At 69.5% G+C, this 56,965-nt stretch carries 48 protein-coding genes, 5 pseudogenes and 2 riboswitches (2 of these 55 only partly in view); of the genes and pseudogenes, 29 read left to right on the top strand and 24 right to left on the bottom strand.

The genetic code is table 11. The annotated features are described in order from the left end of the window. From pcaB to ABT245_RS20020, 3 genes and pseudogenes are all read left to right on the top strand, one after another. Positions 1–1,011: the 3' portion of a 3-carboxy-cis,cis-muconate cycloisomerase gene (pcaB, locus tag ABT245_RS20030; protein WP_351735361.1), read on the top strand. Its footprint begins 294 nt before the window's first position; the window shows 1,011 of its 1,305 coding nt (coding positions 295–1,305); its start codon lies beyond the left edge, outside the window; the stop codon is at positions 1,009–1,011. Continuing rightward, a complete protein-coding gene (gene pcaDC / locus ABT245_RS20025; RefSeq protein WP_351735328.1) occupies positions 1,008–2,147 on the top strand; it encodes a bifunctional 3-oxoadipate enol-lactonase/4-carboxymuconolactone decarboxylase PcaDC in 1,140 nt (379 codons plus the stop codon). The genes pcaB and pcaDC overlap by 4 nt, the downstream gene beginning before the upstream one ends. A gap of 30 nt (positions 2,148–2,177) precedes the next feature. Then, positions 2,178–2,363, top strand: a pseudogene (locus tag ABT245_RS20020) (transposase); the annotation flags it as partial. Between the two features lie 198 nt (positions 2,364–2,561). Here the strand turns inward: ABT245_RS20020 and ABT245_RS20015 are convergent. The 5 genes from ABT245_RS20015 to ABT245_RS19995 are packed head-to-tail and all read right to left on the bottom strand — an operon-like array spanning position 2,562 to position 9,754. Then, positions 2,562–3,377 (bottom strand): ECF transporter S component, encoded by an 816-nt coding sequence (locus ABT245_RS20015; protein WP_351735326.1) that lies wholly within the window; start codon positions 3,375–3,377, stop codon positions 2,562–2,564. Continuing rightward, entirely contained in the window at positions 3,374–4,993 is a 1,620-nt protein-coding gene (locus tag ABT245_RS20010; RefSeq protein WP_351735324.1) for an ABC transporter ATP-binding protein, read from the bottom strand. Before ABT245_RS20010 ends, ABT245_RS20015 begins: the two co-directional genes overlap by 4 nt. Next, entirely contained in the window at positions 4,990–6,144 is a 1,155-nt protein-coding gene (locus ABT245_RS20005; RefSeq protein ID WP_351735322.1) for an energy-coupling factor transporter transmembrane component T, read from the bottom strand. Before ABT245_RS20005 ends, ABT245_RS20010 begins: the two co-directional genes overlap by 4 nt. Before the next feature lie 5 nt (positions 6,145–6,149). Then, positions 6,150–7,064, bottom strand: coding sequence for a hypothetical protein (locus ABT245_RS20000; RefSeq protein ID WP_351735319.1), 915 nt, complete (start codon positions 7,062–7,064; stop codon positions 6,150–6,152). Next, positions 7,061–9,754: a prenyltransferase/squalene oxidase repeat-containing protein gene (locus ABT245_RS19995; protein WP_351735317.1), complete on the bottom strand. Its 2,694-nt coding sequence runs from the start codon at positions 9,752–9,754 to the stop codon at positions 7,061–7,063. Before ABT245_RS19995 ends, ABT245_RS20000 begins: the two co-directional genes overlap by 4 nt. 182 nt (positions 9,755–9,936) lie before the next feature. Continuing rightward, a riboswitch (cobalamin riboswitch) is annotated at positions 9,937–10,071 on the bottom strand. Positions 10,072–10,343: 272 nt separating this feature from the next. Between ABT245_RS19995 and ABT245_RS19990 the strand changes: the two genes are divergently transcribed. Next, entirely contained in the window at positions 10,344–11,741 is a 1,398-nt protein-coding gene (locus ABT245_RS19990) for a prenyltransferase/squalene oxidase repeat-containing protein (protein WP_351735315.1), read from the top strand. A gap of 274 nt (positions 11,742–12,015) precedes the next feature. Here ABT245_RS19990 and ABT245_RS19980 read toward each other — a convergent pair. Beyond that, positions 12,016–12,312 (bottom strand): annotated as a pseudogene (locus ABT245_RS19980) (DUF4430 domain-containing protein); the annotation flags it as partial. A gap of 33 nt (positions 12,313–12,345) precedes the next feature. Continuing rightward, a riboswitch (cobalamin riboswitch) is annotated at positions 12,346–12,478 on the bottom strand. 220 nt (positions 12,479–12,698) lie between these two features. Here ABT245_RS19980 and ABT245_RS19975 point away from each other — a divergent pair. Next, positions 12,699–12,979 (top strand): annotated as a pseudogene (locus ABT245_RS19975) (cobalt-precorrin-5B (C(1))-methyltransferase); the annotation flags it as partial. A gap of 6 nt (positions 12,980–12,985) precedes the next feature. On the opposite strand, the gene ABT245_RS19970 reads toward ABT245_RS19975, so the two are convergent. From ABT245_RS19970 to ABT245_RS19955, 4 genes and pseudogenes are all read right to left on the bottom strand, one after another. After that, positions 12,986–13,984 (bottom strand): ABC transporter substrate-binding protein, encoded by a 999-nt coding sequence (locus tag ABT245_RS19970; protein ID WP_351735313.1) that lies wholly within the window; start codon positions 13,982–13,984, stop codon positions 12,986–12,988. Between the two features lie 8 nt (positions 13,985–13,992). Beyond that, positions 13,993–14,760: an ABC transporter ATP-binding protein gene (locus ABT245_RS19965; protein ID WP_351735311.1), complete on the bottom strand. Its 768-nt coding sequence runs from the start codon at positions 14,758–14,760 to the stop codon at positions 13,993–13,995. Between the two features lie 3 nt (positions 14,761–14,763). Next, positions 14,764–15,819, bottom strand: a complete 1,056-nt coding sequence (locus ABT245_RS19960; protein WP_502982154.1) for a FecCD family ABC transporter permease — start codon at positions 15,817–15,819, stop codon at positions 14,764–14,766. Between the two features lie 243 nt (positions 15,820–16,062). Continuing rightward, a pseudogene (locus tag ABT245_RS19955) lies at positions 16,063–16,251 on the bottom strand (precorrin-4 C(11)-methyltransferase); the annotation flags it as partial. A 105-nt stretch (positions 16,252–16,356) separates the two neighbouring features. Between ABT245_RS19955 and ABT245_RS19950 the strand changes: the two are divergent. The 6 genes from ABT245_RS19950 to ABT245_RS19925 all read left to right on the top strand — a co-directional run bounded on the left by ABT245_RS19950 (position 16,357) and on the right by ABT245_RS19925 (position 22,033). Then, positions 16,357–17,943, top strand: coding sequence for an ABC transporter substrate-binding protein (locus tag ABT245_RS19950; RefSeq protein WP_351735307.1), 1,587 nt, complete (start codon positions 16,357–16,359; stop codon positions 17,941–17,943). A gap of 20 nt (positions 17,944–17,963) precedes the next feature. Next, positions 17,964–18,932, top strand: a complete 969-nt coding sequence (locus ABT245_RS19945) for an ABC transporter permease (RefSeq protein ID WP_351735305.1) — start codon at positions 17,964–17,966, stop codon at positions 18,930–18,932. Beyond that, entirely contained in the window at positions 18,922–19,803 is an 882-nt protein-coding gene (locus ABT245_RS19940) for an ABC transporter permease (RefSeq protein ID WP_351735303.1), read from the top strand. Before ABT245_RS19945 ends, ABT245_RS19940 begins: the two co-directional genes overlap by 11 nt. 56 nt (positions 19,804–19,859) lie before the next feature. Then, a complete protein-coding gene (locus tag ABT245_RS19935) occupies positions 19,860–20,771 on the top strand; it encodes an ABC transporter ATP-binding protein (RefSeq protein WP_351735359.1) in 912 nt (303 codons plus the stop codon). Continuing rightward, positions 20,764–21,453, top strand: a complete 690-nt coding sequence (locus ABT245_RS19930) for an ABC transporter ATP-binding protein (protein ID WP_351735301.1) — start codon at positions 20,764–20,766, stop codon at positions 21,451–21,453. Before ABT245_RS19935 ends, ABT245_RS19930 begins: the two co-directional genes overlap by 8 nt. Positions 21,454–21,898: 445 nt before the next feature. After that, positions 21,899–22,033, top strand: coding sequence for a hypothetical protein (locus ABT245_RS19925; RefSeq protein WP_351735299.1), 135 nt, complete (start codon positions 21,899–21,901; stop codon positions 22,031–22,033). A 66-nt stretch (positions 22,034–22,099) separates the two neighbouring features. On the opposite strand, the gene ABT245_RS19920 is transcribed toward ABT245_RS19925, so the two are convergent. From ABT245_RS19920 to ABT245_RS19895, 6 genes are read right to left on the bottom strand one after another with little or no spacing between them, the layout of a single operon-like run. Beyond that, the gene (locus ABT245_RS19920; RefSeq protein ID WP_351735297.1) at positions 22,100–23,740 is read right to left on the bottom strand and encodes a VWA domain-containing protein; all 1,641 of its coding nucleotides are present in this window, start codon (positions 23,738–23,740) and stop codon (positions 22,100–22,102) included. Then, the gene (locus tag ABT245_RS19915) at positions 23,737–24,675 is read right to left on the bottom strand and encodes a magnesium chelatase ATPase subunit I (protein WP_351735295.1); all 939 of its coding nucleotides are present in this window, start codon (positions 24,673–24,675) and stop codon (positions 23,737–23,739) included. Before ABT245_RS19915 ends, ABT245_RS19920 begins: the two co-directional genes overlap by 4 nt. Positions 24,676–24,712: 37 nt before the next feature. Continuing rightward, entirely contained in the window at positions 24,713–28,486 is a 3,774-nt protein-coding gene (bchH, locus tag ABT245_RS19910; protein WP_351735293.1) for a magnesium chelatase subunit H, read from the bottom strand. Continuing rightward, complete coding sequence (locus ABT245_RS19905; RefSeq protein ID WP_351735291.1) at positions 28,483–29,439, bottom strand: ABC transporter substrate-binding protein; 957 nt, start codon at positions 29,437–29,439, stop codon at positions 28,483–28,485. The genes bchH and ABT245_RS19905 overlap by 4 nt, the downstream gene beginning before the upstream one ends. Before the next feature lie 6 nt (positions 29,440–29,445). Continuing rightward, positions 29,446–30,261: an ABC transporter ATP-binding protein gene (locus ABT245_RS19900; RefSeq protein WP_351735289.1), complete on the bottom strand. Its 816-nt coding sequence runs from the start codon at positions 30,259–30,261 to the stop codon at positions 29,446–29,448. Next, on the bottom strand, positions 30,258–31,232 hold the full coding sequence (locus tag ABT245_RS19895; RefSeq protein ID WP_351735287.1) for a FecCD family ABC transporter permease: 975 nt from the start codon (positions 31,230–31,232) through the stop codon (positions 30,258–30,260). The genes ABT245_RS19900 and ABT245_RS19895 overlap by 4 nt, the downstream gene beginning before the upstream one ends. An 886-nt stretch (positions 31,233–32,118) precedes the next feature. Here ABT245_RS19895 and ABT245_RS19890 point away from each other — a divergent pair. After that, on the top strand, positions 32,119–32,439 hold the full coding sequence (locus ABT245_RS19890; protein ID WP_351735285.1) for a hypothetical protein: 321 nt from the start codon (positions 32,119–32,121) through the stop codon (positions 32,437–32,439). Between the two features lie 123 nt (positions 32,440–32,562). Here the strand turns inward: ABT245_RS19890 and ABT245_RS19885 are convergent, their stop codons facing one another. Further along, positions 32,563–33,240, bottom strand: coding sequence for a hypothetical protein (locus ABT245_RS19885; RefSeq protein WP_351735283.1), 678 nt, complete (start codon positions 33,238–33,240; stop codon positions 32,563–32,565). Positions 33,241–33,802: 562 nt separating this feature from the next. Between ABT245_RS19885 and ABT245_RS19880 the strand changes: the two genes are divergently transcribed. Next, positions 33,803–34,231 (top strand): DUF2398 family protein, encoded by a 429-nt coding sequence (locus ABT245_RS19880; RefSeq protein ID WP_351735281.1) that lies wholly within the window; start codon positions 33,803–33,805, stop codon positions 34,229–34,231. 47 nt (positions 34,232–34,278) lie between these two features. On the opposite strand, the gene ABT245_RS19875 is transcribed toward ABT245_RS19880, so the two are convergent. The 5 genes from ABT245_RS19875 to ABT245_RS19855 are packed head-to-tail and all read right to left on the bottom strand — an operon-like array spanning position 34,279 to position 40,134. Further along, on the bottom strand, positions 34,279–35,406 hold the full coding sequence (locus tag ABT245_RS19875) for a mandelate racemase/muconate lactonizing enzyme family protein (RefSeq protein ID WP_351735279.1): 1,128 nt from the start codon (positions 35,404–35,406) through the stop codon (positions 34,279–34,281). Continuing rightward, positions 35,406–36,461, bottom strand: a complete 1,056-nt coding sequence (locus ABT245_RS19870) for a Gfo/Idh/MocA family protein (protein ID WP_351735277.1) — start codon at positions 36,459–36,461, stop codon at positions 35,406–35,408. The genes ABT245_RS19875 and ABT245_RS19870 overlap by 1 nt, the downstream gene beginning before the upstream one ends. A gap of 40 nt (positions 36,462–36,501) precedes the next feature. Beyond that, positions 36,502–37,521, bottom strand: a complete 1,020-nt coding sequence (locus tag ABT245_RS19865; protein WP_351735275.1) for an ABC transporter permease — start codon at positions 37,519–37,521, stop codon at positions 36,502–36,504. Positions 37,522–37,550: 29 nt separating this feature from the next. After that, positions 37,551–39,077 carry a sugar ABC transporter ATP-binding protein gene (locus ABT245_RS19860; RefSeq protein WP_351735273.1) on the bottom strand — a complete coding sequence of 509 codons (1,527 nt, stop codon included), beginning with the start codon at positions 39,075–39,077 and terminating at the stop codon, positions 37,551–37,553. A gap of 16 nt (positions 39,078–39,093) precedes the next feature. After that, entirely contained in the window at positions 39,094–40,134 is a 1,041-nt protein-coding gene (locus tag ABT245_RS19855) for a sugar ABC transporter substrate-binding protein (RefSeq protein ID WP_351735271.1), read from the bottom strand. Between the two features lie 380 nt (positions 40,135–40,514). Here ABT245_RS19855 and ABT245_RS19850 point away from each other — a divergent pair, with 380 nt between their 5' ends. From ABT245_RS19850 to ABT245_RS19840, 3 genes are read left to right on the top strand one after another with little or no spacing between them, the layout of a single operon-like run. Next, entirely contained in the window at positions 40,515–41,600 is a 1,086-nt protein-coding gene (locus ABT245_RS19850; protein WP_351735269.1) for a mandelate racemase/muconate lactonizing enzyme family protein, read from the top strand. Further along, the gene (locus tag ABT245_RS19845) at positions 41,597–42,340 is read left to right on the top strand and encodes an SDR family NAD(P)-dependent oxidoreductase (protein WP_351735267.1); all 744 of its coding nucleotides are present in this window, start codon (positions 41,597–41,599) and stop codon (positions 42,338–42,340) included. The genes ABT245_RS19850 and ABT245_RS19845 overlap by 4 nt, the downstream gene beginning before the upstream one ends. A 1-nt stretch (position 42,341) precedes the next feature. Then, a complete protein-coding gene (locus ABT245_RS19840; RefSeq protein WP_351735265.1) occupies positions 42,342–42,704 on the top strand; it encodes a muconolactone Delta-isomerase in 363 nt (120 codons plus the stop codon). Here ABT245_RS19840 and ABT245_RS19835 read toward each other — a convergent pair. Further along, on the bottom strand, positions 42,628–42,942 hold the full coding sequence (locus ABT245_RS19835; RefSeq protein ID WP_351735263.1) for an L-rhamnose mutarotase: 315 nt from the start codon (positions 42,940–42,942) through the stop codon (positions 42,628–42,630). The two genes, ABT245_RS19840 and ABT245_RS19835, sit on opposite strands and share 77 nt — an antisense overlap. 131 nt (positions 42,943–43,073) lie before the next feature. On the opposite strand from ABT245_RS19835, the gene ABT245_RS19830 reads away from it, so the two are divergent. From ABT245_RS19830 to ABT245_RS19770, 13 genes and pseudogenes are all read left to right on the top strand, one after another. Further along, positions 43,074–43,940, top strand: coding sequence for a sugar phosphate isomerase/epimerase family protein (locus ABT245_RS19830; RefSeq protein ID WP_351735261.1), 867 nt, complete (start codon positions 43,074–43,076; stop codon positions 43,938–43,940). Continuing rightward, a complete protein-coding gene (locus ABT245_RS19825) occupies positions 43,937–45,025 on the top strand; it encodes a LacI family DNA-binding transcriptional regulator (protein WP_351735259.1) in 1,089 nt (362 codons plus the stop codon). Before ABT245_RS19830 ends, ABT245_RS19825 begins: the two co-directional genes overlap by 4 nt. Before the next feature lie 27 nt (positions 45,026–45,052). After that, positions 45,053–46,033 carry a thiamine pyrophosphate-dependent dehydrogenase E1 component subunit alpha gene (locus ABT245_RS19820; RefSeq protein ID WP_351735257.1) on the top strand — a complete coding sequence of 327 codons (981 nt, stop codon included), beginning with the start codon at positions 45,053–45,055 and terminating at the stop codon, positions 46,031–46,033. Continuing rightward, on the top strand, positions 46,030–47,040 hold the full coding sequence (locus tag ABT245_RS19815) for an alpha-ketoacid dehydrogenase subunit beta (protein WP_351735255.1): 1,011 nt from the start codon (positions 46,030–46,032) through the stop codon (positions 47,038–47,040). The genes ABT245_RS19820 and ABT245_RS19815 overlap by 4 nt, the downstream gene beginning before the upstream one ends. 715 nt (positions 47,041–47,755) lie before the next feature. Next, positions 47,756–47,950 (top strand): annotated as a pseudogene (locus ABT245_RS19810) (hypothetical protein); the annotation flags it as partial. 58 nt (positions 47,951–48,008) lie between these two features. Beyond that, entirely contained in the window at positions 48,009–48,476 is a 468-nt protein-coding gene (locus ABT245_RS19805; protein WP_351735357.1) for a substrate-binding domain-containing protein, read from the top strand. 476 nt (positions 48,477–48,952) lie between these two features. Then, positions 48,953–49,888: a metal ABC transporter solute-binding protein, Zn/Mn family gene (locus tag ABT245_RS19800; RefSeq protein WP_351735253.1), complete on the top strand. Its 936-nt coding sequence runs from the start codon at positions 48,953–48,955 to the stop codon at positions 49,886–49,888. Positions 49,889–49,899: 11 nt separating this feature from the next. Further along, on the top strand, positions 49,900–50,790 hold the full coding sequence (locus ABT245_RS19795) for a metal ABC transporter ATP-binding protein (RefSeq protein WP_351735251.1): 891 nt from the start codon (positions 49,900–49,902) through the stop codon (positions 50,788–50,790). Beyond that, entirely contained in the window at positions 50,787–51,668 is an 882-nt protein-coding gene (locus ABT245_RS19790) for a metal ABC transporter permease (RefSeq protein WP_351735249.1), read from the top strand. Before ABT245_RS19795 ends, ABT245_RS19790 begins: the two co-directional genes overlap by 4 nt. A gap of 181 nt (positions 51,669–51,849) precedes the next feature. Then, a complete protein-coding gene (locus tag ABT245_RS19785) occupies positions 51,850–53,358 on the top strand; it encodes a Y4yA family PLP-dependent enzyme (RefSeq protein WP_351735247.1) in 1,509 nt (502 codons plus the stop codon). Further along, positions 53,355–54,698, top strand: a complete 1,344-nt coding sequence (locus ABT245_RS19780; protein ID WP_351735245.1) for a pyridoxal-phosphate dependent enzyme — start codon at positions 53,355–53,357, stop codon at positions 54,696–54,698. Before ABT245_RS19785 ends, ABT245_RS19780 begins: the two co-directional genes overlap by 4 nt. Before the next feature lie 5 nt (positions 54,699–54,703). Further along, a complete protein-coding gene (locus ABT245_RS19775; RefSeq protein WP_351735243.1) occupies positions 54,704–55,909 on the top strand; it encodes an aminotransferase class V-fold PLP-dependent enzyme in 1,206 nt (401 codons plus the stop codon). Between the two features lie 80 nt (positions 55,910–55,989). After that, positions 55,990–56,760 (top strand): class I SAM-dependent methyltransferase, encoded by a 771-nt coding sequence (locus ABT245_RS19770; RefSeq protein ID WP_351735241.1) that lies wholly within the window; start codon positions 55,990–55,992, stop codon positions 56,758–56,760. Between the two features lie 43 nt (positions 56,761–56,803). Here the strand turns inward: ABT245_RS19770 and ABT245_RS19765 are convergent, their stop codons facing one another. Continuing rightward, positions 56,804–56,965, bottom strand: partial view of a cytochrome P450 family protein gene (locus ABT245_RS19765; protein ID WP_351735239.1) — the 3' portion only. The gene runs 141 nt beyond the window's last position; 162 of the gene's 303 nt are visible here — the last part of the coding sequence; its start codon lies beyond the right edge, outside the window; its stop codon occupies positions 56,804–56,806.

The following is a 56,965-nucleotide window of genomic DNA, read 5'->3' as shown; positions in this document are numbered from 1 at the left end:
AGCCAGGACATCATGGACACGGCGATGATGCTGGTCGCCGCGCGAACCCTGGCCCCACTCCTCACCGATCTCGGCCGCACGGAGCGAGCGCTGGCCGGCCTCGCCGCCGAGCACCGCGACACCCCCATGCCGGGCCGCACGCTCACCCAGCACGCCGTGCCCACCACGTTCGGTCTCAAGGCCGCCGGATGGCGGTCGCTGGTGCTGGACGCCCGGGACCGGGTGACCTCGGCACGCGACTCACTGACCGCCCAACTTGGCGGCGCGGCCGGGACGCTGGCGGCGTTCACCGCGTACGGGGCCGACGACGCGACCGCGCTCCCCGCCGCCTACGCCCGGGAGCTCGGGCTGCGGGCACCCGTGCTGCCCTGGCACACGCTGCGCACACCGATCGCCGACCTCGCCGGCTGCCTCGCCTTCACCACCGGCGCGCTGGGCAAGCTCGCAGCGGACGTCCTCATCCTCTCCCGCACCGAGATCGCGGAGGTCGCCGAGGGCAGCGGCGGCAGCTCCTCCGCCATGCCGCACAAGGCGAACCCGGTGCGCTCGACGCTGATCGCGGCCGCCGCCCGGCGCGCACCACAGCTCGCGGCCACACTGTACGGTGCGCTGGTGGCCGGGGACGAACGGCCGGCCGGGGCCTGGCACGCCGAGTGGGAACCGCTCAGGGACCTGCTCCGGCTGGCCGGTGGTGCGGCCCGGGAGGCCGCCGAACTCGCCAAGGGCCTGCGGGTGTACCCGGACGCCATGCGCGAACACCTCGGACTCACCCACGGACTGATCGTCTCCGAGCGGCTCTCCGCCGAGCTGACGCCCGTACTCGGCCGCACCCGCGCGAAGGAACTCCTCACCGAGGCCGCCAAGCGTACGTATACCGAGGACCGGTCCCTGGCCGAACTCCTCGCCGAGGAGCCGAAGCTGACGGACGTCGACCTCGGCCGGCTGACCGACCCGACCCGTTATACCGGTTCCGCCGGAGCCCTCACCGACCGCGCCCTGGAGCGACGTTGACCTCCTCCGCCTCCCACAGGATCCTCAACCACCGCGCCGAAGGATCCAAGACCGCTCCCCCGCTGCTCCTCGGGCCCTCGCTCGGCACGTCCTACGCCCTGTGGGACAAGGTGGCACCCGAGTTGTCCATCACGCACCGGGTCCTGCGCTGGGACCTGCCCGGGCACGGCGGCTCGGCCGCCGGGCTGATCGGCCCCGGCGCGACCCTGGCCGACCTGGCCGACCTGGTGCTGCGGCTCGCCGACGCGCTCGACATCGAACGGTTCGCCTACGCGGGAGTCTCACTCGGCGGTGCGGTGGGCCTGCACTTGGCACTGCACCATCCCGAGCGCGTGTCGTCCCTGGCCATCATCTGCTCATCGGCCCATTTCAACGGGGCAAAGGCGTGGGAGGAGCGCGCCGCGCGGGTTCGCCGCGAGGGACTTGCCGGGCTCTCCGAGTCGGCGGACGCCCGCTGGTTCACCCCTGGCTTCACTGTGCCCCGGCTGGTGGACGACCACCGAAGGGCGGACCCGGAGGCGTACGCCGCCTGCTGCGACGCACTGGCCGCGTTCGACCTGCGCGACCGCCTCCCGGAGATCGCCGTCCCCACACTGGCCATCGCCGGGCGGGAGGACCCGGCCACGCCGCCGGCACATCTGCGGGAGATCGCGGACGCGGTGCCGGGCGCGGCCCTCGTGGAGATCCCCGGCGCCTCGCACCTGGCGCCCGCCGAATGCCCGGAGGCCGTCCTGACGGCGCTGCGCACCCATTTCTCCGGCGGCTCCCGGCGTGGCATGGAGGTGCGCCGGGAGGTGCTCGGCGACGTGCACGTGGACCGCGCGCAGTCCTGGCAGACCGAATTCACGGCCCGGTTCCAGGACTTCATCTCCCGCTACGCATGGGGCGAGATCTGGACGGATCCGACGCTGACGCGTCGTGAGCGCAGCATGATCACCATGACGGCGCTGGTCGCGCACGGCCACTACGACGAGCTGGCCATGCACGTCCGCGCGGCGCGCCGCAACGGTCTCACCCCGGAGGAGATCAGCGCAGTGCTGCTGCAGACCGCCGTCTACTGCGGAGTCCCGGCAGCCAACTCGGCGTTTGCGGCGGCACAACGGGTACTCGCGGAGGACAACAGAGACCGGGCCTGACGAACAGCGGGGGCGGAACGCGGATCTGCGCTCCTGCACGGCGAACTCGCCGATGCCGAGCCCAAGAAGCTCCGCTACCGGCTGTTGCACGCAGCCGCCCGACTCACCCGCGGAGGCCGCCGCCTCCACCTGCGAATCGCCGCCACCTGGCCATGGCGGCACGAGCTGGCGAACGCTTTTGCCTGCCTCGCGGCACTGCCGAGACCGGCTACCTGACCAGTGACTTCGTCCTTGACCGCCCCCTACATGAGGACCCGGAGCACCCGACCACGCGCCGGGCCCCAGCCATGCCCACCGGACGAGAAACAGCCGACAGCCGCGGCCATTGCGACCAGACCGACCCAACCCGAGCCGACTGAAACGGGGAGGTTAGTAAATCGAGCCCGCACCGCGATCTGATGCTGTCGTGCCTGGTCAGCTGGGTTCTGTCTCGCCTGTTCGGGGTGTCGCGAAGGTGACGGGGGCGTGGAAGCGGGCGCGACGGGCGGCGCGGCGGAAGGTGGTGAGCACCGCGGGGCCGGCCAGCAGGACGCACACGAAGTTGGTGACGGCCCGGCCGGTGTCCCAGCCCAGGGAGGTGGCGAGGTCGAAGGCGAGGTAGCGGTGCCACTGCTCGGTGAAGGGCAGGCCGGGCAGGTAGGCGATGGAGCTGTTCGGGTCGAGGGAGAAGGGCCAGAAGGAGAGGTTGAGGAGGAAGCCGAAGAGGTAGCCGGAGAGGGAGCCGTAGACGGCGAGCATGAGGACCTCGCGGCGGCCGGTGGCCCGGGGCAGGAAGCCGGCGAGCATGCCGACGAACGCGCAGCCGAACATCTGGTACGGCATCCACGGCCCGACCCCGCCGGTGATCAGCGCGGAGGCGAACAGGGAGGTGCAGCCGAGGGTGAAGCCGAAGCCGGGGCCGTAGACGCGTCCGGCGAGGACGAGGACGAAGAAGACGGTCTCGATGCCTGCGGTGCCGGCGCCGAGCGGGCGCAGGGCGGCGTTGACGGCGGACAGGACGCCCAGCATGGCGAGTGCTTTGGAGTCGATGCCGCCCTCGGCGATTTCCGAGAGGATCACGCACAGGACGAGGACCAGCAGGACGCCGAAGATGAGCGGGGGCGCGTAGTTGGAGCCGAACTTCCCCGGGGCGACCACGAACGGCCAGAAGAACGCGACCAGGCCGAGGAATGCGGCCAGGGTCATGACGACGCCGACGCGCGGACTCAGCCGGACAGCGACCGCCGTCATTTCCGCCCCTCCGCCTTGACCTGGTGGACCGTCAGGTACGGAAGCGGAGCGAGGATCTTCGCGGTCTGTGGCGCGAACACGGGTGAGGCGACGATGACTTCGGTGGTCGGGCCGTCAGCGACGATGTCTTGCTCGGCCATGACGACGACACGGTCGGCGGCGCGGGCGGCGAACTCGACGTCGTGGGTGGAGATGACGACCGCGCGGCCTTCGGCGGCGAGGGTGTCGACGACACCGATCAGCTCGGTCTTGGCGCGATAGTCCAGTCCGCGGGTCGGCTCGTCCAGGAGGATGATCTGCGGCGCGGCCGAGAGCTGGATCGCGAGGACGAGGGCGAGCTTTTGTCCCTCCGACAGATCGCGGGGGTGGCTGGCGTCGTCGATGCCCGCAGCGAGCCGGTCCAGGACGGCGCGGGCTCGCACCTCGGTGCCGGACTCGGTGTCGGCCTGGTCGAGTTCCGCCTTGACGCTCTCCAGGTAGAGCAGGTCCGCCGGGGTCTGCGGGACCAGGCCGACGAGCCGGCGGGCCTGCGTGGCGGGGACGGCGTGGGGATCGGTGTCCTTTCCCACTCCGGTCACCTTCACGCTGCCCGCGCGGCGGGGTCCTGAGCCCTGCAGGGCCCAGAGCAGGGAGGACTTGCCGGAGCCGTTGCGGCCCATGAGCGCTGTCACCTCGCCGGCGTGCAGGTCGAGGTCCACTTCCCGGACGGCGGGAACGCCCCGGTAGGTGACCGTGACGCCGCGCGCGGCCAGCAGCCGGGACCGGGGTGCCGTCGGTTGCGGGCGGACCGGGGGCGGGACGCGGTCGGCGAGGGTTGCGCGCAGGGGTGCAGCGGCGCGGCGGGCGTCGCGGACGGACAGGGGCAGCGGGGACCAGCCGGCCGCCCGGCCCAGTTCCACGATCGGCGGTGCGATGTCGGAGGTGCGCAGGATGTCGGCGGGCGCGCCGATGCGGGCGTGGCCGTCGCCGGGGAGGTGGATGACGCGGTCGGCGTACTGAACGACCCGTTCGAGGCGGTGTTCGGCCATGAGGACGGTGACGCCGAGGTCGTGGACGAGGCGGGTGACGGCGGCGAGGACTTCTTCGGCGGCGGTCGGGTCGAGGGCGGAGGTGGGTTCGTCGAGGACCAGGATGCGGGGGTGGGCGGTGAGGACGGAGCCGATGGCGACGCGCTGCTGCTGTCCGCCGGAGAGTTCGTGCAGGGCGCGGTGGCGCAGGTCGGCGAGCCCGAGGAGGTCCAGGGTCTCCTCGACGCGTTTGCGCATGGTGGCGGGCGGGATGGCCAGCTGCTCCATGGCGTAGGCGAGTTCTTCCTCCACGGTGTCGGTGACGAAGCCGTCGATCGGGTCCTGTCCCACCACGCCGACGACGTCGGCGAGTTCGCGGGGCGGGTGGTGGGCGGTGTCGCGGCCGTCGACGGTGACGCGGCCGTACAGGGTGCCGCCGGTGAAGTGCGGCACGAGCCCGTTGACGGCGCCGAGGAGGGTGGATTTGCCGACGCCGGTGTGTCCGACGACGAGGCAGAGTTCGCCCTCCTCCACCGTGAGGTCTACGTCGCGAAGGGCGGGCTCGGGGGCGTCGTCGTAGTGGACGGTGACCTGGTCGAATGTGATCACGGGGTGTGGGCTCTCTGGGGTGGGGGTGCGAGCAAGCCTGCGGTGCCGGCGAGCAGGATCGCGGCGGTGGGCACCAGGGGCAGTGCGGGCCAGGTCAACGGGTAGAAGGTGGGGTTGAGCTGGGCGGGGTCGTAGCCGAGACCGGTGAAGAGCAGGACGGCGGACAGCACGCCGCTGCCCGCGACGGCCCACTCCGGCAGCCGCCACGGGTCGGGGCGGTAGGTGGTGCGGGTGATCCGGCGTCCGCCCAGCCGCAGCCCGGCCACGCACAACAGCGCGCCCGCCGCCATCGCCGGGAAGCCCAGGAAGGCGGGGGCGGTGGCGTCCAGCAGGCCGTAGGCGCCGGCGCACAGCCCGGACATGCCGAGCAGCATCAGCGCTCCGGTGATCCTTCGGGAGCGGCGGGTGGCGGTGCCCGCACGGCCGTATCCGCGGGAGTCCATGGCGGCGGCCAGCCGCAGGGAGCGCTCCAGGGCGTCCTCCAGGACGGGGACCACGATGCCGCGCAGCGCCTTCATGCCCTGGGTCCGTCCGGCGCGCAGTTTCCGTGCGCGGGCGACGCGTTGCACGCTCTGCACGAGCTGCGGCGCCACACTGATCGCGACGGTGACGGCGACCCCCAGTTCGTACAGCGCGCCCGGCAGCACGCGTAGGGCGCGTTTGGGGTTGGCGAGCGTGTTGGCGGCGCCGATGCAGCACAGCATGCAGGCCAGCCGCAGCCCGTCGGTCGCGGCGGACAGCAGCGCCTCCAGGGAGACCGGTCCGCCGATGCGGATCCCCGCGTACCAGTGGGGGGTGGGGAGGTGCGGGAGCGAGAAGAGGAAGTGGTCGCGCGGGGTGATCCCGGTGGCGAACACCGCGCGGAACACGACCCGGATCGCCACGACGCTCAGGGCCAGGTAGAGGTAGTACCGGAAACCGCGCGCCCAGGGGGCCTCGGTACGGCGGGCGGTGACGACGTAGCCGAGGACTGCGAGGACCAGGAACAGCAGCAGCGGGTTGTTGGTACGGCTGACTGCGGTGGCCAGGGCCAGCGCCCACACCCACCAGGCGACCGGATGCAGCGTGCGCGGCAGACGGCGACCGCCACCCTCCGGCTGCCGGGAGCGGCCGGAGGGATCGGCCGTCGATTCAACGGTCGTACGAGCCATCGCCGTCACTCGGTACGACGGCGGCGACGGCGCGCCTCGTACGCCGCGGCGCCGCCGATCAGCAGCACGAGCGAAGCGCCGGCGACCATGGGCACGATCGAGCCGGAGTCGTGCCGGGCGTCGGCGGCCGGAGCGGCATCGACCACCCTGCTGTCCGAAGTCGGCACGGCCACCGCCGACGGGGTTGCCGTCGGGCTCGTCGACGGGCTGGGCGTCAGTGTCCGTGTCGGGCTGGGGCTGGGGCTGGGGCTTGGTTTCTTCGGCTTCGGCGAGGGGGACGTGGCGGGCCGCTCCGGCGCAGGGCCCATGTCGACGTCGGGCGGCAGCTCGGGGGCCTTGGAGGTGGAAGTCGGCCGGCCGGTGTCGCCCTGTGGCCGGGTGTTGTGGGCGCGCAGCTGGTCGGGGGTGACCGTGGGGCGCCCTTCCGTGCCCTCGACGTTCGTGGCACCGAAGATCCACAGGTCGACACTGCCGGGCTTCGGCTTGTAGAGCATGGCGCCCAGCTGGCTGTACCGCCAGTCGCCGGCGCCTGGGTCGGCGTGCCAGTACGACCAGTAGGCGGAGGCGGGCGGGGTGAGGACGCAGTCGTCCTCCGCGGCGGTCGGGTACTGCTTCCCGCTCTGGTAGCCGCTGTAGCCGATCCGGCAGATGAACGCCGGGCCGTCGTGTCCAGTGCCGGTGGTCTGCCAGCCGCCCTGGTTGAGGAGTTCGTAGCCGGTGGTCGGCGTGGTGCCACAGGAGCGCAGGATCGGGCCGCCCCAGTGACTGAAGTCGACCGCGAGAACCACTCCGGAGGTCGTGGTGCAGCGGCCCATCGCCTGCGGGTCGGCCGTCGCGGAACCTGTCGTCGCGCCGAAGGCGGCGGCTGTCACAGCGAGAGCCGCTACGGCACGGGCCGCTGTCTTGAGGAAACCGGTCACCGCTCGCCCCCCGCATCCACTCGGCGGCGGGCCACGGCCGCCGTGCGCCACCCGGCGAGCACCAGCAGCGCGGCGATCACGGCGAGAGCCCCGATCTGTACGCCGGTGGAGGCCAGCGCTCCGCCGCCGCTGACGCCGTCGGCGGTGGGCCCGCCTGCGCCGCCTGCCGTGTCGCCGGGAGTGACGATGTCGGGGGCACTGCCGCTCGGGCTGGGCGTCGGCTGCGGCGAGGTGCCGGTGAGACTGCGCTCCAGCGTGCCGAAGGAAACTCCGGTCGCGCCGCTCACGGCCTGGGTGGAGGCCCTCAGGTCGGAGCCGCGCTGGCCCTCCTTCGCCACGTTGAAGCCGCCGTCGGCGTTCTGCTGGGAAGCGAGGAACTTCCGCGCCCCGGCGATCTCGTCGACGTACTTCCCGCCGTCGAGGGACAGCCCCTGCACGGCCAGGGCCGCCGAGTTGACGGAGTTGCCGGCCGCCCCGGGAAAGCCGCCGTCGGACAGCTGCTTCGACGCGATCCACGCCAGGGCCCTGTCGACAGCGGCCTCCGCCTTCTGCCCGCCGGCCAGGTCCAGGGCCATGGCGGCGATCGCGGTGGAGTCGACGTCGGAGTCGTCGGTGGCGGGGATCAGGCTCGGCCAGGCACCGGTGTCCTGCTGGAGGCTCTCCAGGTAGGCGATCGCCTCCTCGGGCTTCTCCCCCGCCCTCAACTGCGCCATGACGGCGAGGGACTGGGCGAACACCGACGGCGCGTAGCGGTAGGCACCCTTGGCCGCGCAGGAGCGGTCCGGAGCGGTGCTCGGCTTGGCGCATACGGACTCATCGAGCGCGGCGATCAGGTCGCGCCCGGCGAAGTCGCGCGGGTTTCGGCCGACGGCTTCGGCGAGCAGGGCGGTCTTGCCGAGGGAACCGCCGGCGGCGTAGGCGGTGCCGACGCCCGTCCAGTCGTTGACGGTGCGGCCCTCGCCGTCCTTCCCCTTCTGGTCGAGGAAGTCGACGATGCCGCGCAGCTTGGCGTTGTTCAGGCCGGTGGCGGCCAGGGCGTAGGCGCCGTCGATGGTGAGGCCGAAGTCCGCCCGCGAGGTGGCGGGTCCGGAGGTGTAGTACAGGCCCTGCTTGAGGTTGGTCGCGCTGGTGAGGTAGGCAACCCCCTTCTTCAGGTCGGGGCCAATGCCCGGCGCGGGCGTGGCCGGCGGGGAGGTGGGGGTCGTCGGCGGATCGGTGGGTTCGGTCTTCTTCGTCGTGAGGGTGGCCAGGCTCGTGCCGGTGCCTGCGAGGACGGCGGGCGGGGTCGGGTAGAGGGCCGGGTCGGTGGCGCCCTCTTCGAACCCGAAGCCTCCGCCGGTCAGTTGCTGCCGGGACAGCCAGCCGACGGCCGCCTCCGCGCGGGCGGTGTTGCCGAGCGCGTGCAGTGCCTGGGCGGCGTAGGCGGTCGCGTACACGCTGCCGGTGGTGGCGCCCGTGTAGCCGGGGAAGGAGCCGTCCGTGCGCTGCACTGTGGTGAGGTAGGTGCGGGCCTTGGCGACGGTGTCGTCGTGGCCGCCCGCCCGGTGCAGGACGAGGGCGACCAGGCCGGTGGTGGCGGGGTCGCCGTCGCAATACTCGCCGGGGCGGATGAGGATGCTGGTGATGCCGCCGTCGGTGCACTGGAGCTGGGTGAGCCGGTCGACCGTCTCGGCGGGCGGGGTCACCGCGGCACGCAGCAGGGCCAGGACGGACAGGGCCTGTCCCTCGGCGTAGCCGGCGTTGCGGAAGTCGCCCTTGGCAGTGCAGCCAGGGATGGGCTCGCCGGACTCGGGGCCCGCCGCGCACACGTTCTTGGTCAGGTCGCCGACGAGGTCGTGGCCGCCGAAGGCGCGCGGGTCGCCTTCGGTGCTCTCGGCGAGGAGGGCGAGCCGGGCGGCTGCGGTGGCGTCGGGGGCCTGGCCGGTGCCGGACGGGTAGGCGTAGTCGACGGTGTGGGCGGCGAGGAAGGCGGTGACCTTGTCGAGTCCGGTGCTGTCGCCGTCGACGGCGGCAAGGGCGTAGGCCGTCTCCGTCGTCAGCAGGTGGTCGGGGGTGTCGGCGCCGTCGTCGACGACGCGCTCGCCGTCGGTGAGGCGGCCCTTGAGCCAGGCCACGGCGGCCTTCGTGTCGATCTGGCCAGGTCCCCCGGTGGGCGTGCCGCCGGGATCGGGTGTGCTGTCCCCGCCCGCGCGGACGTCATCGGGGGTGAAGGTGGGCTTGCCCGTGCTGCCGCCGATGTCCGTGCCGCCGTAGGCCCAGGCGTCGACGTCGCCGTCCCCCAGTTTGCGGTCCATGGCGCCGTACTGGCTGTAGGTCCAGTCGTCCTGGCCGGGCGAGGCGGTCCAGTAGGACCAGTACGCGGTGGCGGGCGGGGTCAGGACGCAGGACTCCTTGTCCGCGGTCGGGTACTGCGTCCCGGAGTTGAAGGAGCCGTATCCGATGCGGCAGATGAAGCCGGGGCCGTCGTGCTCGGTTCCGGTGGTGGTGAACCCGGCGTCGTGGAGCAGGTCGTAGCCGGTGGTCGGGGTGGTGTCGCAGCCGCGCTGAACGGTGCCGCCGAAGGGGCCGAAGTCGACGGCGACGATCGCGCCCTTGGTGGCGGTGCAGTCGCCGACAGGGTCGGCGCTCGCGGGCGTCGTCGTGAGGAAGGTCACGCAGGCGGCCAGCACCGCCAGCCACGACGCCACCATCGCTGTCAGGGCTCTGGGGCTGCTCGCCGCCCGCCCGTCTCTTCGCTTCTGGTTCCCCACCCACGGTCCCTCGTTGTGTGGCAGACGCGCACAGACGTGGCTGAGGGGCCTCCGCCGCACGAGGCAGGCCCGTGCCGGGGAAGGCTGGTCGCACCACGCCGTAGTCCGCGACGGCGTCTGTTGCTGAAGAACACGCTCCAGGCATTCCGGCTCGCCCGGCACTCGCCGGGCCTACGGTTGCGGGTCAGCGCCGGGATTCGACCGGCTTCCCCTGGAACTTCTTGCGTATCAGCCGGATTCGAACATGGTTCACAGACACCGTCAAGGTGGGGTACAGGCCACACCTGGAGTCGGCCGGACGCCTGCTGGCGACGGGCAGGCGCCTGGGGTACCGTCCCGCACTGCCGAGTGGGGGAACCCGGTGGGAGTCCGGGGCTGACGCGCAGCGGTGTGGGACGGCAGGGGGCCGTCCCGAGCCCGAATGCCCAAGCGGCGCAGCACCTTTGGAAGCCGATCCACGCGTCCCGGACGGCGGCCCCACCCACCGCAGGAGGGTTCGGCCGGCGTCCTTTTCACCAAGGAGCAGGCCATGTCCCGTCGTTGCGCCCTCACCGTCGCCGCCGCCCTCGGCGCCTTCGCGCTGACCACGCTGCCCGCGGCGGCGACCTCCACCCCGGCCCAGATCGCCACCTCGAAGACGAACGGCGTCACCTACCTCAAGTCCCTTCAGGCCGCAGACGGTTCGTACGCCGGATCGGGGCTGTCCAACGAGTGGGCGTTCAGCGCCTTCGCCGCGGCCGGGACCGCCGCCGTGGACGTCGCACCGGGCGGCGACACCAGCAAGAACGCCCGAGCCGTCTACCGCAACCTGCTCTCCACCAGCGGCTGGCCCTCCTCCTCCCCCGTCGTGACCGACTACGAGCGCGCCACGCTCAACGCCTACGCCGCCGGCATCGACCCGGCCCGCGTCTCCGCCTCCCGCAACCTGATCGCCGACACCTACGCCTACTGGCAGACCGCCGAGGCCGGCTACTTCGGCCCCTCCGCCAACTTCAACGGCACCGTCTTCGCCGCCCTCGCCCTGAACGGAGCGAAGACCCAGTCCGGCCAGACCCGCATCCCCCAGGCGCTGCGCGACGCGATCATCACCCGCCTGCGCGCCAACCAGCACAACGACGGCGGCTGGAACTACAGCAAGGCCGAGGGCAACGCCACCCAGCTCGCCGCCGCCAGCGACATCGACATGACCGGCGCCGCGATGGCCGCCCTGTGCGTCTCCGGAGTCCCGAACACCGACACCGACAACGTGCAGGCCAAGGCGTTTCTCAAGAGCAAGCTGATCGCGAGCAGCGGCGCCTTCAACTCCCTGTTCGGCGTGAACACCGACTCCAACGGCTGGGCCGTCTCCGGCCTCAACGCCTGCGGCATCAACCCACAGACCGGCGACTTCCTCACCGCCCAGGGCAAGACCCCGGTCGACTTCCTCATCGCCCAGCAGTTCAACCCCGGCGGCGGCTTCAAGTACCTGCCCACCGACACCAGCCCCTCGGCCTACGCGTCCATCGACGGCCTGCGCGCGGTCGCCGGCGGCGGCTTCACCTCCACCCCGCCCCTACCGGCCACGGCGGGCGCCCCGCAATGGGTGAGCCAGGGATCCTTCACCTCCGGTACGGCGACGAAGCTGGCGCTGACCGTGGACGACGGCGCCGGAAACCTGAAAGTGTGCTCCGTCACGCTGACGCCGACCGGCTCGACCACCACCCTCGGCGCCGTCCTCGACGCCGCCGTGAGCGCGGCCACCCCGTCCGGCTGCGTCACCGCCGTGACGCCGTCCTCCGGCACCGGCACGATCACCTCCCTCAACGGCAAGGCCAACAGCGGCTCCAGCACCTGGAAGGCCAGCATCGACGGCGGGGCCTTCACCTCCGCCGCCAGGGGTACGACCGTGAACGTCGGCGACACGATCGCGGTGCGCTGGGGCGCCTGACAGTGACAGCGGGGCCGTAGGGTCGCGGCATGCGCATCGTCTCCCTGCTGCCCGCCGCGACCGACATCGTCGCCGAGCTGGGACTGTCCGCGCGGCTGGTCGGCCGTACCCACGAATGCGACTGGCCGCCGCACGAGATCGCGGCCGTCCCGGTGGTGACCGGGGCCGACCTCGACCAGGACAGACTCACCAGCCGGGAGATCTCCGACGCGGTGGGCGGCTCGGCACACTCCGGGTCCTCGCTCTACACCCTCGACACCCAGGCCCTCGCCGCCCTGCGCCCCGACGTGGTGGCGGCCGTGGGCGTGGGAACGGCCGAGGGGTTCGCGCCGCCGTTGGTGCCGTCGCAGTGGTGCGTGCCGCCGGTCGCGGTCGTCACGTCGTGCCCTTGGGTTCTGATCTTCCCCTTGAAGAGAAGCCCGTCCGGCCCCTGCACGGTGAGGGTCACCCGGACGGGAGCGTTCGTGTCCGCCGCGCTCTGGGCCTGGGCGACTGCCGGCACGGACGCGGCGAGTGCGAAACCGAGGGCGGTCGCGGTGATCAGGGTGCGGTGTGCGGATGTGCGGCGCAAGGCTGAGCCCTCCTGTAGACCATGACAGCGAGAAGCAGTTCACTGCGCACGCCGGGTATCCCGACTCACGGCCCCTGCGGGCCGCACACGGTTGCAGGTCAGCGCCGGACTCCCACCGGCTTTCCTCGGTCGCACGCATATGCACGAAGTGCCCCGCATACTATGGGCCGTTGGCGATGGCGCACCAGACCCTCATAGCCAGGGGTGAGGAGCACGGGCACGGAAGCGGCCGACGGTCGGCCCTTTTATGTACTGAGCCTCACAGTCGCACCAAGCCGGCCAACCGCCTTCAAGTCACGGAAGAGCCACTCATAGACAAGCGCAGTCGCCGGGCGAGATGCTCCCGTGAACAGCTCGCGATCTTCGTAGTAAGGCTGATGGAAGTTCTGGACCTGCACTCCGCACGCTCCCAGGTCGGCAAGGGCTTCCTCGCCGAACTCGCCCACCGTGGCGGTGCGGACGAAACCCTCGTCGCCGAGGTCGCCAACGCCAACACGGGCCTGGCCGCACACCAGCTGTACACGGCTGCCGGGGTCCCGCTCGGCAACCTGGGCGCGATAACCGCACGCGACGAGGCCCTCACCGTCCTGCGCGGGCCCCCGTCGCAGTCGACGTGATCTGCATCGACCGGGCGGGCACGATCGTGGGCCGCGGCGCGGTCCGCTGACGGACCTTACTTCCGTTGAGCCACCGTCCGCAGATACGCCCCGAGCCGGACTATGGCGGACGGGTTGCGGGGGCTTTCCACCAGGTCGACGTAGTCGAGGACGAAGATCCGCTTGTGCTTGACCGCGGAGACACCACGGAGGGGAGCGTACGACAGCAGGAACTTCCGCTTCTGCTCGGCGCTCACGTCGCCGTAGTCGCAGATGACGATGACGTCCGGGTTCCGCTCGACGACGCTCTCCCAGCCGACGGTGGTCCAGGAGTCGTCGGCATCGTGCATGACGTTGTTGCCGCCGGCCTTGCTGATGATCTCGTCGGGGGCGCCGTAACGGCCCGACGACAAAGGCTGGTCCTGGCCGCTGTCGTAGAGGAAGACCTTGGGCCGGTGGGTGGGCGCCTTCGCCTCGGTGGTGGCGACCTGCCTCTTGAAGTCGGCGATCAGCGTGGCCGCCTTCTTCTCGACGCCGAAGAGCTTGCCAAGGTTGGTGAGGTCGGCGTACAGGGCGTCCAAGGGCGGCATGATGCCGCGCGAGGTCTTGGTGCGGCCGTTGCGGCACGACTCGGTGAGGATGTACGTCGGGATGCCGAGCTTCTTCAGAGCCTTCGGGGTGAAGCCGCTGTCTTCGCGGAAGCCGTAGCTCCAGCCGGCGAAGACGAAGTCGGCACGGGCGTCGAGGACGTTCTCCTTGGTGAGCCGGTCCTTGGAGAGCCACTTGACCTTGTCGTACGCCTCCTTCCAGGGCACGTCAGTCAGGTCGCCCTCGTCGTCGGGCATGGCGAACCCGGCCATGCGGTTCTCCAGGCCGAGGGCGAACATCAGCTCGGTGATGCCGACGTCGTTGGTGACGACCCGCTGGGGGACCTTGTCGTACGTCACCTTCTTGCCGCAGTTGGTGAGCGTGACGGCGTGGGACTTCGCCTCCTTGGACGACTCGACACTGGCACCGCAGCCGGTTGCGGTGACGGTGGCTGCGAGGCAGAGGGCGGCGGCGGGCAACTTACGCATGGGAGTCCTTACTTGGCGGGCTGAAGCAGGTCGAACAGGAGCTGGACCGCGCCGGTCTCCGGGTGCCGCACCGGATGCGCGCGCACTCCGAACACCTCGGCGAGCAGGGCGGGTTGGAGTACGTCGTGCGGTGGTCCTGAGGCGGCGATCCGGCTACCGGCGATGACGTAGAGGACATCGCAGTGCGCGGCGGCCAGGTTGAGGTCGTGCAGGGCGGCGAGCACCGTCAGCCCGCTGTCGCGGACCAGGCAGAGCACGTCCAACTGGTGAGCGATGTCGAGGTGGTTGGTGGGTTCGTCGAGGACGAGGACGCGGGGTTGCTGGGCGAGGGCGCGGGCGATGAGGACGCGCTGTTTCTCGCCGCCGGACAGGGCGAGGAATCCGCGGTCGGCGAGGTGCGCCACGCCGGTGCGTTCCATGGCCGCAGCGCACACGGCACGGTCCTCGGCGGCCGTGCGGCCCTGGTGCGGCAGGCGTCCCATCGCCACCACTTCGGCGACGGTGAAGTCGAACTCGGCGGACGACTCCTGCGGCAGCGCGGCCAACTTCCGGGCGGCGGCCCGCGGTTCCATGGTGTGCAGGTCGTCCCCGTCGAGGCGTACGACTCCCCCGGCCGGGCGCAGTGCCCGGTACACACAGCGCAGCAGCGTCGACTTGCCGCTGCCGTTCGGACCGACGAGCCCGACGAACGCCCCGCTGTCCACAGCGAGCCGCACGTCCTCCACCAGCCGAATCCCGGACGCCTCGACCGTCACGTCCTCAATGTCGAGCCTCATCTGTCACCGGCCTCCGAACGCGTAGCCGCCGCGCCGCATCAGCAGCAGGAAAGCGGGGACTCCGACCACCGCGGTGATCACGCCGACCGGCAACTCCGCGGGCGCGAGCAGGAGCCGGGACAGGATGTCCGCCCACACCAGCAGCACGGCCCCGGCAAGGGGTGCCACCGCGAGCACCTTCCGGTGGTCGGCACCCACCAGCATCCGTACGACGTGCGGCACCATCAGCCCGACGAACCCGATGGCTCCACTGACCGCGACCACAGTCCCGGTCACCGCTGCCGTCACCAGGAACAGCTCCCTGCGCAGCCGGTCGGGTTGGACGCCGAGCGCGGCGGCCGTCTCGTCGCCCATGGCGAGCGCGTTGAGCGGCTCGGCCCGCCACCGCAGCCACGCCCACCCGGCGGCCACGGTCACCGCGGCGAGCGGCACCTGCGCCCAGATCGCCCCGCCCAGGCTGCCCAGCAGCCACATCATCGCCGAACGGGCCGCCTCGCCCCGGGCCGCGCCGAACACCATCACCGTGGTGACCGCCTCGAAGCCGTACGCCAGCGCCGTCCCGGTCAGGATCAGCCGCAGCGGTGTCAGCCCGTGGGGCGAGCGGGCCACCGCGTACACGAGGACCATGGCCGCGAGCGCCGAGGCGAACGCCGACACCGACAGCGCCCACACACCCAGCCCGGCGAACGCCCCGAGCAGGATGACCGCGTTCGCGCCCACCGCCGCGCCCGAGGAGATGCCCAGCACGAACGGATCGGCGAGCGCGTTGCGCACCATGGCCTGCACGGCGACCCCGACGGCCGCGAGCCCCGCGCCCACGACGGCCCCGAGCACGACGCGCGGCAGCCGGATCTCCCAGACGATGGTGTAGGCGGCGGCGTCATCGGCGGGCACGGTACCGCCGGTGGTCCCGGCCCACAGGAAGCGGAACGCATCCGCCCAGTCGATCCCCGCGGCTCCCAGCCCGACACCGCACACGAGCGACACGAGGAGAAGCAGTCCGAGGCCAAGTGCCAAGGGAGGTACGGGTATTCGCCTGTGGGTTGGGCTGCGGCGCACGGTCAGGGCGGTCCTTCGCCTAGAGCCGCCGGTCGGACCTCACGCAAGGAGACAGCCCGTACGACACGAAGGCCGCGCGGTCCCCTCTCGCAGTCCACGGCGAGCAGTCAACGGGTCGCGCCACCCACAGGCGATCGGGCTCACGCGAACAACCAGGGGTCGCCGCGCACACCGTTGCGGGTCAGCGCCGGACTCTCACCGGACTTCCCCCGCGGGAGGCGTCGGGAGCCTAACAGAGGCGGATCAACGGCAGACGTGCCGCTCCCGCTCCGGCGAATACAGGTGGCTGTCACCGAACCGCTCCGCCCCCAGCGTCCGCCCCACCGTGACCACAGCCGTACGCAGCACACCCGCCTCCTTCACCTTCCCGGCGATCTCGTCGAGAGCGCCCCGGATGATCAGCTCGTGGGGGTGAGAAGCGCAGGCGACCATTCCGCGGACTGAAGCAAGCGGCGGACTGTCTCCCAGCCGACCTGGGTAGCCCTTATTGCAATTAATATGCAACAGCTCTCGGTAACCAATAAGGGTGTGAGGTCCATGACGGTCGGACGGATGCGGACAGCCGCAGCCACGGCGGCGATACTCACCGGCGTTGCCGCCTGCTCCGCCCCCGGCAACGACACGGGCGGCGGCGACGCGGCCGACTCCGTGGTGATCGGCGTGGCCTCCGAGCCGGACACCCTCAGTCCGCTGCTCGGCTACGGCAAGGACGGCAACTCGAAGCTTTTCGACGGTCTGCTCGCCCGGGACGCCGACCTGGAGCTGAAGCCTGCCCTGGCGAAGGCACTCCCCGAGGTCGCCGACGGCGGCCTCACCTACACCTATGCCCTGCGCGACGGCGTGAAGTTCAGTGACGGCGAGCCGCTGACCTCCGCCGACGTGGTCTTCACGTACAAGACGGTTCTCGACGCGAAGACCAACAACACCTCACGCAGCGAGTTGGACGCCATCAAGCAGGTGCGGGCGGACGGCGACGACAAGGTGGTCTTCACACTCAAGTACCCCTACGCCCCCTTCGCGGGACGCACGGTGCTGCCCATCGTCCCCGAGCACATCGCCGGCAAGCAGAACCCCAACACCGGCTCCTTCAACGCCAAGCCGATCGGCACCGGCCCATACGTCCTCGCTTCCTGGACCAAGGGCGAGAAGCTCACCTTCAAGGCCAACCCCGACTACTGGGGCGGTGCGCCAAAGGTGAAGAAGGTGACCATGGCGATCATCGAGGACGACGACGTACGCGCCACCCGACTGCGCTCCGGCGACCTCGACGGCGCGGTCCTCCCTCCCAACCTCGCCGCCACCTTCAAGAACGACAAGGCCAAGAAGACGTACGACGCGAAGACGTACGACTTCCGCGCGGTGACCCTCCCGACGGCGAACAAGATCACCGGCGACCACGCCGTCCGTCAGGCCCTCGACGCCGCTGTGGACCGCCAGGCGATGGTCGACACGATCCTGGACGGCGCCGGCCGCCCGGCGTACGGGCCGCTGCCGGTCGACGACCCCTGGTTCGCCGACGGCATCGAGCGCGAGCAGGACCTCGCCAAAGCCGCGCGGGTCCTGGACCGGGCGGGCTGGAAGGCCGGTGACGGCGGCATCCGCGCCAAGGACGGACAGCGCGCCTCCTTCACCCTCCTCTACCCCTCCGGCGACAAGGTCCGCCAGGACCACGCCCTCGCCTACGCCTCCGACGCCAAGAAGGCCGGCATCGAGGTGAAGGTGGAGAGTGCCACCTGGGAGGTCATCGAGCCGCGGATGAAGAACGACGCGGTCCTGGCCGGCTTCGGCAGCAGCGGCGACCCCGACTACGGCCTCCACACCCTCCTGTACTCCTCCCTGGCCGGCAACGGTTTCAACAACATGGCTCGCTACGACGACGCGGTGGTGGACAAGGCACTCGACACCGGCCGCCACAGCTCGGACGAGGCGGCCCGCGAGGCCGCCTATGACACCGTCCAGCGCGAACTGGTGAAGAACCCCGGCTACACCTTCCTCACCCACATCGACCACGTCTACGTCCTCGCCGACCGATGGGACAGCCTGACCACGCAGGTCGAACCGCACGAGCACGGCTTCGCCAGCGGCCCCTGGTGGGACCTCGAAGCCTGGCAGCCGAAGAAGTGAACCGACTCCCCTGGACAGCGATGGCCCGCCTGACGGGGCGGCGGCTGCTGTTCGCCGCCCCGATCCTGCTCATCGTCACCTTCGGCGTCTTCGCGACCGCCGCCGCCTCCCCCTTCGACCCGGTCAAGGCATACGCCGGTACAGCAGCGCTCGGCGCCGACGCGGAAACCCTGGAGCGGCTGCGCGAGAACCTGGGCGTGGACCAGCCGTTCACCTCCCGCTGGTGGCACTGGCTGACCGCAGCCCTCACCGGCGACCTCGGCCAGTCCAGCGTGATGCGGCAGCCGGTCGCCCAGGTCATCGGCGAACGCCTCGTCTGGTCCGGCCTGTTGTGCGCGGTCGCGTTCGCGGCAGCCGTGCTGACGGGCACGGTGCTCGGAGTGCTGGCGGCCCGCCGCCCCGGTTCCGCACTCGACCGCCTCGTCACATCTCTCGCCTACTCTCTGGAAGCAGCGCCCGTGTTCTGGCTCGCCCTGCTGGCCGTCTGGCTGTTCGCCCTCCAACTGGACATGCTTCCGGCCGGCGGTCTCACCGACACGGCGAGCGAGCAGATCACGCCCGGGCAAGTTGCGAGTCACCTCGTGCTGCCCGCCGGGGTGCTCGCCGTCTCCCAACTCCCCTGGTTCACCTTGTACGTACGCCAGGGCGTCGGCGACGCACTCGCTGAGGATCCCGTACGTGGGGCCCGCGCAAGAGGTTTGAGCGAACGCACCGTCCTGTTCGGCCACGCCCTGCGCTCTGGACTGCTGCCGGTGCTCACGCTGATCGGCTCCCGGGTGCCCGAACTCATCACCGGCGCCCTGCTGGTGGAGAGCATCTTCAGCTGGCCCGGAATCGCGGCGGCCACCGTGGAGGCAGCCACCGCCGTCGACTTCCCGCTGTTGGCCGCGCTGACCACGCTGGCCACCGCCGCCGTACTCGTCGGCAATCTGCTCGCGGACCTGCTCTACGGCCTGTTCGACCCGAGGGTGAAGTTCAGTGACATGTGACTCCGCTGCCGAGCCCGCCTGGCGGTCGTACAGCGCGAGCCGCCGCTCCACCCGGGCGGTGCGCGTGTGTGTCTCGGCCACGCTGGTGGCCGCTACCGTCCTCGCCATACTCCTCGTGCCGCCACTGGTACAGCTCGACCAGCAGGCCGTCGACCTGGCCGCGAAACTCCTCTCCCCGAGTCGGGCGCATCCCTTCGGCACCGATGACCTCGGTCGCGATCTGCTCCTGCGCTGCGTCTACGGCCTACGGGTCTCCCTGCTGGTCGGGGTTGTGGCGGCCCTCACAGCGGCCGTGATCGGTACGGCCGTCGGGGTGACCGCCGCAGTGCTGGGCGGCTGGGTCGACCGTGGCGTCATGCGGGTGGTCGACGCGGTCTCGTCAGTACCCCATCTGCTGCTCGGCATCTTCATCGTCGCCATGTTCCGGCCCGGAGTATGGCCGGTGGCGGTGTCAGTCGCACTCACCCACTGGCCGTCCACCGCCCGTATCGTGCGTGCCGAAGTGCTGTCCCTGCGCTCGCGCCCGTACATCGACGCCGCCGTATCCGGGGGCGCCTCCCAGTGGCGGGTGGCGGTACGGCATCTACTGCCCGCGGTACTGCCCCAGGCCGCGCTGGCCGCCGTACTGATGGTGCCGCATGCCATGTGGCACGAGTCGGCGCTGTCCTTCCTCGGACTCGGGCTGCCCACGCACCTGGCCAGTCTCGGCAACCTCATCCAGGGCGCCCGGGGTTCGCTGCTCGCAGGACAGTGGTGGCCGACCCTCTTCCCGGGCCTGTTCATCATCGTCCCCACACTCGCCATCGCCGGTCTCGCCGGGGCCTGGCGGGAGCGGATCAACCCCCGCCGGCGATCGGAGCTGATGCTGTGACGCTCACACAAGGACGTCCCCTCCTGGCGGTGCGCGGGCTGTCCGTGCGCTTCCTCATGCCCGGTGGACGCCGGATCGCCGCCGTCAGCGACGCGCACTTCGACGTGGCGGCCGGCGAGTGTCTCGCCCTGATCGGGGAGAGCGGCTGCGGCAAGTCGGTCCTCGCCTCCGCCCTGCTGGGCTTGCTCCCTGCGAACGCTCAGGCGGCGGGCGAGGCCCGCCTCGGCGAGCTGAACCTGCTCGCCGCCGACGAGCGGACCCTGGCACGGACAATACGGGGCCGCATGATCGGGCTCATCCCCCAGAGCCCCGCCGCGCACCTCACACCCGTGCGCACCATACGCTCCCAACTGGAGGAAACCGTCGCCGCGTTGACGGACGTTCGGGGACGTACCGCCGTACGCGCCGCTGCCGAGATGGCCGCCGAACGCGCCGCGTTCCCCGCGGACCACCTCGACGTCCACCCGCACGAACTCTCCGGCGGCCTCGCCCAACGCGCCGCCACCGCCCTCGCCCTCGTCGGCGACGCACCCCTGCTCCTCGCCGACGAACCCACCACCGGCCTCGACCGCGACCTGGTGGACCACACGGCCGACGAACTACGCCGCCATGTGGACGACGGCCACCGGGCCCTGCTGGTGATCACCCACGACCTGGCAGCCGCCGAACGCATCGCCGACCGTGTGGCCGTGATGTACGCGGGCCGAATCATCGAACTCGCGGACGCGAAAGCGTTCTTCGGCACCCCAGGGCCCCGTCACCCCTACAGCAGGGGCCTCCTCCGGGCGCTCCCCGACCGCGCCTTCACCCCGATCCCCGGCATGCCGCCCGAACTCGGCGACCTTCCCGACGGCTGCGCCTTCGCCCCGCGCTGCGAGCGGACCACCGGCACCTGCGCCGTCCGCCCACCGACGACCACCGGTATCGCCTGCCACCACCCGCACGTACCGGAGGACCTCCGTGCTTGAACTGCACGACATCACCGCCGGATACGACAGAAAAGCCCCCGTCCTCCACAACGCCTCCCTGACCGTCGCACCCGGTGAGGCCGTCGGCCTGCTCGGCCCCAGCGGCTGCGGCAAATCCACCCTCGCCCGCGTGGCGGCCCTGCTGCACCGCCCCGACTCCGGCACCTTCCTCCTCGACGGCGAACCCGTACGACGCTGGCGCCACCGAGCCCCACGCACCCACCGCACCGCCTTCGGCGTCGTCTTCCAGCAGCCCCGCCTCTCCGCCGACCCCCGACTGCGACTCACCGACCTGATCGCCGAACCCCTGCGCGCCAACGGCCGCCGCGCCGAAATACCGCACCTTGTCGCTGACTTGGCCACATCCGTCGGCCTGACACCCGACCTCCTCGGCCGCCGCCCCCACGAAGTCAGCGACGGCCAGCTCCAACGCGCCTGCCTCGCCCGCGCCCTCGTGCTGCGCCCGCGCTGGCTGATCTGCGACGAGATGACCGCCATGCTCGACGCCTCCACCACCGCCGCCCTGGTCGCGGCCGTCGAGGACTACCGCGCCGCAACCGGCGCCGGACTGCTCGCCGTCGGCCACGACCAGCTACTGCTGAACCGCTGGTGCGACCGCACGCTCCGCTGGGACGATCTGGCCACCGTCGCCAAGGCGCTACCGGACCAGCCAATTCGGTGATGCTGAGCGAGTACTCGAACACGCAGGCTCGACAGAACTGGCCGAGCTGGCCGCCGGGCCGCTGATGTTCACCGCTGCCGGTGCGAGGGTCCGGCGCGGTGTTCCTGCTGCCCTTGCAGCTGAGCGTGCTCGCAGTTCCCAGCCGTCCAGCACCCCGACCGACCTGCCACTCAACGTGCTCGCCGGACCGGGGCCCTGGTGAGCCATCACCGGGCCGGGCACCGGCGCAGCCCGCTTCGCCCGGCTGCTGGCGGCGGGCACGCTGCCGGGCATGTCATCGGCGTCGTCATCCGTGTGTTCGTCGCGCTGGGCCGACCATGACCAGTCCGACGCCCAGCATGGCGCCTCCGATGGCGACGCAGAATCCCGGTCTGACCTACTCCGCCTGCTGGCGTCACTGCTTTCGGCGGACGGGCTCGAACTCGTCCGCTCGGTGGCCTAGCGGATGCTCCAGGAGCTGATCGAGGCCGAGACAAGCGCAAGGATCGGCGCACAGTGGAACGAGCACACCGACACGCGCACCGCGCTGCGCACCGGGCACCGGGCACCGGGCACCGGGCACCGGGCACCGGGACACTGACCACGCAGGCCGGCCTTGGTCGAGTACCTGGCCGGAGGGGACCGCGTTCTCCGGCGTGGAGATAGCTCAGCTGATGTCAAAGATGTCAGTGAGCCAGGCTGAGCGTGCTGGGCGCGGCGTTGGGTCGATCACGCGAACCGCCTTGCAGGCAGCCTTCAGCAGTCCTGCTGCTCTTTCGGTGTCTTCGCGGGGATTGCCCGCGATCCCGACATTTGCGCGACCGTCGGTGATGAGGAGGGTCTCGACCTGTGCTGGCTCGTACTGCCGCGCGAGCCGTGCGGCGAGCATGAGCCCGGACGCGAGTGGGGTGCCTCCTCCGGTGGGCAGGGCACGTAGCGAGGCCCGTGCGCGGGTGGTGCTTCGTGTGAGCGGCAATCCAATGGTTGCCTGTTGGCCGCGGACGATGATGATGCCCACGTGGGCCCGTTCGCGATAGACCTGGTCGAGCACGGACATCGCATGGCCCTTGGCCGTGCGGATGGCTCGTTGGGCCATCGACCCTGATGCGTCAACGACGATGAGCACGACCCGGCCTCCGCGGCGGCGGCGCATGTGGCCTCGTAGGTCTTCGGGACGGATCACCATTCGGTCAGGGCCGGCCGGGTTGTCTCCGGATGGTCTCGGTTGGTTTCTTCTGATGGGTTGCCATGGCGCGGCCGCTTGGACGGTGGGGAGGATCGCGAGACGTCCGGCTGCGCGGTCGGCGGTCACGACCCGGTGGGCACGTCCACGTCGCGGGTTGTCTTGAGGGCTGCCGCGGCGACCTTCCAGATAGCGGCGGGCCGCACGGCGTTCGCGTGATGTCGGCCGTTGTTGCGGCGCCGGTAGCGCCTGTGGTTCCTGCGCCGGCTGTTCACTCTCATCGGTGTCCGCCGCTGAGTTCGGTTCGCTCTCGCCGCCGTCCGCCTGCGGTTGGTCGTCTCGGACTGGGTTCTCGCCGGATTGATCGTCGTGATCTTTCTCCGGCGTTTGTTCATCATGGGTTTCGTCGGCGGGATGGGGCGGGGGTGGCAGTGCTATGTCCGCGCCACGTGGTTCGCAGACATAGCGGCGGACGACTTCGAGCGGCTCGGCACCGTAAGCGGTGACGTCGATGGCCAGGCGGGTGGTGTCCACGTCCAGGCTGTGGTCGAGGAGGCCGTAGGCGTTGAGTTCGTTCACCACATCGGCCGGGTCGGGCGCCTTGCGAGGTTCGGCGAAGGTGGTGGTCGTGGGCTCCGTGGTGCTTTTGTCGCCCATGCCGAGTATGACGACGGCGGTCAGCCGTCTGGCGAGGGCTTCGGGCACGTCGTCGAGCGACGCAGCGGACGCGAGGATCCGCGGGCAGCGAGCGGCTGCGGCGATGACGGCCGGATCGACCATTTCGGGCGCGGGCACGAGCAGGGCGGTGGCCGCTCGTTCTAGGAGGCCGGGCGGGGCCGTGTCTTCAAAGGGCCAGCGGATACCGCCGTGCAGGGCGGCTGGATCGGTTCCCGGTCCGAGTACGGCGGGTGTTGGCTGGATGGTGGCGGAGAGATGGCGCCAGAGGTGTTCTCGGTGCCAGGAGTCGCCCGCCAGGAGGAGTCCGAACCGGCCGCCGTTCAGCCAGGCTCGTACGACGGCGGACGCGGCGGGTTCGAGGTTGCTGAGCGGGTCGGTGTCCGAAGGCATGGTGGGGTCGGCGTTGCGGTGTGCCCTGGGCTGGGCCAGTTCAGTGCGGCTTGTCATGTCAACACGGCGTCGATGACGTGACCAAGTCGTGTGTCGATGGTGCCGGGGTCGTCGAACGGTTCGCGCTGTACTCGGTGCCGCAGGCTGAGCGGCGCAACCACGCGCAGGTCGCCCTCGGTCACCTGGCGGGCTCCTTCCTCGTTGCCGATCTGATAGGTGCGAAAGGCGGCGTGTGCGCGGGCGGCGCGGACGAGGACCACCTCGGCACGGTGCCCCACCGCTCCGGATGCGATACATATCTGCACCGCCTTGTCCAGCACCTGTTCAGGAAGTTCGATGTCGTCCACGTGTTTGCGGGCGAGCCGTATGCGTTCGGCAAGGTCGTGCTGGGTGTCCATGTATCGCGCGGTGAAGCCGGACGGGTCGGCGTCGAAGGCCAGTCTTCGGCGTACGATCTCGCTGCGGACCTGTGGGTCGGCGATGGTGCGGACATGCGTGGACAGCCCGAACCGATCTTCCAACTGGGGGCGGAGGTCGCCTTCTTCCGGATTGCCCGAGCCCACGAGCACGAAGTCGGCCTCGTGCCGGACCGAGAGGCCGTCGCGCTGGACGTGGTTGACTCCGCTGGCGGCGACATCGAGCAGAAGGTCGACCAGGTAGTCGTCGAGCAGGTTCACCTCGTCGACGTACAGGAATCCTCCGTGCGCTTCGGCGAGCAGCCCGGGGGCGAATTCCCGGCGCCCCTGGGTCAGCGCCACGTCAAGGTCGAGGGAGCCCACGACCCGGTCTTCGGTGGCGCCGAGCGGCAGATCGATCACGGGGGCGGTGATGCCGGTCAGTTCCAGCAACGCACCGAGTGAACGGACGGTTGTCGATTTCGCGGTGCCACGGTCTCCCAGCGCGAGCAGTCCGGAAACCCGCGGGTCTACGGCGTTCAGCAGCAGCGCCTGTTTCAGCTCGTCCTGTCCGAGGATCGCTGTGAACGGATACACCTGGTTCATCCTTGTCCAGCCCTTTCTTCCTGCCGTGTCACGAACCGACGTTGTCGATGCCTTCGAGTGCGTCGTCGAGGCGGTCGGCGAGTTGCTCAAGTTCCTTCACCTCGGTCTCGTCGGCGTCCCAGAGTCCTCGTTCGTGCGCTTCCAGGAGCCGGTCGGCGAAGCGCTTCACCGCCGCCGGGTTGAGTTCGCTCATCCGCTGCCGCATCGCGGTGTCGAAGAGGAACGTCGCAGCCGCGGTGGAGAAGATCCACCCGTCGACCGAGCCGGTGGTGGCGTGCATGCCGAACGTGTTCTGCAGCCGCCGGGTGAGCGCAGCGACGCCCTGGTAGCCGTGTTCGAGTTGGGCTTCGTACCACTTCGGGTTGAGCAGCCGGGTCCGCGACTCCAACCGCATCGCCTCGTCCAGGCTGCGAACGGTGGGACGGGCGGCGTAGCTGTCGGCCACCATGGCCCGCGGACGTGCGCCGGCCTCGGCCGCGGTGGCCGCAGTGATCCCGCCCAGGAACTCGAAGTAGTCACCGGTGTCGGCCAGGGAGGTCTCGGCGGAGCCGATGTTCTGGAAGGTGACCCGCACCGAACGGAGCGTGCGACGCAGCAGCTTCTCCCGGTTCTCCCCGGTCAACCGGTGCCCGTAGGCGTAGGCCATCCGGCGGGCGTAGACATTGCCGAGATCGCCCTCGGTGTCCCATTGCCCGGCGTCGACGACATGGTCGACACCGGAGCCGTATTTCCCCGGCGGGGCCGACCAGATCCGCGTTGCGGCGTCCTCGACGCTGATGCCCAGTTCGTCGGCATGCTGCACGGCGTGGGCACGCACGAAGTTGTCCTCCGGAGGTTCGTCCAGCACCGCGACCGCACGGACGGCGCGGTCCAGCAGTTCGATGGTGGTCGGCAGGGTGTCGCGGAAGACACCGGACACCGTGCAGACGATGTCGACACGTGGCCTGCCCAGCTCCTCCAGCGGGATCACCCGGAACCTGGTCATCCGGCCCAGCGCGTCCGCGACCGGCTCCACCCCGATCAGGGCGAATGCCTGGGCGCAGGCTTCGCCACCGCTTTTGATGTTGTCGATCCCCCAGAGCACGAGCGCCACGCTCTGCGGGTAATGGCCGTCGGCTTCCCTCACGTTCTCCAGCAGGGCCTGCGCCGTCGACCGGCCGCGGGTGATCGCCATCGTGGTGGGCACCCGGTACGGGTCGAGGGCGTGGGTGTTGCGGCCGGTGGGCAGGGCGTCGAGCTGCCGGGCAGGGTCGCCGCCTGGTCCCGGGCGCAGGTATCCCCCGTTCAGCGCGTGCAGCAGGGCACCTGCCTCGTCGTTGGTCGCCAGCCGGTCGCGCAGGTCGGACAGGAATCCGGACCAGCGTGCCCGAAGATCAGTCGACGTTGTCGCTACCGCGTTCCAGCCGGGCAACTGGGCCGGGTCCGCGCCGCGCACCACGGCGTCGACCAGTTCGGTCAGGAGGGCCTCGACGCCGACCCGGCCGTCGTCGTCCGGGGGCAGCTGGGTGACCGGGACTCCGGCGGTGAGTTCGCGCTCGAGTGCCACGGTCAACGCGGGCAAGTTCTGGTCGGGGCGCTCGTAGTCGCACGCGGCACGCAGCAGGACCCGGGCCTCCTCGGGCGCGATTCCTCGGTCCACGATGTGCATGCCGATCGGGATCAGAGCCTGCTCGACCTCGTCCAGCCGGCTCTGCAGAGCGCGCAGATACGCCTCTGGCTCTCGCACCGCCAGCTCCGGGTCGACGTCGAGATGGGCCTGCTGGGCCAGGCCCACCAGTTCGGCCGCCGCAGTGGCACGTCGCGCGGTGTCCTCGTGGCCGAGCGCGCCGCGCACACCGTCGCTGATCTCGGCCAGTGTGCCGTAGGCACCGGCCCGGTCCAACGGTGGGGTGAGGTAACTGGCCAGCGTCGCCTGGGAACGGCGCTTGGCGATCGTCCCCTCCGACGGGTTGTTCATGCAGTAGAGGTAGAAGTGCGGTAGATCTCGGACCAGCAAGTTGGGCCAATCGTCCGGGGCCGGCCCGGTCTGCTTGCCCGGCATGAACTCCAGTGCTCCGTGGGTGCCGAAATGCAACAGCGCGTCCGCTCCGAACACCTCGTGAATCCAGGTGTAGAAAGCGATGAAGCTATGGCTGGGCGTCGCTGAGTCCGGCGGGTCGACGAAGAGCAGCGCGGCCGGGTCCTCGTCGTAACCGAACGACGGCTGCACTCCGATGAAGACGTTCCCCAACCGCACCCCACCGATCTGAACCGAGATGCCGTCGGTGTCGACGTCGCCGGGCGGGCGGCCCCACATCGGCTCGGCCCGTTCCGCATGGGCTGGCATGGTCCGTATGTAGTCAGCGGCGTGATACCGCTCGGCGATGTTGGTCTGCGTGTGCCGGCCGCCTCCCTCGTCGGTGACGACGAGGTCCAGCAACGCTTCGGGCGTTTCAGGTACCTCGACGGTGTATCCCGCCTCCGCAAGGCGCACCAGCACCCGGTGCAGTGAGGCGAACACATCGAGATGTGAGGCGGTGCCGACGACACCATGGGCGGCGTGGTAGCCGAAGATGACAATCGCGACGCGTTTGTCCGCGTTACGCATCCGGCGTAGCGCCACCTGACGCGCGACCGTGCCGGCCAGCCGGTCGACGTGGTCGTGCACGGGAACCATGGCGTCGGTAGCCGGGTCCCGGCCGCCGATGACCAACGGCACCGCGCCGCCCTCCAGTTCTGGAATGGCCAGGTGCATCGCCACCTGCGAAGGCGTCAGCCCGGTCCGGCTGGTGGCCCAGTCGGTCAGGGTCTGGCGGAACAAGAGGACCGGAGCCAGCTGTGGGGTGTTCCGCCCGAGTAGCAGCTCGATGTCGATGTCGATGTTGGGTTGCCCATGTGAGCCGGTGAGGGTCAGTCCGCTGAGGTTCACCCAGGCGTCGATGTCGGGCACGCTCGTGATCGTCGACGGGCCGCCCAGTGCTTCGAGCGTGCCCATCCAGCCGACCACCTGAATCCTGCGCGCCTCCAGGGCCGTGACGACGGCTTCCACGTGTGCTGCATTGCCGGCGAGTACCTGTGTCGGTGTCGCAACCAGTACGACCCGGCCCAGCGGCTCCTCGGCGTCGCGGGATGCCCAGTACTCCTGCAGCGCCGGTTCGAACACGTCCCAGCGTGCGGCGACCTCCAGCCGTGGATGCCAGAACCCGCTGGTCGGCAACGGCTCCGGCCACGCTGACGTGGCATCGCCGTCTCCACGCAGCACCGCGACGAGTGCGCGCAGCGCGAGGACGGCATTGTCGATCGTCAAATGCCGGAACGCCTCGTAGACCTTGGCGAGAGCGCGAAGTTCCGCCGTCTCCGGTGGCAGCTGCCGCCCGAACGTGGACAGAGCACCCAACACCGCCTCGATCCGCGGCGGAACCGCACGCCCAGCCCGGCTCGACGCGCCGGCCGCTAGGGCCAGGGCCTGCCGTGTGTGGTCCGGGTCGGTGCCGAAACGGCCCAGCCGAGCCGTACTCATCACTTCTGACGCGTTCGGCACGATGGGCACGACAGCCATCTGAGGGCGGCCGGCCACCGAACGAACGAGCGTCTCGACATCGGGCTGGTCATGCACCCCGTGCACCATCAGAACGTCCGCGTCACCAAGCACCCGGGCAAGCTCACCCGGGTCGGCGAACACCGACCTGTCCAGCCGAATCCAGGCCAACGCCGGCCCGGACTCGTCCGCATACCGCTGGACGGCGCGCCGCAGGATCAATGCGCTGTGTGACTCAAAGCCGAGCGTCACCAGCCGAATCGGCATGGTCGAAGGCATCGTCATGACTTCTTCCCGAATCGTTCCGGATGCAGCCAACGGGCGATCTGCTCAAGCCCTTTGGCGACGTGCACCCCTGCTGTCGCCGACGCATCGGTGGCGTTGACCAGCAGGACCCGCCCGTCTTCGACGGCCTTCAGACCCGCCACGGCCTTGTTGTCCAGCAGCGGCCGGTAGTCGTTCATGCCTTGGCCGGTGTTGAGGAGGACGATCGCGTCCGGGTCAGTGCGTACCACGAGTTCAGGATCGGCCGACATGCCGTTGTCGATGCCTGCCTCGTCGACGGCAAGATTCGCGCCCGCCGCCTGAACGATCGCCGAACTGATCGAGTCCGAACCCAGTATGTAGGGCTTTTGCGGGCCGAGTGACGTCATCACCAGCACCGACGGCCGCTGCGTCACTTTGCCGACCGCGTCGGTCACCGCCGCGACCCGAGCGCGAAAGTCGGCCACGATGTCGTTCGCCCGTTGCCTGGCCCCCACCGCACGGCCAAGTGTCCGCACATTACCGGCGATCTCGTCGAACGTGGCCCAGTTGTTCTCGATCACCACGACCTTGACACCGCCATGGCCCAGTGCGTCTCGAGTTTCTTTCTCCGAGGCGTGCCGCGCGGTCAGCACCACCAGGTCGGGCTTGTAGGACAGCACTTGCTCGGGGTCGATGTGCGCCACCGAGCTGATGGTGTGCGGCACCTTGGCCATCAGGTCCGGATGGTTGCCCCACGTCTTGCTGGTCGTACTCTCGGGCACGACGACAAGCCGTTCGGGCCCCACCAGCTGCACCAGCGTGTCAGCCGCGTCGCTGGACAACGCCGCGATCCGCCGCGGGCCGGCATCCGCACTTGTTGTGGAGTCCGCCGGACGAGACTTCGTACTGTTGCAGGCAGTGATGCTGAACGCGAGCGCCGGCAACGCGAGCATCACGGCGCGGCGGGATCTGTGAATGGTCTGCGAGTGCATCGTTCTTCACTTTCTCGGCAGGTATGGGATGGGTTCGTCAAGAACGTCCAGTGCGGTGACGCGCAACGATCCAGTGGCCGGGTCATCGGCCACGGCGCACCGCACCCCGTAGACGTCAGCGAGGTGCTGTTCGGTGAGCACGTCCGACGGCGGCCCGGAGGTGACAAGCCGGCCCTCGTGCAGCAGCGCCAGACGATCGCAGAAGCGCGCCGCGTGGCCGAGATCGTGCAGGACGGCCACGACCGCCAGACCGTGCCCGGCACGCGCTTGGGTCCGCAGGAGGCTCAGCACATGCAGCTGGTGGCGCAGGTCCAATGCGGCGACCGGCTCATCGAGCAGGAGCACGTTCGGCTGCTGCGCCAGTGCTTTGGCCAGGTGCAATAGCTGCCGTTCCCCGCCGGAGAGGGTCGGCACCGGCTGGTTCGCGAAACAGGCCGCCCCGGTCTCGGTGAGCGCGGAATCGGCGATCTCGTAGTCCCCTGGACGCAACGGTGTGAACCGTCCGACGTGCGGGTGGCGACCCATCAGCACGACATCGCGGCCGGTGAACTCGAAATCGAGCATGGTGTCCTGCGGAACATATGCCACCCGTCGGGCGCGCTCGCGACTCGACATACCCAGAAGCCGCTCACCGCCGACCGACACATCCCCGCCGGCCGGGGCCGTCACCCCCGCCAATGCCCGCATCAGTGTCGACTTCCCGGCCCCGTTCGGCCCGATCAACCCCAGCACCTGACCGGGCTCGACCCGCAAGGACACATCATCGACGAGCGCCCTGCCGTCAAGAACGACACGGATCCGCTCCGCCGCCAGCCCGGTCATGCCTGCGCCACCCGTCGCCTACGGAGCACCAGAACGAGGAACACCGGAGCGCCCAGCAGCGCCGTCACCGTTCCGGTCTGCAACGCGACAGGAGAGAACAGGGTCCGGGCAACGATGTCCGCAAGCACCAGGAACGCTCCGCCGAGCAGCGCCGAGCCGGGCAGCAAGAGTCGATGATCGGGCCCGAGCACCAAGCGCAACAGATGAGGGACCACCAATCCGACAAAGCCGATGACACCGGCCACCGACACCGCCGCCCCGGTCAGCACCGCGGACAAGACCAGCAGGCTGCGCCGGACCCGCACCACACCCACCCCGCCGGCCTGCGCCTGTGCCTCCCCCAGGAGCATCACGTTCAGATCCCGGGCAAACGCCAGCACAGCGATCGTCGCCATGGACACCGGCACTGCCACGATCCAGACGTGCTCCCATGTCCGCGCCACCAGATCACCGTTGAGCCAGAACACGACGCCCCGCAGCGAGTCACTGTCAGGCGCATTCGTCACGACGGCACTCACCACCGCTCCGAACAGCGCACTCAACGCGACACCGACCAGCAGCAGCGTCGACACCGATCGATCGCGGCGCACACTGGCCACCCCATAGACCAGCGCGAGCGCGCCCAACGCCCCCAGAAACGCTGCCAACGGCAGCACCCATGCGCCCACTGCCGTGGCACCCGATGCGATCGCCGTCACTGCCGCGACCGCCGCCCCGCTGGACACACCGAGCACCCCGGGTTCGGCCAATGGGTTGCGGAACAGCGCCTGCATCACCGCACCTGCCACACCAAGCGCCGACCCTACGAACAAGCCCACAAGGACCCGCGGCAACCGGATCTGCTCGATCACAGCAGCCGATTCACCTGCCCGGCCCCCCGCAAGCGTCCTGACGGTCTCACCCAACGGAATACTGACCGGCCCCACCGAGACAGCCAGCACGACTGAGCCCGCCACCAACGCGCCCAGCATCCCGACGACCCCAATGGCCCGCACAGAAGGACCAGCGGCTCGACGCCCACGTCCACGATCCGGCACCTGCACCGCTGATGGCACCGAACCGGCGACAGTCTCGCAACGGCTGACCGACGACCGAGAGTCCACGGGAATCCTTATCGATAATGACTATCATTCTCACGCGAGCCTAGTATGAACGCCAGAGTTGGCGCAAACTCACCCACCTTCAGCGGCCCGGGTGGAACGCCGCCGCCCCACCGATGCGGAGGGCGCAGCGCTCTGCGTCGCCGGCGCGCCGGCGACGCCTCGTCGTCACGAGTTGGAGCCTCCAGGGGCGATATGCCTCTGGGGGGCGGCGGTGCAGTCGCAGCCGACTTCGAGCAGCCCCAGGGCAGGGTTGGCCCGGCGGGCCTCCAGGCCCGCGACGTGCAGGGCGTAGCCATAGAGCAGCCGCCCAGTTCGCCCAAGTAGTCCGCCACGTCCGGGATTCCGGCCTGCCCTCGTCCGCGCCGACTGCACCCTTCTGGGTCAGGCCGGTGGCGGCCGGCGCGTTGATGAGCAGCTTTTGGACAGCGGTACAGGGGAATGCGCACGGATCTGCCGGTCGAGCAGCTGCCCCTGGGTGGACACGCGGGCGTATCCCACGAGGCTGCCGGTCCGTACGGCCGGAACGGGTGCGAGGAGATTTGCGGTGTCGTCGTCCTGAGGTGGCTGCACCCGCCAGATCGGCCCTCGGCAGTATAGGAACGAGAAATAGCAGTAGCGGCTGACTGGACGTCGAGGCCGAACGCCGGTTCTGGAAGCGGGACATGGCCGTCAATGTCGTGGGTGTTCTGGTCGTGGCGGCGGCCGTGGTGGGGGTGGTCGCGCTGTAACGCGGGAGCCTGGCTATCGTCCTGCCATGGACCCACTCACGTTTGACTACATGGACCTGCATCTGCGCGTGGACCGGGGGGTGTTCGAACTGTTCAGCGTGGGTAGATCCGAGCTCCGGGTGCCGCTGCGGTGGCTCGGGGCCGTGGTGCATTACAAGAAGCCCGACAAACCAGGCCAATTGTTCATCGGCACCGTACGCGATCCGAACGCCGTGCTCTACGGCACCGACCCGGCCGCCTTCTGGTACTCCACCTCGCCCGCGTTCCGGGTGCCGCCCGGTGATGAGCCGTTGTTCCGTGCCTACTTCACCGAGGTGGCCGTGCTCGCCGACCGGAGGGTGGTCTGACATCGGCCTCGGGGAACATCGGTGCAGCGATTGTCGATGGGAACGATCATTGTCGGCCAGCACAGTGATCCACTCCGCCGCTGGGGTTCGGAAGGAACGCCTCCGGGCCTGCCCCGGGGCTGGCTACGGTCCGGCTCGTGCAACCCTGCCACGCACCGGTCGGGGCCAGTGCGGGCTGGAGGCGGTCGAAGACCATGCGAGTCCCAGCGGCGACCCCAGTGCCACCAGGGTCCGCACACCGTGCCCGTCGAGGACGCACAACGTTTCGTAGGCCACCGCCGAGCCCAGCGAATGCGCCACCACCACCCGGGTGTCGTCGCCGATCGCCGCCGACACGCGGTCCCGGACCGCCTGCCGCAGTTCCGGCTCCAGCAGATACCGGCGGGTCTGCCTCACGTCGAAGACGAGCGCCCGCAGCGCGGGGCCGGAGAAGAACCGCGACCGTGACAAGGCGCGAAGCGCGGCCTGCACCGAGCGCGGCGTACGCGCCAGGGTGTCGCCGTCCGGCGGTACGGCCCGGTCGTCCATCGCCGCGGCGGCCTGCCACCAGGCGAACAACAGGTCGTGCTCGAACCCGTCCTCCACATCGGCGGCACCGTACACGGGATCGCCGACCGCCGGCGTTTGGCCAAGCGGCCGGAACAGGTCCCCGTAGAAGCCCATGGCCAGGTCACCGCGTGCCAGCGCGGGACCGCCGACCCGGCGCAGCCCGTCGAGCAGCGCCGGACGCCAGTCCTTCAACAGGCTCTCTTCGCCGAGCAGTTGTTTGCCCACGCCATGAACACCGACCACACGTGCCATGCCCCCCACAACCGTGTCGGCCCGCCGGGACCACTGTAGAAGCGCACGACGCCGCCGGCACCGGTGCGTACGTAGCGGTCCCACCGCGAGACGAGCCCCGCAAGGCGGATCGCCACAGCAGCCACCCGGCCATCGCCCCGGCTGCCTCCCGCCCGGACTCGCCTGAGCGGGAGGCGGCACCCGCGACACCACGCCGGACGGCTGCCTCTCCGACTCTCGGCGATCATGCGCAACACACCCGTGCTGCCACGGAAGCACGACCGTCGGACTTCCAGCCGGACCGGTTCACCTGTGGCAGGGGCCAGATCGACTGAGACGGGACATCCGACAAGGCGACCTCGCAGGGGGTTGCCCTCACTTAATTGACGGCCTGTCAGATAACATCAAACGCGCAGGTCAGTGCGGTGGTGGATCATGATGGAGCGGGAGCCTTCCAAGCACCTGCTCCATCGGTTCACGCTGCGTCAGCCACACAGCTCGACGACGCACGAGAAACGGCACGGGAAAACCTTCCGCACCGTGCGTTCACACCTACGCAGCGGGCGCCACAGACGAATGGCGAGTGGCGCTGCGCCAGCCCACCCTGGCGGACGTCGCCCGGCTGACGGGCCTTCCGGTGGAGCGCGGGGCCGAAGGAATCATGCTTGTCGACACCATAGGACATTGCACGGGCAAGCGCTTCCCGGGTCGCGGCGGCGCGACCAACCGGACCGCCGGACTGCTGCTCGCGAAGATTGCAGACTTGCAGGAAGACCGGACCGGTCCAGAAACCTGCAGTACCCCCTGCCTTCCGAGCCAGGGGGTGCACGTGGCCCTGCTGTACCGCATCGATCTGGCACTGCCCTCGCTGGCAACTGACGTCCTTGATCTCACTCGACCAGGACAAGCGCATGTCGCGCAGTCCACAGGGTCACCGTGCTCGCGAGAGTACGCTGCACCGGCAGTTCCTCTGACCGGCAGAAGTCGCCACTGGCCGACCGCGCGCGATTGAGCAGGTGTGTCGGCGGCCGTGCCCCTGCGCCCGTGTCATCGTGGAGCTCAGTAGCTGATCCGGTACCTCTCAAGCACACTCTCGTGTATGTCGATGCCGAGGCCGGGCCGTGCAGGCGGGTTGAACCGGCCCTTTGTGGGTGTGACAGGGTCCGTCACAAGTTCGTGCTGCATCGGATTCTCAAGCGGCTTGATCTCGAACTGGCGACAGTGCGGGGAGGCGAACGACAGGGCGAGGCTCGCGGCCGAGACGACGGCACTGGACCAGGCATGAGCGTTGATCTCGGAGCCGGCCGCGCTGCAGTGGGCGGCGGCGGCCATCCAACCGCTGATGCCCTCGCAGCGTCCCGGGTCGACGCCGACCACGTCCACGGTGCCGGTTCCGAGGATGCGCTGCACGCCCCGCGGTGTCCATTCACGTTCGCCGTACGCGATCTTTGTCTTGGTGTGCGCGCAAAGTGCGGCGTATCCCTCGGGATCGTCCGCACCGAGAGGCTCTTCGATCCAGTCGATGCCGAACTCCTCGAAGGTGCGGGTGCGTTGGATGGCCGTGTCCACGTCCCAGCGGATCGTCGCTCCGATGTCGATCATGATGGCGGGTTCCGGGCCGAGCTCGCGTCTGAGGGCGGCGACGAAGGCTCGATCGCGTTCGGCGTCGATTCCCAGGTGGGCATCGCCGCGCTTTCCGAAGCCGACTTTGATGCCCACCGCGTTCTGTTCTGCGACCCAGGTCGCCATGGTGGCAGCCATGGCGTCGAGGTCGTTCTGTGTGGCGTGGCAGCTGATGAGTGCGGGGACGTGTTCGTGGGCCGGTCCCCCGAGGAGGTCGAGAACGCTTCTGCCCGCCTCTTTGCCGGCCAGGTCCCACAACGCGATGTCCAGGGCTGAGATGGCGAAGGACGCCAGGCCGCCGTTGCCGTACCACCAGGTGTGGCGCTGCATCTCCTGGTGGATCCGTGCGCGCTCGCCCGGTTGTCGGCCCACGACGAGGTCGGCGAGTGCTTCCACAAGGATTGCCGTCGCTCGTGTCGCTTCGGGCCACATGGTCACGGCTTCGCCCCAGCCGACCTGCCCGTCTTCCGCCACGATCCGGACGAACAGGAGGTGGCGTACGGCGTCGGCGTCGTTGGGTTCGGGGTAGGCGACGGGAATCGTCTCCACCTTTGTGATCTTCATCAGGCCCTTTCGAAGAGACCGCTTGTCGCGCTGCGGTAGGCGAGTTCCAGTGCTTCGACGGTGCGTGCGCCCAGTTCGCCGGGTGCCGGGTTGTCGTCGCGGTTTCCTAGCGCGAGGTCGAGGAGGCTGTTGACCGGGCGTGCCCCGTCGTAGGCTCCTTCGCCCGGGGTGACCGCGAGTTCGATCTGGCCGGTGGCGGGGCTGAACAACGAGGCACGCTCGCGGAAGACATCAACGGCCAACTGGCCCTGGGTGCATACGGCTTCGACGGCGAGGTGATGCTTGTTGCCATCGGCTCCCAGGTAGGCGGAGGCTCCTCCCACGCTGCAGATACCGCCGCTGGTGAGGGACAGTGTGATGGCGTCGTGCAGTTCCACCGTGGCTCCGGGCCGTGCCCAGGTGAGGGCGAACGCGCCGTTCGCGCGGGCTCCGGTGAGTCCGAAGGCCAGGGCAAGGGCGTGAGAGAGCTGGGCTTGTCCGTACCCGCCTCCCGATACCGCCGGGTCGGTCCATGTCGCTTGTTCGGGGGCGGTGTCCGGGCTGGCGTCCGGGTAGCTTCCCGCGTCGGTGAGCAGTTCGCGGGTCTGCGAGGACATGGTGATGGCAAGGTGCTCGACGGTGCCGATGTCGTGGGCTGTCAGGAGCGCTTTCAGTCGCTTGATCATCGGGGAGTGGTTCCAGCCGAAGGACAACACGAGGTGGCGGTCATGGCGTCGGGCCGTGTCGACCACGTCCCATGCCTGCTTGCTGGTGATCGTGTAGGGCTTCTCGCACAGGACGTGAGCGCCGGCTTGGAGTGCCGCAGAGGCGTGCTCATGATGCAGGGCCGTCGGACTCGCCACGACGACGACGTCCACTCCGGCATCGAGCACGTCGCGGTAGTCCTCGCTGGCCATGGCGAAGCCGTATCGCTCCCTGACCCGGCCCAGCGCCTCGGGGCCCTGCCGGGATACTCCGACGAACTCGACATCTTGGCGGCGGTCGTCCAGCGCCGGAAGATGTGCTGCCATCGCCCATGATCCGGCGCCGATGACGCCTAGGCGCAGCTTGCCCATGGTGATGACTCCTTTCTGGGGGTGTCGTGCCGGGATGGTTCTACGCTTTGGCGAGACGGAGTCGGAGCTGGTCGAAACCGACGGCGAGGACGAGCAGGCTGCCACTGGCCACTTGCTGGTAGAAGCTGTTCACATTCATCAGGGTCAGGCCGTTGTTGACGACGCCGATGATCAGAAGCCCCACCAGGGTGCCCTGGATGGTGCCCCTGCCGCCGCCGAGGCTGGCCCCGCCCAGGACGATCGCGGTCACCACGGTCAGTTCAAGGCCGGTGGCGCTGTTGGGTGATGCCGCGGACAGTTGGGAGGTCAGGACGAGCCCGGACAGGGCGACGCACAGCCCGCTGGCGATGAACGCCCAGACGATCGTCCGGTTGCCTCGCACACCGACCAGTCGGGCCGCCACAGGGTTGGAGCCCGCGGCGTACAAGGAGCGTCCGAAGACCGTGTAACGCATCAGCAGGGCCGCGATGACAGCCAGGGCCACCAGAAGCAGGACCGGCAGCGGAATGTTCAGTACGGGCCGGGCCGTGCCGAGTGCGGAGAAGTTCGCCAGCGCGATGGTCCCTCCGTCCGCGTTGACATGGGTCAAGCCGCGCAGTATCGCCATCATGCCGAGCGTCGCGATGAGCGCGTTGACCCGGAAGACCGTGACGAGCACACCGTTGACCACGCCGATCAGGATGCCGATGCCTGCGGCGGCGAGAACGGCCACGAGAATGATCTGCTCCTGGGCGATGCTCGCCATCATCACCCCGCAGAAGGCGGCGCCGCTGCCCACCGAGAGATCGACCTGGCCGGCGATCAGGAGCATCGTGCCGGGTATCGCGATGATGCCTGTCACGGCGATGGCGGTGAGCAGGTTGAGGATGTTGCCCTGGGTGAAGAACTGCGGCGACTGCAGCGAGAAGAACAGGACCAGGGCGACGAGTATCGTCAGCAGGGCCGCAAGCTCGGGCACGGTCCGGCGCCGTCCACGGTGCTGCCCCTGTTGCTGATCGGGACCGGGCACGGGCCCTTCCTTGCTCTGCGGGGATGTCTTGCTCTGTGTCACGTTGCCCATGGGGACTTCTCCTGCCGTGGTGTGCGTCCTCATCCGCCGGCGGCGTCTGTCAGGGACTGCGTGGTGATCTGACTTCCGCTGAGTTCACAGGTGACGCGCCCGCGGACCATGACCACTGCCCGGTCGGCGAGTTGGACGACCTCTTCGTAGTCGCTGGTGGCGACGACGATCGCTGCTCCATCAGCGGCCATGCGACGTAGCGCGGCATAGATGTCGGCCCGGGCGCCGACATCCACGCCACGGGTGGGTTCGACAAGCGCGAGCAGTAACGAGCCACGCTCGAACCATCGCGCGAGCAGAACCTTCTGCTGGTTGCCTCCGGAGAGGCCGGCCAGCGCCTGACCGGCACCACCCAGAGCGCGGATGTTGAGTTCCTCGCTCCACCGTGTGAAAGCACCCTGTTCACGGCTGGCTTTGACGACACCGAAGCGGCTCAACCGCGGCCACGACGGTGCGGCGAGGTTCTCCCCGATGGAGCGGGTGAGCAGCGCCCCCTCCCGCTGCCGGTCGGCGGCCAGGTAGCCGACGCCCTGGGCGATGGCCTGTCGCGGGCTGGCTGCCGGGGGACGCCCGAGTACCCGAACGCTTCCGGCGCTGAGTTCGCGGCGCCCGAAGACGGCGTCCGCGACATCGGCGGTTCCGCTTCCCACCTTGCCGTACAGGCAGACGATCTCCCTCGCCCGCACGACAAGGTCCAGACTGTCGAACGACGGTGGGGACGTGGCTCCTTCGAAGACAAGGGCCGGCTCGCCGAGGGTGGCGTCGCTGGGTGCGGGGCGGGAGACCGTTCCGATGTCACGCCCCACCATGGCTGTGACGAGTTCGGCCCGTGCGAGGTCGTCGGTGGTTCCCGCAACCGCTACCGCGCCGTCCCGCAGGACCACGACGTCGTCGGCGATCTCGGCGACCTCGTCGAGACGGTGGGTGATGTAGACAAGTGCGACACCGCGTGCCCGCAGGCGGCGGACGTAGCCGAACAGCCGTTCGCACTCCGGGGCGGACAGCGCGGCGGTCGGCTCATCGAGCACCAGACAGCGGGCATCGTCGGACAATGCGCGGGCGATCTCCACGATCTGACGCTCACCGATGCGCAAGGTCCCGACCTTCGCGTCGAGATCGAGGTCGGCTCCCATGGTGGCGAGGACATCGCGTGCTCGCCGACGCAGTCTCCGCCAGCTGACCACTCCTCGGGTGGCGGGCCAGTGCCCCAGGCTGATGTTCTCGGCGACGGTCAGATCGGGGGCGTCCGACAGCTCCTGAAAGATCATGCGGATGCCCCGGCGGCGGGCGGACACGGGGTCGAGCGCGGAGACCGTGTCGCCGGCGCCCTCCGCCGTGGGGAACTCCAGCGTGCCCCCGTCCGGTGCGTGGGCCCCGGCGATCGCCCTGACCAGGGTCGACTTTCCCGCGCCGTTCTCGCCGAGTAGCGCGAGGACGCGACCGCCGACGATGTCGATGTCGACTCCGTGCAGCACTTCTGTGCCGGCGAACGATTTACGGATGCCGCGCGCCCGCATGGTGAAGGCGCAGGCTGCCGGGGCTTGGTGAACAGGCATCAGTGCACACTCCGGATCAGCAGGTCGGGCGGTAGATGTCGCTGATGTTCGCCTGGTTGATGATCATGTGCGGAACCAGCAGCTTCTTCGGGATGGACTCCCCCTTGACCGCCTTGATGAGATAGGGAACGCCTATCTCGCCGTAGCGCTCGGGAAAGTAGGCGGTGTCCCCGACCCACTGGGGGTTGCTTTTGATCGCGCACCATGCGGAGGGGTCGGCTCCCTGCCCGGAGACATACAAGTCGCCGGTACGGTCTGCCGTCTTGGCCGCGGCGAGGGCGCCTTCGACGGCGTCGTCGTTGATGGCGGCCACGACAACGCGTCGGGCGCCGGGCAGGGTGGTGAGCACGTCGTTGAAGGTGGTGCGTGCCTGGTCGATCCTGTAGGCGTTCTCCGTCCTGAGGTTCTTGACCGGTCCGCACACCGACTCGAAGCCCTTGCGGTATCCGCCCATGCGGGCCTCGTTGACGTCGCCGGCGTCTCGTTGCTCCAGCGAGATGTACGCGTCGTACGTGCAGTCGAACTTCTTCTTCATGTAAGTGCCGAGCGCCTTGCCGGCGAGTTCGCCTGCGAACGTGTTGTTCGCTCCCATGAAGGAGGTCTGGCACGAGCCTTGCTGGATGTCGATCGCGATCACGGGAACGGACGGCCCTGCCGCGCAGATCGCATCGCCGGACTTGGAGTCGGCCTGGAAGTTGAGATAGCCGTCCACGCCTTGTTCCTTGAAGTTCTTGGCACAGGCCAGCGCGGTGGCGCCGTCGCCCTTGGAGTCGCAGAGGATCAGATCAGCTCCTGCGGTCTTGGCCTGTTCCCGGACGCTGTTGCTGACCAGCTGGGAGAAGGGAGCGGATTCGTCGAGTGCGATGAGGCCCAGCTTGAGCCCCTTGCCGCTCCCCGGGTCGACCTTCTGGAAGTCGACTGCTCCGGCCTCTCCCTTCGGAACCTGCAGATCGACCTTGGCCGGGTTCTTGGGGGGCTTCTGGCTAGCCGCACCTCCAGGTCTTCCCGTCGTACACGCGCCGAGTGCCAGCATGGCGACCGCGCTGGTCAGCGCCACTGTGTGAAGTGTTCGAGGCTTCATGAGAACGACCTCTCTGCCGGCCTGGGCCATGCATGGGTCTGCGGACATTCCGGACTGGAATGCTTTCCAGGGCAACTTTCGGTCTCCTCTCAGCCAAGCGTCAACCCCTGGAACACAGATCTCCTTGATTCGGAACGAGAGAACCGCTACGACCTGCATATTTACATGTACCGCAGCTCCTCTCCTTTGAGAGGTTGACCATCCACGTCGGCAAGTGCCACGCTGGTAACGATTCCAGGAGAGAGGTGCCACACATGGCGACCAATGCGCTCGACTCCACAGCGGTGTCATCGCCTTCTACAGCAAGCACCCGACCGACGTCCTCGTCGGGCGTGCACATTCGCGCGATCGAAGCAGTGCCCGTCCGGGCTCCCCTGGCCCGCGAGTTCCGCGGCAGCTACTACCGGATGACCCACCGCGCCACCCTGGTCGTCCGGGTCCTCACCGACTCCGGCGTCACTGGCGAGGCGTACGTCGGCGACGAGGACGCCGGGGCGCGCGAGATCCAGGCCGCCCTGCTCAACGAGATAGCTCCCCGGGTGGCCGGAGTCGACGTCTTGGCCACCGAGAAGGCGTGGGAGGCCGCGTATCCCGCCACCTTCGACATCCTGCGGGACCGCAGGACGGGCCTCGTGGCCCTCGCGGCGCTGGACACCGCGGTCTGGGACGCCTATGGCAAGGTCGTCGGCCAACCGCTGTGGCGTTTGTGGGGCGGTACCCGCGACAGGATTCCCATGACGGCGATCGGCGGCTACTACGGCGAGCCTCTGGGGCCGATCGAGGAGGAAATCACCTACTACCGCGAGACGTTGGGCCTGGCGGGCATGAAGTTCAAGGTGGGGGGCGCGAGTCCCGCCGAGGACGCGGAACGAGTGCTGCGGGCGCGTGCCGCAGCCGGCCCCGACTTCACGATCTGCATCGATGCCAACCAGGGCTATACCGTCCCCCAGGCGGTCGAACTGGCCCGTCGCCTGGACGGCGCGAACATTCAGTGGTTCGAGGAACCCGTGCGGTGGCACAACGACCGGCGGGCGCTGCGGGACGTACGGTTCATGGGCGGCATCCCCGTCTGCGCAGGACAGAGCGAGCTGTCCGCCAGCGGCTGCCGCGACCTCATGGAGACGGGGGCCATCGATGTGTGCAACTTCGACGCCTCCTGGTCCGGCGGACCGACCGCCTGGCGGCGCACCGCAGCGATTGCGAGCAGCTACGACGTCCAGATGGGACACCATGAAGAACCTCAGGTGAGCACGCACCTTCTGGCCAGCATTCCGCACGGGACGCAGGCCGAGTGCTTCCATCCCGACCGCGACCCCTTCTGGTGGACCCTGGTCACCAACAAGGAGCCGCTGGAGCAGGGCCAGTTCATCCTCCCCGACCGCCCGGGGCTCGGCTGGGAGCTGGACTGGGACTACATCTCGCATCATCGGCTCGACGCATGAACTCCTTGCTGGACGACGGGCTCAAGGACGCCCGGGTACTGGTCACCGGCGCGGCAGGCGGCATCGGCGCGGCCGTCGCCGAGTCCTTCGTCGCGGCCGGAGCCGCCGTCGTCGTCTCCGATGTGACCCCCGTGTCCGAGGACCTCGGCGCGCGGGCCTCGGTGACGGCCGATCTTCGCGACACCGCGGAGAGCGGCCGCCTGGTGACAGCGGCAGCGGACACTCTCGGTGGACTCGATGTGGTGGCACATCTGGCAGGTGTGCTCCGTCGGCGCGACATCGCACAGGTCACGGAGGCGGACTGGGATGTGCAGCACGACGTCAACCTCAAGGCATCGTTCTTCCTGCTGCGCGAGGCCGCCGGCCTGATGGCCCGCCAAGGAACAGGAGGCCGGCTCATCGCGGCCGCGTCCCAGGGCTGGTGGAGCGGCGGCTACGGCGGATCGGCCGTCTACGCGGCGAGCAAGGGCGGGCTCGTCTCCTTGTGCCGTGGGCTCGCCCGCACCTACGGCCCCTGCGGTATCACCGTCAACACGGTCGCGCCCGGAGCCATCGACACCACGATGCTCACCGACGATCTCACTGCCGACGCGCTGGACACGATCCTCTCGGCCACGCCTCTGCGGCGGCTCGGGACGGCCCAGGAAGTGGCTTCCGCCGTGCTCTTCCTGGCCTCGGCACGCGCGTCGTTCATCACCGCGGCGACGTTGAACGTCAGCGGCGGATGGCTGGCGTACTGACATGGAGTTTCTGGTCACCCTGCGGCAGGACTGGCCCGAACTGCGGCGCCATCCCCGGCTGGCGGAACTGATCACCGAGGAACGCCGCATCGGGCGCATGCTGATGGACGAGGGAGTCATCGCCCGGATGTGGCGCATTCCCGGACAGCGCGCCAACGTCGGGATCTGGCGGGCGAGGGACGCGACCGCTCTGGTCACGCACCTCGACCGGCTGCCGCTGCGGCCCTGGCTGGAGGCGGACGTCGTCGCGCTCGCCACGCACGAACTGGAAAGCGCGGAAGGGAGGTTCATTCCAGATGCCACACCTCAGCAGCCTCGGCCCGAGCCACCGCACCCTGCGCATCGCAGACAAGAACATCGCTGAACCACCGTGTCCAGCGCGCGTCCACCTCTGTGCTCGCCACCTTGCCGAAGGCCGTGGCCGCGTCGGGATGGCACTCCGCATAGGCGATCACCGTGGTGTCCAGCCGGAAGAGGGTGTAGTTGCGCACCCCTGCGGAGCGCAGCTCGGCCACGAGCTCGGGCCAGATCTCATCGTGCCGTCGCTGGTATTCCGCTTCGCGGCCGGGAATCAGCTCCATCTGAAAGCACACGCGCTGCATCTGAACTCCTCGGGCTGTGGACTTGTCTCGACGGGGAGACCTCGGGCACTGTACTGGAAAGGATTCCAGCCTGGAATGGATTCCAGGACGTCGATCCCCTGCAAGGCCGCTGACGATCCCGGAGAAAACTGATGCGTCTCTCGTGCGCCGACTACACCTGGCCCCTACTGCCGCATGCGGCCGCGCTGGACCTGATCCGCGCCATCGGCTGTGACGCCGTGGACCTGGGCTTCATGTCCCTGCGTTCCCACATACGCCCCGAACAGGAGCACGGCGCGATCGCCTACGCCGCCGGAGCCGCACGTGAACGCGTCACATCGCGCGGTCTCGCCATCGCCGACGTGTTCGCGATCCCGTACACCGACTTCGAGACCATGGCTGTGAACAACCCGGACCCGGCCCAGCAGGACCGGTCCTTCGAGTTCTTCCTCGACGCCGTGGAGTTCGCCCAGCACGTGGGAGCGCCCGGGATCACCACGCTGCCTGGCGTCCTGTTCGGCGGCGAGTCCTTCGGCCAGGCTCTCGCCCGCTCCGCCGAAGGTCTCAACCGCCGCGTCGAACTGGCTGCCTCGCGCGGCCTGGAGCTGTCCGTGGAACCGCACACAGGCTCTCTCATCGACACACCGGAGAAGACACTCCGCCTGCTGGAGAGCGTCTCCGGACTGCGCATCACGCTGGACCCGGCCCACTACGTGTACGCGGATGTCCCGCAGAGGGAGATCGAACCGCTGCTGACGCACGTCCGGCACCTTCAGTGCCGTCCCGGACGCCCCGGCAAGCTGCAAGTCGCGGTCAGCGAGGACGCGATCGACTGGACGCCGATCGTGTCCACTCTCCACCAGCAGGGATTCTCGGGCTACTTGGCCCTGGAGTACGTGTGGCAGGAATGGATGGACTGCAACCGCGTCGACACTGTCGCCGAGTCCGTGCTCTTGCGTGATCTGCTGCTGGCTGCGGTCCGCTCTTACCGCTCCCGCGCCGAGGGGGTGTCTGTATGAGCGCCCAGGCATCCGGCAACGGCGCCTCTGCTCAGCCCAAGGGCCGCGGACGCCGGGTGAAGAATCCCGCGCCGACTCCCGCGAGCAGTACCGGCATGGCCCAGGTCGCCGAGCGCGCGGGCGTCGCCGTGTCCTCGGTCTCCCGTGTTCTGTCCGGGCACGCGGACGTCAGCGAGGCCATGCGGAGTCGGGTCATGGCGGCTGTCGAGGAACTCGGCTACCAGCCGAACATGCTGGCGCAGATGCTGCGCCGCGGCGCCACCCGCACCATCGGCTTCGTCGTGGGTGACATCTCCAACCCGCTGCTCGCCCAGATCACCCTCGGCGCCGAGGTCGCACTGCGCGAGGCGGGCTACACGATGCTCCTGACCAATTCGGTCAACGACCCTGCCCTGGACGCGGCCAACATCGGGCTGCTCCAGCAACGGCGCGTCGACGGCCTGCTGCTGTCCCTGTCCGACGAGACCAGCGACGAGACCGTCGAAGCCCTCGCCCGCATCGAAGCGCCGGCAGTCCTCGTCGACCGTGAACTGCCCGCCTCCAGCGGCGTCAGCGCCGTGCTCTCCGACCATCGTGCCGGCATCACCCAGGCCGTGGCCCACCTCGTGGAGCTCGGGCATCAGCGCATCACCCTCATCGCCGGATCGCCGCACGTGCGCCCCACCCGCGAACGCATCAACGCGCTCGAGGAGGCGGTCGAGCAGTACCCCGGTGTCGTCGCACAGGTGCGGCCCGGCGCCTTCACCGAAGCACACGGCAGGGCCGCCACCCGGGAACTGCTGGACAGCCGCCGACCGCCGACCGCTCTGATCGCAGGAGGCAACCAGATCCTGGTGGGCGTCATCGGTGAACTCACCGGCCGCAAGGTCGCCATTCCCCATGACCTGTCCCTGGTCACCTGCGACGACGTCCCCCTGGCCCAGTTCTTCACCCCCGCCCTGGCCACCGTCCGCCGCGACCCGTACGAGATGGGGACGGTCGCGGCACGGCTTCTGCTCGACCGTCTGAACGGCGCGGAACCCGACACGACCATCCTGCCCGCTGTCTTCCACCCGGCGGCCAGCTGCGCTCCCCCGCGCTCATAAGTCCCGCACGACGTGAGGAGTCCCCACGTGACAACCGCACCACCCAGCACGGTGAGCCAGGCCGACCTCCTCGACCTGCTGCGACGCATGCACGAGATCCGCTTCTTCGAGGACACGGTCAAGGACTGGTTCTCCCGCTCGCTCGTCCGCGGCAGCACCCACCTCTACCAGGGGCAGGAGGCAGTGTCCGTCGGAGTCACCGCAGCGCTGCGATCCGGTGACACCACGACCTGCACCTATCGCGGACACGGCACCGTCCTGGCCCAAGGCGCACCGCTCGACCGTGCCTTCGGCGAGATCCTCGGCAAAGCGGACGGTCTGTGCGGCGGCAAGGGCGGCTCCATGCACCTCACCGACTTCAGTGTGGGGGCACTGGGCTCCTTCGCCATCGTGGGCGCACACCTGCCGATCAACACCGGTGCGGCCTGGGCCGCCCAACTCCTGGGAACCGGTGCGGTCAGTGTCTCCTTCTTCGGCGACGGCGCCGTGAACATCGGCACCTTCCACGAGACGCTCAACCTCGCGGGTGTGTGGAAGCTCCCGGTGATCTTCGTCATCGAGAACAACCTCTACGGCGAGTACTCCCCCATCGCCACCACGACCGCCAACACCGACCTCGCCGAGCGCGGCACGTCCTACGGCATGCCCGGCCTACGCATCGACGGCAACGACGTGGTGGCCGTGCGGGAGGCGGCCCGCACCGCCGTGCAAAGAGCCCGCGACGGACACGGCCCGACCCTGCTGGAGGCCATGACCTACCGCCAGTCGGGCCACTCACGGGCGGACCCCGCGACCTACCGTCCCGACGGTGAACTGGACGCGTGGCTGGCACGCGACCCCCTGCTCCTCGCCGAAGAACGAGCCCGTGCACTCGGCGTCCACCAGGACGAACTCGACGCCGTCCGCGACCGTGCCGCAATGGCCGTACAAGAGGCCGCCGCAACAGCCCTGTCGTGGAAAGACCCTGCCCCGGAAGCCCGCTTCGACGACGTCTGGACGCCCCGATGACCGACACCCTCACTGCCCCACAGCTCGTGCAGCTGAACTACCGCAAGGTGATCGCACGAGCCCTCGCCGACGAACTCGAACACGACCCCACCGTGGTCTTCCTGGGCGAGGACGTCGGAGAAGCCGGCGGAGCTTTCAAGACGACGACGGGACTCAAGGAACGCTTCGGTGACCGCGTGCGCGACACACCGATCTCGGAACAGGCGATCATCGGCACCGCCGTCGGAGCCTCCCTGATGGGCCTGCGGCCCGTCGCCGAGATCATGTTCGCCGACTTCGCGGGGGTGTGCTTCGACCAACTGGTCAACACCCTCGCCAAGTACCGCTACACCACAGGCGGACAGGCCAGAACGCCCGTCACGGTCAGGATGTGCAACGGAGCCGGCTCCGGCTTCGGCCCCCAGCACTCGCAGGCGGCGGAGAACTGGTTCCTCAACGTGCCCGGCCTGAAGATCGTTGTGCCCGGCACCGTTCCCGACCTGTACGGGCTGCTGCGCTCCGCGATCCGTGACAACGACCCGGTGCTGGTCTTCGAGCACAAGAACCTGTTCGCCCTCAAGGGCGAGGTCCCCGCCGAACCCGATGACGCCTTCCTCGTCCCTCTCGGCGTCGCCGATGTCGTACGCGAAGGCACCGACGTGACCCTGGTCGCCACCCAGCAGATGCGTCACCATGCTGAGAATGCCGCCCGCGTCCTGTCCGCACGAGGCATCTGTGTTGAGGTCATCGATCCTCGCACGCTCGTGCCGTTCGACTTCGAGACGGTGACCACGTCACTGCGCAAGACGTCGCGGCTGGTGGTCGTCCAGGAGGGCCCGCCCGACGGCAGCTGGGGCGCCTCGCTGATCTCCTCCCTCACGACGCAGCACTTCGAACTCTTCGACGCGCCCCCCGTGCTCCTGGCCAGCGACCCCACTCCGGTGCCGTACTCCGGCGTCCTGGAGGAAGCCCACTTGCCGGACGTGAACCGCATCGTTGGTTCCGTCGAGCAGCTCGTCCAGTACTGACGCCGGCCGTCGCTCAGGCCAATCAGGAACTGTGCGGCGGCCCCGCCACCGGCGAGCTACGGGACATTGATGCGGCGCTGGGCAGATCGCCCAACGACGTCGGGTCGGGCCCACGCACTCGAACCAGGGCAAGCGGCTGTCCGCAACACCTGCCATGGCGGTGCCTACCGGCTCCTGGTCGACGCACTCCGCGATCACGTGTGGTTGTGCGTGCGCCATCAGCGCCCGCTCGACTCAGAGTCGGAGCGACCAGGCCGGCCGCTGCTTCGCGCCTCATCAACTGCTCCGCGTGCACCCATGCTTGACCGGGAACGACTCAGAAGCCTCGTAGTCGAGCCGTGCACACCGATTGGTTCCCCCTCGGACGAATCGCACGTGCTGGTCAGTTGCCCCGGCCTGGGGCAGCGCGGCCGAACCTCACGCGTCAGCGCATCCGAGGCCGTACTGGCCCTCGTGGTCAGCGGATCCCTTTCCCTGCCGGAGGGCCGCCTGGCCGCCAGTGTTCGCGGCCGACGCCCCTGCCACCAGTGGAATCCGGTGCCAGGGGCGTCCGCACGTCAATCGCCCGGGCGTCGTGGCAGCGCCCACACGCGAGCGGGTCCAGCGTGCCATCGACGGCCTGGGCTTCATTCGCGTCGAGGGAGCACGCCAACTGCACGGCTTGCCCGCACCCGTCATCGCAACGGTCCTGCCGACGCCGGCTGATACGTTCGCCATGGCTTTGGTCGAAGGGATCGAGCAGGCGGCCACGGAGCTGAGTATGGGCGTGATGGTCCGGGCCGGTCTTCACGGCCCGGACCACCGCGAACGTTACGCGGCGTTCCTTGCGGCACAGAGGTGTCACGGGGTGATTCCCAGTGGTGACGACCAGACCGATCAGTTGGTGAAGGCCATCCAGGGCCGCACCGACATGCCCATCGTCGCCGGTGACCACCGGCAACGTTCGACGCCGACAGTGCGCACGGACGATGCCGGCGGAACCCGTTCGGCCATCGCACCTCTTGGAACTGGGCCACCGTCACATCGCCTACCTAGGGGGCCTGGCGAACCACCACTTCCGGCCTATGCATGCCACAGCAGTAGGGGTCCTGGCAGATGCCGGCCTTCCCCTTCCGCCGCCATGGGACGCCCAGGCGCGGACTCTCACCGTGCGAGCCGGGAAGGAAAGCGGACAAGACCTGCTTGCCGGCGCGCGTCGCCCTTCCGCCGTCTTCTGCGCCGATGACCGGCTGGCGCTGGGACTACTGCAGGCCCTGCACGAGAGCAATCTCCGCGCCTCGGACGACCTTGCCGTGGTCGGATTCGGCGACAGCCCGCACGCAACCGTAGCCACCGTCCCTCTGACCACCGTACGTCGCCCGTTGTCGGAGGTCCGCCGGCGCGCCGTCCCTCTCCTCTCCTCAGGCTGCTGCGCTTCGCGTACCCACGGATCATGAGCCCTGACGAACAGCACCGGTCCCGACCTCCCGCACAACCGCCGCCGGCGAACCCAGAGTCGCTTGGCGCATCGCCCCACTTGCGGTTACTCAGCGTGCCCAGAGCGGCTCTACCGCCCCCGGCCGACCGACGCACACCGCCACCACCTCGTCTGTCGACGCGGCGGTCTCAGCCGGGCCGTGGAGGCCGACGCCGTCGAACCCTGGGCCGACAGCGGGGCCGCGACCACCGGCTTCGCCGAGGTGGAGCACACCGCCGAGCTGACGGGGGTCTGCGACCACTGTCAGCCGCGACCCGATCCGGAGAGTCCTCACCCCTGGCGGACACGTCAAGTCTCGGCAATGATTTTCATATCGTCCAGATATAGCCATGGTCTTGACATTCGTTTCCATCTAGCGTGGTGGTGTGCGCCCGGACAGAACCGGGCCGCGCAGCCATCGCGAAGACTCCCGTTCACACCTGTCATGGAGGATCCATGCCCACGCCCTCGTCCCGGCCTCTGGCGCTGATAGCCGGCGTCTCCCTGGCCCTGCTGGCAGGCTGTGGCAGCTCGTCGGACTCCGGAAGCGACGGGGCCGCCTCGGCAAGCCCGGCCGCCGCGGATGCCGTCCCGGTGGTCGCCTCCACGAACGTCTACGGTGACATCGTCAAGCAGATCGGCGGCGACAAGGTCGACGTCACCTCGATCATCAGCGACCCCGACCAGGACCCGCACTCCTACGAGGCCGGCACCCAGAACCAGCTTGCGCTGTCCAAGGCGAAGGTCGTCATCGAGAACGGCGGCGGCTACGACGACTTCATCGACCGGATGCTGAAGAGCAACAACAGCTCCCCCGAGATGATCAACGCGGTCAAGGTGTCCGGGAAGACCGCCCCGAAGGGCGGCGAGCTGAACGAGCACGTCTGGTACGACTTCCCCACCGTCGCCAAGATCGCCGACAGTATCGCCGCCGCCCTCGGCAAGGCCGACTCCGCGGACGCCGCGACCTTCACGAAGAACGCCGAGACGTTCAAGGCGAAGCTCAAGCCCCTGGAGACGAAGGAAGCGGACATCAAGAAGAAGCACGGCGGCGAGGCCATCGGCATCACCGAGCCCGTACCGCTGTACATGACCGAGGCCGGCGGCCTGGTGAACAAGACGCCTGAGGAGTTCAGCGAGGCGATCGAGGAAGGCGACGACGTCTCCCCGAAGATCCTTCAGGAGACTCTGTCGCTGTACAGCGGCAAGCAGGTCGAGGCACTGGTCTACAACGCGCAGACCTCCGGCCCGCAGACGCAGAAGGTCGAGGAGGCGGCGAAGGCGGCCGGCATCTCCGTCGTGCCGGTGACCGAGACACTGCCCAAGGGCGAGAACTACCTCGGCTGGATGACCTCCAACGTCGACGCGCTCGCGAGCGCGCTGGACAAGTGAGGCGGCCGGCCATGGCCTCCGTGTCCCAGGGCCGCCAAGGCAGCAGGGCCGAGACCGGCGGCATCGGCGCCGCGGCGCCGATCAGCCTGCGTGGCGCCGCCCTGTCGTACGGCGAGCGGGTCCTGTGGCACGACCTCGATCTCGACGTACGCCCCGGGGAGTTCCTGGCCGTGCTCGGCCCGAACGGCTCGGGCAAGACCAGCCTCGTGCGTGCCCTGCTGGGCCGGCAGCCGCTGTCCGCGGGAACACTGACCGTCCTCGGCCGAACTCCCCGCGAGGCCGCCCGGCACATCGGCTACGTCCCCCAGCAGGCCGCCCTGTCCGCGCACGCGATGCTGCGCGCCCGCGACCTCGTGCGCTTCGGGATCGACGGGCACCGCTTCGGACCACGGCTGCGGCCGGGCGCCGCCCGCAGGCGGGTGGACGAGATCCTGGAAGCCGTCGGGGCCGCGGCCTACGCCGACGTCCCCCTCGTCCTGCTGTCCGGCGGCGAACGCCAGCGCGTGCGTATCGGTCAGGCCCTGGCGGCCGATCCGCGGATCCTTCTGTGCGACGAGCCGCTGCTCTCCCTCGACCTGCGCCACCAGCGGGCGGTCACCGAACTCGTGGACGCCCGGCGCCGCTCCCACAACACGGCGGTGGTCTTCGTGACCCACGAGATCAACCCGGTACTCGACCTGGTGGACCGGGTGCTGTACCTGGCACCGGCCGGCCACCGTGTCGGCACGCCGGAGGAGGTGCTGACCTCCGCGTCCCTGTCGGACTTGTACGGCACACAGGTCGACGTCGTACACGTCCACGGCCGGATCGTGGTCGTCGGAGCACCCGACGAGCCGATCGCCCCCGCTCCGCCCCACCACCACGCCTCCGTGGTGCACGAGACCGACGGAGTCCGCCCATGACGTTCGCCGACGGAATCTGGCACCAGATCTTCAGCTTCGACAACTACAGCGAACTCCTGGAGCTGGTTCGCAACTCCCTCATCGCCGGCGCCGCACTCGGCCTCGTCGGCGGCCTGGTCGGGGTCTTCGTCATCATGCGCGACCTGCCCTTCGCGGTCCACGGCATCAGCGAGCTGTCCTTCGCGGGCGCGTCCGCCGCGCTGCTGCTGGAGGTGAACGTCGTGGCGGGTTCGATCATCGGTTCGCTCGTCGCGGCCGGCACGATCGGCGTACTGGGCGCGCGAGCCCGGGACCGCAATTCGGTGATCGGCATCCTCATGCCGTTCGGCCTGGGACTCGGCGTGCTCTTCCTCGCCCTCTACAAGGGCAGGGCGGCCAACAAGTTCGGCCTGCTCACGGGCCAGATCGTCGCCGTCGACACCCCGCAGATGAACTGGCTCCTCGGCACCTCGGCGCTGATCATGGTCGCTCTGGCCGTTCTGTGGCGGCCACTGGCCTTCGCCAGCGCGGACCCGGATGTCGCCGAGGCCCGCGGCGTGCCGGTGCGTGCCGTGTCCGTCGCCTTCATGATCGTGCTCGGTCTCGCGGTCGCGCTGTCGGTGCAGGTCGTCGGCGCGCTGCTGGTTCTCACCCTCCTCGTCACCCCCGCCGCGGCCGCCGCCCGCATCACCGCCTCGCCGGTACTGCTTCCGCTGCTCAGTGTGGTCTTCGCCGTGGTGTCGATCGAGGGTGGCATCCTGCTCGCGCTGGGCAGCAGCATCCCCATCAGCCCCTACGTCACAACGATCTCCTTCACCGTCTACGTCGCCTGCCGGCTCGTCGGCACCTACCGCACCCGGCGGTGGGGAGCCGGCAGGACAGTCCCGCAACCCGTCTGACCGGCGATCGGCACGCCCTTCCATGCCGTGGCGGAGCTGCCGGGCAAAGCATGGCTTAAGGACAGTTGTAATGGGAAATGATGATCCCCGAACGATTGTCTGATCGGTTGCCAGTGCCCCACGGCGGTGTCGCTCGACCCCCCGGGAGCCGCAGCCGCCGGTGCACGGGGAGGGGCCTGTCGTGCGTGTGCCCTTGTATCTGCGACCACGACTGGAGCCACCGCTCAGCTCGTTACTGGACCAAGTGCCCTTCCTGCACTCCCTCGTCGACGCGCTCGGCTCCCCGCTCAATGTGCTGCTGCCCGACCGGATCGCCGAGAACGCCGAGCAGTTCAGCGGCGTCTACCGCAAGCATCACCTCACCGGCCGGGTGTACTTCGCGCACAAGGCGAACCAGTCCAGCTGCCTGGTGCGCCGGCTGGCGGCGGCCGAACCCGCGACGGTCGGCGTCGACGTCGCCTCGCTGGGCGAGCTGCAACATGTCCTGGGCTGCGGTGTCACCCCGGACCGGATCATGGCCACCGGCCCGAAGGACCCGGAGTTCCTGTGGCTCGCCGCCCGTACCGGCGTCACCGTGAACATCGACTCGCCTGGCGAGCTCGATCAACTGGCAGAGCTGGTAGGGAAGTTCTCCTTGCCTCGGGCTGATGTCCTGCTGCGGCTGTCGGAGTTCGAAACGGCCACCGGCCCTGGTGCGTCCGGTGTGAAGATGCTCTCTCGCCGCAGCCGCTTCGGTACGCCGTTGCGGGAGGTGGGCGCTCTGCTCGACACGGTCGAACGGCACCAGGACACCGTCCGGCTGACCGGTGTCGCCTACCACCTGGACACCAACGGCCTGGCGGAGAAGGCGACCGCGTTGGAGCAGTGTGTCACGGTCATGGACGAGTGCCGGGCCCGCGGGCTGGACCCGCGCGTCATCGACATCGGCGGCGGCTTCGGGGTCGGCTATCTCGCGGACGCCGGCCAGTGGGCGCGCTACACCACCGAGCTGGCGGGCGCGGTGCTGGGTACCCGCCCTGCCCTGACCTGGCGCGGAGACGGCTACGGCCTGCGCAACGAAGGCGGCACGCTGCGCGGGACGCCGGCGCTCTATCCGGCCCACCGGCCCACGGCCGGCCCCGGCTATCTCGACGAACTCCTCTCCCATCCCGCCCCCTCCTCGGGCCGTCCACTCGGCGCCCTCCTCCTGGAACACCTCTACGACCTGTGCTGCGAACCGGGCCGCGCGCTCGTCGACCAGTGCGGGCTCTCGCTGGCGCGGGTGCTCGACGTGCGCCGCACAGGCCAGGACTCCGATGACCTCCTGGTGCGCCTCGGCATGAACGCGGGCGATGTGAGCCTGGAAGAGCACGGCGTTCTCGTGGATCCCGTCCTCCTCCCCCGTAGCGGCACGGCCGGGAAGGAAGACGCGGGCGCCGGGGAGCCAGTGGGGGTCTACCTGGTCGGCAACCTGTGTCTGGAAGCCGATCTGATCACACGCCGGAAGGTGTTCCTGCCCCGGCTGCCACGCACCGGCGATCTGCTGGCGTTCGCCAACACCGCGGGTTACACCATGGACTTCCACGCCCACCGGGCGCAGCGGCAGCCGCTCGCCCGCACGGTCGCCGTCCAACGCGACGGGGACTCCTGGCGCTGGTGTCCGGACGAGGAGTACTGGCCGAACACACGGCCGAGAGGACCGGTTTCATGAGGTACGACAGCATCACGGAGGCCATCGGCAACACGCCGCTGGTACGCATCGATCCGGCCGTGCACGGCCTGCGCCACATCGACCTGTACGCCAAGCTGGAGATGCTCAACCCCTTCGGCTCGGTCAAGGACCGGGCCGCGTGGAACATGGCGCGCCCCGGTCTCGCCGATGCCGCCGAGCGGGGAGCGACAGTCGTGGAACTGTCGAGCGGCAACACCGCCAAGGCGCTGGCCCTGCTCGCGGGAATGCACGGGCTGCGGTTCAAGAGCGTCACCAACCGGATGCGGGTGCCGGAGGTCAAGGAGCTGCTTCTGCTGCTGGGCGCGGAGATCGAGGAGTTGCCGGGGCAGAGCGAGTGCCTCGACCCGACCGACACCGAGGACCCGCTGACCCGCTTCCACCAGGCCCTTGCTGGGGACGGCAGCGCCTATCTGCACACCGACCAGTACTTCAACCCGCGCAACACCGAGGCGCACGCGGCGGGCACCGGACCGGAGATCGTCAAGGATCTGGACGGCCGGGCACCCGACTGGTTCATCGCCTGCGTGGGCACCGCCGGTTCGTCGACCGGGGTGGCGCGGGCGCTGCGCGAGCAGGACCCCGGGGTACGGGTGGTCGGGCTGGTGGCCCACAAGTCGGACTTCATCCCTGGCATCCGCACCATCGACGAGGTCCACCAGGTGGGCCTCTTCGACCCGGCGACGTACGACACGATGGAGTCGGTGACCGCCGACGAGGCCATTGACGGCATGCTGACCCTGATCCGCCGCTGCGGTCTGCTGGCGGGACCTACCGGCGGCGCCGCCTATCACGGCGCGGTACGGCATCTGCGTGCCGTGGACGGGGAGTTGGCCGCGTCGGGGGCGGAGGGCCGCCGGACGGCGGTCTTCATCGTCTGCGACCGGGCGGAAAGCTATCTCAGCTACGTACGGCAGCGCCGCCCCGAACTCCTGGGCCGGCCGCCCCGGAAGAACTCGGCGAGGGCGCTCACCGACGCCGAGGTGTGGGCGGAGGCTCAGGTCGTCAGCACCGACGACGCCTTGCGTTGGATCGCGGACGGGCAGCCCCGGCCGCTGGTGATCGACCTGCGCGGACCGCGGGCGTACACCGCACTGCACATCGACGGATCGGTCAACATCGTGGACGAACTGTTCGACGAACTTGTGCGGGGCGGCCTGCCGTTCAGCAAACGGCAGCCGGTCCTGCTGGCCTGCCCGGTCGGCGAGAAGTCCGCCCGCTACGCCGCGTTGCTGACCCGCATGGGCCACCCGGATGTGCGCAGTCTGTCCGGCGGCATCGTCGCCTGGCGGGACGCGGGCGCCCCACTGGTCCGGGACTGACTGCCATGTTCCACGAGGGATTGAGCAATGAGCTGCGGGAGCTGTCCGGTTGGCAGCGAGAGCTACGGGAGCAGTACCCCATCATCACCGGCCACCCGGAGCTGGTCTATCTGGACAGCGCGGCCACCTCGCAGAAACCGCGCACCGTCCTCGACGCCGCGCAAGCGTATCTGACGACGGCCAACGCCAACGCCGGGCGTGGTACCTACCCGTGGGCCAACCGGACGACGGCGATGGTGGAACGCACCCGGCAGCGCGTCAAGGCTTTCCTCGACGACCCCGCGCCCGAGCAGTCCGGCGTCCATTTCACCAGCGGCACCACGGAGGGGCTGCGGGCCGTTGCCCGGGACTGGCTCACCGACCAACTGACCGACGGCGACGAGATCCTCGTCCCGTTCGCCGACCACCGGGCGAACCTGGAACCCTGGCTGGAGACCCAGCGGCTGCTCGAACAGCGGGGCATCACCGTGCGCCTGCGCGCCCTGCCGTACCAGAGGGCCTCCGGAGACTACGACCACCGGGCCCTGACCGGGGTGATCGGCCCGCGCACCCGCTTCGTCGCCGCCACGCACATCCACCACGTCTACGGCGGCGACATGAACGTCCACCGCATCCGGGAAGCAGTCGGCCCCGACGTGCCGATCTGTCTCGACGCCGCCCAGAGCATCGGTCATCTGCCCGTGTCCATGACCGAACTCGACGTGGACTTCGTGGTCTTCTCCGGGCACAAGGCGCTGGCCCTGCCCGGCTCCGGAGCCGTCTGGGCCCGCAACGCACGCGGGCGGCGCTTCCGGCCCGGCGGCTGGCACGGCACCCCCAACACCGTCGGCATCGCCGCCCTCGAAGCCGCGCTCGACTGGCTGGACACCGCGGGCACGGACCGGATCGCACGCTGGACCACCGCCCTGACAGCCCGGCTCACCGACCGGCTCCGCCACCTGACCTCCTACGAGATCCTGGGCTGCCAGGCCGGCCTGGCAGCCGACTCACCCGTGCAGCGGCGCCACGGCATCGTCACCTTCCGGCACCGCGACATCCCCTCCGACGACCTCGGCTTCATCTTGTTCAGCCATGGATTCATGGTGCGCGCGGACAGCCTGTGCCAGGCCGGCGCGGAGCATCAGGACGGTTCGGTGCGGGTCAGCCTGCATGTGTACAACACGGCGGAGGAGGTCGACCGCCTGCTGTCCGTCCTCGGGACACTGAACTGAAAATGCTAGTGGAAACCGTTTCCACCTGTAGATTGCCGAACAGCACTGACGGGTGAGAGACGGAAGAGGCGCACGAACCGATGGGCGTGAGCATGGGGGCAGCCAAGCTGTGGGTGGAGCGCTGGGAACTCCAGCAGGAGCACTACGCCACCGACCGGGAAGAACGCTTCACTGTGATCGTCGACGCCGTCGAGCACATGACGGCCGACCGCACTCATCCGCTGATCCTCGACCTGGGCTGCGGCCCCGGCTCCCTGGCCGCCAGGCTCGCCGCGAGACTGCCGCAGGCAGAGATCGTCGCCGTCGACATGGACCCCCTGCTCCTGGAACTCGGCCGCACCCACCACGCGAGCGCCGCACGCTATGTGGACACCGTGATCGGAGCCCACGGATGGACCGACACCCTCGGCCTGGACCGCCCCCTCGACGCGGCTGTCTCCAGCACAGCCCTCCACTACCTCCCCGAACCGGCCCTGCTGCGCACCTACGAACAGCTCGCCGCACTCCTGCGCCCCGGCGGCGCCCTCATCAACGGCGACCACTTCACCCAGGCCGACCCCTGTTGCGCCGCCCTCACCGCACACGTCGGCAGGCGCCGCGCGGAGCGCTCACACACATGCCGCCACGAGGACTGGAAGTCCTGGTGGAATGCGGCCTCGCACGACCCGGAACTGGCCGACCTGTTCACCCAACGCGAGCAGCGCCAGTCGGAACTCCGCACCACCGGCGGCAACGACAACGGCCTGACACTGACGCGCCACACCGAGCTGCTGCGCCAAGCAGGCTTCCATCGCATCACGCCTGTCTGGCAGTTCGGCGACAGCCATGTCCTCGCCGCACTGAAGGACTGACGACCGCCCTGAACCACTTGCACGATCTGCGATTCGGGCCGGTTCAGCGGCCGTGATCAGCGCCGAGGAGCGAGCAGATGACCCCGTCGCCTGCGGCCGCTGTCAGCTCGCCGATGGTCACGTCGCAGGTCGCCACACGCACGGTGCCGTGCCGGCCGATCGTCAGGATCCGCAGGAACTCGTCGACGGCGGACGGGATCAGGCT

The sequence above is a fragment of the Streptomyces sp. NPDC001508 genome (assembly GCF_040298665.1).
Classification (GTDB): Bacteria; Actinomycetota; Actinomycetes; order Streptomycetales; family Streptomycetaceae; genus Streptomyces.
The sequence above is the reverse complement of the archived record's forward strand: the minus strand, read 5'-3'. Positions and strand labels throughout refer to the sequence as shown.

Excerpts from the sequence above, each read along its gene's own strand:
- ABT245_RS19795 (WP_351735251.1), top strand. The coding sequence starts at position 49,900 with ATGGCCTCCGTGTCCCAGGGCCGCCAAGGCAGCAGGGCCGAGACCGGC.
- ABT245_RS19950 (WP_351735307.1), top strand. The coding sequence starts at position 16,357 with ATGACGGTCGGACGGATGCGGACAGCCGCAGCCACGGCGGCGATACTC.
- ABT245_RS19805 (WP_351735357.1), top strand. The coding sequence starts at position 48,009 with ATGCCGGCGGAACCCGTTCGGCCATCGCACCTCTTGGAACTGGGCCAC.
- ABT245_RS19905 (WP_351735291.1), bottom strand. The coding sequence starts at position 29,439 with ATGCACTCGCAGACCATTCACAGATCCCGCCGCGCCGTGATGCTCGCG.
- ABT245_RS19875 (WP_351735279.1), bottom strand. The coding sequence starts at position 35,406 with ATGAAGATCACAAAGGTGGAGACGATTCCCGTCGCCTACCCCGAACCC.
- ABT245_RS19925 (WP_351735299.1), top strand. The coding sequence starts at position 21,899 with ATGCTCCAGGAGCTGATCGAGGCCGAGACAAGCGCAAGGATCGGCGCA.
- ABT245_RS19775 (WP_351735243.1), top strand. The coding sequence starts at position 54,704 with ATGTTCCACGAGGGATTGAGCAATGAGCTGCGGGAGCTGTCCGGTTGG.
- ABT245_RS19990 (WP_351735315.1), top strand. The coding sequence starts at position 10,344 with ATGTCCCGTCGTTGCGCCCTCACCGTCGCCGCCGCCCTCGGCGCCTTC.
- ABT245_RS19825 (WP_351735259.1), top strand. The coding sequence starts at position 43,937 with ATGAGCGCCCAGGCATCCGGCAACGGCGCCTCTGCTCAGCCCAAGGGC.
- ABT245_RS19865 (WP_351735275.1), bottom strand. The coding sequence starts at position 37,521 with ATGGGCAACGTGACACAGAGCAAGACATCCCCGCAGAGCAAGGAAGGG.
- ABT245_RS19815 (WP_351735255.1), top strand. The coding sequence starts at position 46,030 with ATGACCGACACCCTCACTGCCCCACAGCTCGTGCAGCTGAACTACCGC.
- ABT245_RS19970 (WP_351735313.1), bottom strand. The coding sequence starts at position 13,984 with ATGCGTAAGTTGCCCGCCGCCGCCCTCTGCCTCGCAGCCACCGTCACC.
- ABT245_RS19800 (WP_351735253.1), top strand. The coding sequence starts at position 48,953 with ATGCCCACGCCCTCGTCCCGGCCTCTGGCGCTGATAGCCGGCGTCTCC.
- ABT245_RS19830 (WP_351735261.1), top strand. The coding sequence starts at position 43,074 with ATGCGTCTCTCGTGCGCCGACTACACCTGGCCCCTACTGCCGCATGCG.
- ABT245_RS19890 (WP_351735285.1), top strand. The coding sequence starts at position 32,119 with ATGGACCCACTCACGTTTGACTACATGGACCTGCATCTGCGCGTGGAC.
- bchH (WP_351735293.1), bottom strand. The coding sequence starts at position 28,486 with ATGACGATGCCTTCGACCATGCCGATTCGGCTGGTGACGCTCGGCTTT.
- ABT245_RS19770 (WP_351735241.1), top strand. The coding sequence starts at position 55,990 with ATGGGCGTGAGCATGGGGGCAGCCAAGCTGTGGGTGGAGCGCTGGGAA.
- ABT245_RS19845 (WP_351735267.1), top strand. The coding sequence starts at position 41,597 with ATGAACTCCTTGCTGGACGACGGGCTCAAGGACGCCCGGGTACTGGTC.
- ABT245_RS19860 (WP_351735273.1), bottom strand. The coding sequence starts at position 39,077 with ATGCCTGTTCACCAAGCCCCGGCAGCCTGCGCCTTCACCATGCGGGCG.
- ABT245_RS19840 (WP_351735265.1), top strand. The coding sequence starts at position 42,342 with ATGGAGTTTCTGGTCACCCTGCGGCAGGACTGGCCCGAACTGCGGCGC.
- ABT245_RS20005 (WP_351735322.1), bottom strand. The coding sequence starts at position 6,144 with ATGGCTCGTACGACCGTTGAATCGACGGCCGATCCCTCCGGCCGCTCC.
- ABT245_RS19965 (WP_351735311.1), bottom strand. The coding sequence starts at position 14,760 with ATGAGGCTCGACATTGAGGACGTGACGGTCGAGGCGTCCGGGATTCGG.
- ABT245_RS19895 (WP_351735287.1), bottom strand. The coding sequence starts at position 31,232 with ATGCTGGGCGCGTTGGTGGCGGGCTCAGTCGTGCTGGCTGTCTCGGTG.
- ABT245_RS19835 (WP_351735263.1), bottom strand. The coding sequence starts at position 42,942 with ATGCAGCGCGTGTGCTTTCAGATGGAGCTGATTCCCGGCCGCGAAGCG.
- ABT245_RS19780 (WP_351735245.1), top strand. The coding sequence starts at position 53,355 with ATGAGGTACGACAGCATCACGGAGGCCATCGGCAACACGCCGCTGGTA.
- ABT245_RS20015 (WP_351735326.1), bottom strand. The coding sequence starts at position 3,377 with ATGACGGCGGTCGCTGTCCGGCTGAGTCCGCGCGTCGGCGTCGTCATG.
- ABT245_RS19870 (WP_351735277.1), bottom strand. The coding sequence starts at position 36,461 with ATGGGCAAGCTGCGCCTAGGCGTCATCGGCGCCGGATCATGGGCGATG.
- ABT245_RS19900 (WP_351735289.1), bottom strand. The coding sequence starts at position 30,261 with ATGACCGGGCTGGCGGCGGAGCGGATCCGTGTCGTTCTTGACGGCAGG.
- ABT245_RS19790 (WP_351735249.1), top strand. The coding sequence starts at position 50,787 with ATGACGTTCGCCGACGGAATCTGGCACCAGATCTTCAGCTTCGACAAC.
- ABT245_RS19995 (WP_351735317.1), bottom strand. The coding sequence starts at position 9,754 with ATGGTGGCGTCGTGGCTGGCGGTGCTGGCCGCCTGCGTGACCTTCCTC.
- ABT245_RS19935 (WP_351735359.1), top strand. The coding sequence starts at position 19,860 with ATGCCCGGTGGACGCCGGATCGCCGCCGTCAGCGACGCGCACTTCGAC.
- ABT245_RS19945 (WP_351735305.1), top strand. The coding sequence starts at position 17,964 with ATGGCCCGCCTGACGGGGCGGCGGCTGCTGTTCGCCGCCCCGATCCTG.
- ABT245_RS19920 (WP_351735297.1), bottom strand. The coding sequence starts at position 23,740 with ATGACAAGCCGCACTGAACTGGCCCAGCCCAGGGCACACCGCAACGCC.
- ABT245_RS19885 (WP_351735283.1), bottom strand. The coding sequence starts at position 33,240 with ATGGCACGTGTGGTCGGTGTTCATGGCGTGGGCAAACAACTGCTCGGC.